Source organism: Streptomyces sp. NPDC042364 (assembly GCF_056437585.1).
The window spans coordinates 129,696-186,855 of record NZ_JBWKAJ010000016.1 but is presented as its reverse complement, the minus strand read 5'-3'; the positions used below and the strand labels follow the sequence as shown (position 1 = coordinate 186,855).

Here is a 57,160-nt window from a genome sequence, read left to right as displayed (position 1 = left end):
CCGAGCGGGTCCCTCCACGGGGTGCGGCTGAACCGAACGGCTCCGCCCACAGGGCACGGACCACCGGGCGGGCTCCGCCCAGGGGGTGTCGGCGCCCGGCCGGTGCACGGGGTCGGCTGCCGGGGCCCGGCCTCGGTGCGTGGCCGCCTCTCAGGCCGTCGGCAGGGCCCCCAACGCCCCGGGCAGCGCTTGCGTGTGGACGACGCCGAGCGCCTGGGTGGCCCGGGTCAGGGCCACGTACAGGTCGCTGGTGCCGAAGCGGTCCGGCTCCACGACGAGGACCGAGTCGAACTCCAGCCCCTTGGCCTGCCGGGGGTCGAGCAGGACGACGGTCCGGGTGAGGTCCGGTTCCGCGTCGGCCGTGACGCCGTCGAGGCGGGCGGCCAGCGCCCGGTGCAGGTCGCGCGGCGCGATCACCGCGAGCCGTCCCTCCGCCGGGGTGAGTTCGGCGGCCGCCTTGGCCACCTCGGCGGGCAGGTCCCGGGCGGCCGCCCGGCGCGCCCAGGGGCGTACGCCCGTCGACCGCACGGAGCTCGGCGGCTCGAAGTCCGGCTGCTCCGCGCGGACGACGCCGGCCGCGACCTCCATGATCTCGGCGGGGGTGCGGTAGTTGACGCCGAGCCGGGTGTGCTTCCAGCGGTCCTCGACGTAGGGCGCGAGGATGTCGGCCCAGGAGCCGACGCCCGCGGCCTCCGCCGTCTGGGCGGGGTCGCCGACGAGGGTCATCGAGCGGGTCGGGCAGCGGCGCATCAGCAGCCGCCAGGCCATCGGCGACAGTTCCTGCGCCTCGTCGACGATGATGTGCCCGAACGCCCAGGTCCGGTCGGCCGCCGCCCGCTCGGCCGCGCTGCGGTGGTCGTCCTCCTCGTGCCGCTCGGCGAACCGCTCGGCGTCGATGACGTCGTGCGCGGACAGCACCTCGGAGCCCTCGGGGTCGCTGTCCTCCTTGTCCTCGAACTCGTACGTCCGGGACGCGTACGACACGTCCAGCACGCCCTGGGCGTACGCGATCCGGGTCTCCCGCTCGCGTTCGGCGCGGGCGCGCGCGAACCGGTCGTCCTCGCCCAGCAGTTCGGCGGCCTCGTCGAGCAGGGGCACGTCGGCGACGGTCCACGCGCGGGTGACCGGGCGGCGGACGGCGTCGGCGTCCTCCTCGGGGAGGAAGCCGTCGGGTGCGGCGAGGAAGTCGGCGATCAGGCGCCGCGGGGTGATCCGGGGCCACAGCCGGTCGATGGCGGACCAGACCTCGGGGTTCTCGGCGAGTTCGTCCCGGATCTGGGTGATGTCGCCGGCGTCGAGGAGGTTCGAGCCGTCGTAGGGGTCGGTGCCGATGCGCTCGGCGACCATGTCGGTGAGGGTGTTGAGGATGTAGCCCTCGAAGTGCTCGCGGGCCACGTTGTGCGGGAGCTTCGCCTCGCGGGTGCGCTCGCGGGCGACCCGTACGAGGTCGTCGTCGAGCATGAGGATCTCCCGGTCGTGCTCGATGGCGATCACCGGGTCGGGCAGCGCCTGCCGGTCCCGTACGACGGCCGCGAGCACCTCGGCCATGTCGGCGCGGCCCTTGACCCGGGCCGCGTCCGGGGTGTCGGCCGCCGTCGCCCGCACGCCGGGGAAGAGCTCGCCGACCGTCGAAAGGAGCACGCCCGTCTCACCGAGGGAGGGCAGCACCTCGCCGATGTAGCCGAGGAAGGCGGGGTTCGGGCCGACGATGAGGACGGCGCGCTTGGCGAGGAGTTCCCGCTGCTCGTACAGCAGGTACGCGGCGCGGTGCAGCGCGACGGCGGTCTTGCCGGTGCCGGGGCCGCCCTCGACGACCAGGACGCCCTGGTGCGGTGCGCGGATGATGCGGTCCTGCTCGGCCTGGATGGTCTGCACGATGTCGCCCATGCGGCCGGTGCGGGCCGAGTTGAGCGCGGCGAGCAGGACGGCGTCGCCGGTGGGGTCCTCGTACCCGGTGCGGGTCTCGTCGCCGAGGTCGAGGATCTCGTCGTGCAGGGCGGTCACCCGGCGGCCGTCGGTGGTGATGTGCCGGCGGCGGCGCAGACCCATCGGGGTGTGCCCGGTGGCGAGGTAGAAGGGACGGGCGACGTCGGCCCGCCAGTCGATGAGGATCGGGGTGCGCTCGGCGTCGTCCTCCCGCAGCCCGATGCGGCCGATGTGGTGGAGACCGCCGTCGGCGAGGTCGAGCCGTCCGAAGCACAGGGAGCCGTCGACGGCGTTCAGGGCGGCGAGCAGACCCGAGCGTTCGGCGACCAGGATGTCCCGCTCCAGCCGGGCCTGCATGGGCGTGTCGCCCTGCGCCAGCGCGTCGGTGACGGAGTCCTCGGTCTCACCGCGCAGCGCGTCGACACGCCGGTACAGCGCGTCGATGAATTCCTGCTCACGCCGCAATTCATCGTGCGAAAAGCCGGTGTTTGACAATTCCACTCCCGCCCGGATATAATTTGCTCACTGAGCTTCTTTGCGACTCCGTTTCCCTGAAGTCGCGAACCATCAAATATACGCAGGAAAAGCCCCCGAGCGCAATTGCTCGGGGGCTTTTCCTGTCGCGTTGTCAGAGCACCTCGGCGAGTTCTTCGAGCAGCCGCCGTTTCGGCCGGGCCCCGACCATCGCCTTCACCGGCTCACCGCCCTTGAACACCATGAACGTCGGCATCGACAGCACCCGGTAGTGGTTGGTCGTCACCGGGCTCGTGTCCACGTCCAGCTGCACCACCCTCAGCCGCTCCCCCTCCTCCGCCGCGAGGGCGCTCAGTACCGGCCCCATCTGCCGGCACGGCGGACACCAGTCGGCGGTGAACTCCACCAGCACCGGCAGCTCCGCCTCGATCACCTCCGCCGCGAAATCCGCGTCGGTCACCTCCGCCACCCCAACAGCCCTGATCACAGCCCGCCGCCTCCCAGTTCGCACTCCGGCTCCGGACCACCCGGAACCTCCGCCTCGGCCGCCAGCCGCTCCCGCGCCGCCTCCGCCCGCGCCAACTGCTCGCCGACCTTGGCCCGTACGGCAGCCAGCTCGCCGATCAGCGCGTCCAGCTCGTCCAGCTTCCGCCGGTAGACCGCGAGCGACGCCGGGCACGAGTCGCCCTCCGGGTGCCCGGCCCGCAGACACTCCACGAAGGGCCGCGTCTCCTCCAGGCCGAACCCGAAGTCCTGCAGCGTCCGGATCTGCCGGAGCAGCCGCAGATCCCCCTCGTCGTACGACCGGTATCCGTTGCCGCCGCGCCGCGCGGGCAACAGCCCCCGCGCCTCGTAGTACCGCAACGTCCGTGTCGTGGTCCCGGCCCGTGCCGCCAACTCACCGATGCGCATGAGCCGACGCTAATCCTTGACCCCGACGTCAAGGAAAGAGGAAGGAACACGGAAGAGGAAGGAACACGGAAAGGAAGAGCCGAGCGGCCAGGTCCACAGGGGAGGACCTGGCCGCTCGGCGCATGGGGGCCTGCTCTTCGGTTGTGGTGCCCGTACGGCCGGGTCTACGGGGGGAGGTCCCGGCCGTACGGGGTTTCAGGGGGTCTGCGGTGGGGGCCGCAGGCCCCGAAGGGGCGCGGGGAACTGCGCGACCAGCCACACTCGACCGACCGTCGGGGGCCGGCCTCACAGCCCGGCGGCGCTCAGCTCCGGCCCCCCAGCGGAGCGCTCACGCGCTCACGCCTTGGCGAGCTCCTTCTCACCGTCGGGCTCGGCCTCAGCCGGCGCGGCGACCCCGTGGTCGTCCAGCAGCGTCGCCTCGTCGAACGGCGCGTGCCCGGCGAGCACCTCGTTGACCCGCTCCTTGTCGATCTCCTTGGTCCACGTGCCGATCAGCACCGTGGCGACCGCGTTGCCCGCGAAGTTCGTGAGGGCGCGCGCCTCGCTCATGAAGCGGTCGATGCCGACGATGAGGCCGACGCCGTCCACGAGCGCGGGCTTGTGGGACTGCAGACCGCCCGCGAGGGTGGCGAGACCCGCGCCGGTGACACCGGCCGCGCCCTTCGAGGCGACCAGCAGGAAGAGCAGCAGCGCGATCTGCTCACCGACGGCCATCGGCGTTCCCATGGCGTCGGCGATGAACAGGGACGCCATGGTCATGTAGATCATGGTGCCGTCGAGGTTGAAGGAGTAGCCGGTCGGGACGGTGATACCGACGACGGGCTTGCTGACACCCAGGTGCTCCATCTTCGCGATGAGGCGCGGCAGCGCGGACTCGGAGGAGGAGGTGGACAGGATCAGCAGGAACTCACGGCCCAGGTACTTGAAGAGCGTGAAGATGTTCAGCCCCGCGACGATCTTCAGCAGCGCGCCGAGCACGATGAAGACGAAGAGGAAGCAGGTGATGTAGAAGCCGACCATCAGCACGGCCAGGCTCTTGAGGGCGTCCAGGCCGGCGGAGCCGGTCACGGCCGCGATGGCGCCGAACGCACCGATCGGGGCGGCCCACATCACCATCGCGAGGATGCGGAAGACGAGGCGCTGGATGTGCTCGATACCGCGCAGGATCGGCTGGCCGGCGTTGCCCATGGCCTGGAGCGCGAAGCCCGCGAGGAGCGCGACGAGCAGGGTCTGCAGGACCTCGCCGCCGGTGAACGCGGAGACGATGGTCGTCGGGATGATGCCGAGCAGGAACTCGGTGGTGTCCTTGGCCTCGGGCGAGACCTGTGCCTGACCGGTCTCCTTGATGGCGTCGGTGACCGCGAGGCCCGTGCCGGGCTCGACGATGTTGCCGACGACGAGACCGATGCCGAGGGCGACCAGCGACATGATCAGGAAGTAGACCAGCGCGATACCGCCGACCGCTCCGACCTTGGCGGCCTTCCGTACGGAACCGATGCCGAGCACGATCGTGCAGAAGATGATCGGCGAGATCATCATCTTGATCAGGTTCACGAAGCCGGTACCGATGGGCTTCAGCTCGACCGCGAAGTCGGGGGCGATCAGGCCCACGGCGATGCCGAGGGCCACGGCCACGATCACGGCGATGTACAGGTAGTGCGTGCGGTCCCGCTTGGCGGGTGCGGTAGGTGCCGTATGGGTGGTGCTGGCCACGGCTGCCCTCCTCGTCGACGACGTCGTCGGCTCGATCGTCCGGCGTGCGGCTCACGTCCGGGGGAATGCGGGAGACGGTCTCCCGGGGTGGGAGTGGGGGCTCCCAGGCAGGGAGCTCGGCGAGCTCCCCGGCGGGGAGGGAACCCCGTGGGGTTCCCTTGCGGTGGGAGCCGGGGGCTCCCGGTGGGAGCGGCTCCCGGGGGGTGTGGGAACCGGTCTCCCGGCGGCTCGGGTGTGGGGTCCCGGACGGGAGTCACACTCCCTCTGTCGTCCATGTGCTGGACATGTTCGATGGGGTGACTATCTCCCGCCCTGTGAGGGCGGTCACCCTTCCGTTCATTTAGTTCACGCCAACACGTCCATGCAGACTGTTGCCATGCGCGTCCCGTCCCTCCTCAGACCCCGCAGCCTGGCCGGCCAGCTCTTCGCCGTGCAGGCCGTGCTGATCGCGGTCGTCGTCGCGGGGTGCGCGCTGTTCACGTACATCAGCGACCGGAGCCAGGCCGAGGACGCGGCGGGCCGCCAGGCCCTGGCCGTCGCCGCCGCGGTCGCCGACGCTCCCTCCGTGCGGGACGCGATCCACACCGACAAGCCGACGGAGCGGCTCCAGCCGTACGCCACCGAGGTGCAGCGGCACTCGGGCGTCGACTTCGTGACGATCATGACGCCGGACGGCATCCGCTGGACGCACCCCGTCCCCGAGCGGATAGGCCGGCGCTTCGTCGGCCACATCGAGAGGGCGCAGCAGGGCGGCACCATCACCGAGACCTACACCGGAACCCTCGGCCCCTCCGTCCGCGCGGTCACCCCGATCAAGGAGGACGGCCGGGTCATCGGCCTGGTCAGCGCTGGTATCAAGGTCCAGGCGATCAGCGACCGGGTCCAGGGCCAGGTGACGGCCCTGCTCGGGGTGGCGGCCGGCGCCCTCGCCCTCGGCGGTGTCGGTACCTACATCGTCAACGCCCGGCTGCGCCGCCACACGCACAACATGAACGCCGCCGAGCTGAGCAACATGCACGACTACCACCAGGCCGCCCTGCACGCCGTGCGCGAGGGTCTGCTCATGCTGGACGGCCAGTACCGGGTGGCGCTCCTCAACGACGGGGCGCGCGAGCTGCTGGGCGTGACCGAGGACGTGATCGGCCGCTCGGTGGCGGAGCTGGGCCTGCCCGCCCCGCTGACGGGTGCCCTGCTGTCCTCCGAGCCCCGTGTGGACGAGGTCCTCCTGACCGCCGAACGGGTCCTGGTCGTCAACACCTCCCCGGTGTCGGGCGGACAGCGCCGGGGCACGGTGGTCACCCTGCGCGATGTGACCGAACTCCAGTCCGTCATGGGCGAGCTGAACTCCGAACGGGGCTTCACCCAGGCCCTCCGCTCCCAGGCCCACGAGGCGGCCAACCGCCTCCACACGGTCGTCTCCCTCATCGAGCTCGGCCGCTCCGACGAGGCGATCGACTTCGCGACCGCCGAACTGGAACTGGCGCAGGCGCTGACCGACCAGGTGGTGGCGGCTGTGACGGAGCCGGTCCTGGCGGCGCTGTTGCTGGGTAAGGCGGCACAGGCGAACGAGCGGGGCGTGGAACTGGTGGTGTCGGAGGACAGCCGCATCGACGACGGCCTGCTCCCGGAATCCCTGCCGGCGCGGGACCTGGTGACGGTGCTGGGCAATCTCATCGACAACGCGGTGGACGCGGCGCAGGGGACGACGGGGGCACGGGTGACGGTGACGGCGTACACGGACGGACCGGCCGGCAGGCCGGACGACCCCGGCGGTCCGGGCGAGCCAGGCAGCGTGGGCGGCCCCACCCGCGCGGGCGCGCCCACCCGCGCGGACAATCCCGGCAGCGCGGGCGGCCCCACCGACGCAGGCAACCCAGGCAGCGTGGGCGGGCCCGGCACTCCGGGCGACCCGCGCCGCCGGGCCAAACTGGAGAGCCCCGGCGGACCGGGCGGGTCTCAGGACGGACCGGGCGGGTCTCAGGACGGACCGGGCGGGTCTCAGGACGGACCGGGCGGGTCTCAGGACGGACCGGGCGGGTCTCAGGACGGGCCGGACCGATCGAAGGGGCACGGGCCGGACCGATCGAAGGGGCAGCACGGCCCCTACGGATCGCAGGCGCAGGGCGGGCCGGCCGACCCGGCTCAGGGCCCCGTGCTGGTGCTTCGGGTCAGGGACACGGGCGCGGGTGTGGACCCGGCGTACCGGGACTCCGTCTTCGAGCGCGGCTTCTCGACCAAACCGTCCGGTCCCGGCGGCCGGGGCCTCGGCCTGGCCCTCGTACGCCAGACGGCGCGCCGCCACGGGGGCACCCTGAGCGTGTCGGAGGCTCCCGGGGGCGGGGCGGAGTTCGAGGTACGGCTCCCGCTGGCCGAGGCCGAGGGCGCCCGGGCCGGCGCGACCGATCCCGCCGACGCGGTCCCGACGCCTCGGGTGCCCCGGGCCGCCGTGGCCGATGCCGTGCCTGGAGGCGACGACGCATGACCGGTGCCGATCCCATCAGAGTCCTCGTCGTGGAGGACGACCCCGTCGCCGCCGACGCCCACATGATGTACGTCGGCCGGGTCCCCGGCTTCACGGCGGTCGGCAAGGCCCACACGGGCGCGGAGGCACGCCGCGCGCTGGACCGCATGCCGGTGGACCTGCTGCTCCTGGACCTGCATCTGCCGGACGTCCACGGACTGCAACTGGCCCGCTCGTTGCGCGCCGCCGGTCATCACGCGGACGTGATAGCGGTGACCTCGGCGCGGGACCTGACGGTCGTCCGGGAGGGTGTCTCCCTGGGCGTCGTCCAGTACGTCCTCAAGCCCTTCACCTTCGCGACGCTGCGCGACCGGCTGATCCGCTACGCCGAGTTCCACGCGGCGGCGGGCGAGGCGAGCGGCCAGGACGAGGTGGACCGCGCCCTGGCTACCCTGCGGGCTCCGGGCCCTGCGGCCCTGCCGAAGGGCCTGAGCGCGCCGACCCTGGAACGGGTCACCGTCGCCCTCCGGGACACCACGGAGGGGCTGACGGCGGCCGGCATCGCCGAGGCCGTGGGCATCTCCCGGATCACGGCCCGCCGCTACCTCGAACACCTGGTGGACGCCGGCCGCGCGAGACGCGAACCGCAGTACGGGCAGGTGGGGCGGCCGGAGTTGGTGTACCGCTGGGTGCGCAGGGAGTAACCCGCCCCCGGCCGGGCCGCTGCAGACTCATTGACCCGACCAGACCATTCCTCGTACGGTCACCGGGCACCCACCCAGGCCACCATGTCGTAGCCAGCAGGAGGTCGTGCCCGTGCGCCCCACCGCACCCCGCAACTCCCGCCGATCCCCCTTACGCCTCCTCCTCGCCGCCGCCCTCGCGATCGGCGCCCCCGGCGCCCTCACCGCCTGCGGCGACGGATCCGGCAGCGACCCGGACACGGTGGAGGTGTCGTACAAGCAGTCCACGGACAACTCGGTCCGGGTCATGGACACCTTCCTCGGGGACGTGAAGAAGCAGTTCGAGAAGGCCAACCCCGGCAAGAAGGTGAAGCTCGTCCCGATCAAGGCCCCGGACTCGGAGTACTACACCAAGGTCCAGCAGATGCTGCGATCCCCGAAGACGGCACCGGACCTGGTCTACGAGGACACCTTCCTCATCAACTCGGACATCACGAGCGGCTATCTGAAGCCGCTGGACGACTATCTGGCCGGCTGGAAGGACTGGGACCGGTTCATCGACACCGCCAAGGCGGCGGCGAAGGCCGAGGACGGGAAGACGTACGGCGTCCCGGACGGCACGGACACCCGCGGACTCTGGTTCGACAGGCAGATCTTCGCGAAGGCCGGGCTCCCCGCCGACTGGCGGCCGAAGAACTGGGACGACGTCCTCTCCGCCGCGCGCACCATCAAGCGCAAGGTCCCCGGCGTCATCCCCCTGAACGTCTACACGGGCAAACCCGCGGGCGAGGCCGCCACCATGCAGGGCTTCGAGATGCTGCTCTACGGCACGGAAGGAGCCACGGACAACGGGGGCGACCCCCTCTACGACGAGAAGTCCAGGAAGTGGAAGACCGGAACCCGGGGCTTCAAGGACGCGCTGGCGTTCGTGGAAACGGTCTACCGGGAGAAGCTGGGCCCGGACGTCTCCGACGCCCTCGACCCGAACATCGCCACCCGGGTACGCGGCGAACTCCTGCCCGAAGGGCGACTCGGCATCAACCTCGACGGCTCCTGGCTCCCCCAGGACTGGCTGCCCGGCAGCGGCCACGCATGGCCGGAGTGGCCGGACAGGCTCGGCCTCGCCCCCATGCCCACCCAGCACGGCCAGGCCCCCGGAAAGGTGAGCATGTCCGGCGGCTGGACCTGGGCGATCCCCGCCAAGGCCGCCAACCCGGATCTCGCCTTCGCGTTCATCAGGGCGATGCAGACGAAGGCGAACGCCCGGAAGTGGTACATCGCCAACTCCGGTATCGCGGTCCGTGAGGACGTCGCCGCGGACCCTGCCTATGCGAAGGCCCGGACCGGCCTCGAGTTCTTCACCGACCTGGTGGCCCACACCCACTACCGCCCCGCCTACCCGGCGTACCCGAAGGTCTCCACCGCCATCCAGGAGGCGATGGAGTCCGTGACGACGGGCGACGCGTCGGTGGCCGAGGCGGCGAAGACCTACGACGAGGAACTCGCCGCGGCCACCGACGACCAGGTGACCCGCGGATGACCCGCCGCTCATGACGAGACGACCGGACCGCCCGCCGCACCCCGCCCTGCGCTCCCTCACCCGGGCCCTCCCCGTCGCCCCCGCCACCGTCCTCCTGCTCCTCTTCCTCGCCGGGCCCATCGCCTACTGCGCCTACATCGCCTTCACCGACCTCCAGCTCACCGGGCAGGCCGAGGACTCCTTCGTCGGCTTCGAGAACTTCCGCACCGCCTTCGGCGACGAGGCGTTCCTCAACGCCGTGTGGCTGACCCTCGTCTTCACCGTCGTCTCGGCGCTGCTGGGCCAGAACACCCTGGGTCTGGCGCTGGCCGCGCTGATGCGGCGCGCCTCGAAACCCGTGCGCACCCTGGTCGGCGGCATCGTGATCACGGCCTGGGTGCTGCCGGAGGTGGTCGCCGGTTTCCTGCTGTACGCCTTCTTCCGCCGTGAGGGCACCCTCAACGCCGTCCTGGAGTGGCTCCACCTCCCCACGCAGAACTGGCTCTACACCCTGCCGATCCTGGCGGTCTCGTTCGCGAACGTCTGGCGGGGAACGGCGTTCTCGATGCTGGTTTACTCGGCGGCGCTGAACGAGATCCCGAAGGAGATCACGGAGGCGGCGGAGGTCGACGGAGCGAGCGGCCGGCGGCGGCTGTGGCACATCACGCTCCCGATGATCCGCCGTTCCATCGGCACCAACCTCATGCTCATCACCCTGCAGACGCTCTCCGTCTTCGGACTGATCTGGGTGATGACGAGAGGCGGCCCCGGCGGCAGGAGCCAGACGCTGCCGCTCTTCATGTACGAGGAGGCCTTCCAGAAGAGCATGATCGGCTACGGCACGGCGGTCGCGCTGCTGCTCCTGGTGGTGGGTGCGCTCTTCTCCGTCGTGTATCTGCGGCTGCTGCGAACGGAGGTCTGACCCGGTGCCGAACCGTACCCGGACACCCGCCTCGCGCAGGACCCTGCGCCGTCGGCTGACCGCCGACGCCGGACTGCTCGTCGTGGCCGCCGCGTTCGTCCTGCCCCTCGCCTGGGTGGTCCTCTCGTCCGTGGACGCCCACGCCGACCTCGGGGTCCGGCTCCCGGACGGGGCGACCCTCGCCCACTACGAGGCGGTCCTCACCCCGGACATCACCGTCACCCCGCTGCTCAACAGCCTGCTCCTGTGCGGCGGCGGGACCGCGCTGACCGTGGTGTGCGCGGCCCTCGCCGCCTATCCCCTGTCCCGTTTCCGCTCCCGTCTGAACCGCCCCTTCCTGCTGACGATCCTCTTCGCGACGAGCCTCCCGATCACGGCGATCATGGTCCCGGTGTACGCCCTGTTCGTGCGGGTGAATCTGATCGACACCCACGAGGGCACGATCCTCTTCTTCGCCGCCTCCCAACTCCCTTTCGCCATCTGGCTGATGAAGAACTTCATGGACGGCGTGCCGAAGGAGCTGGAGGAGGCGGCGTGGACGGACGGCGCCTCGCCCTGGCAGTCGCTGCTGCGCATCGTGCTGCCCCTGATGGGGCCGGGCGTCGCGGTCGTGACCGTGTTCTCGTTCGTGATGATGTGGGGCAACTTCTTCGTCCCCTTCATGCTGCTGCTCACCCCGGAACAGATGCCGGCCGCCGTGAGCATCAACGAGTTCTTCGGCAACAAGGGGACGGTGGTCTACGGGCAGTTGGCCGCGTTCTCGATGATCTACTCGACCCCGGTGATCCTGCTGTACGTGGGGGTGGCGCGGCGGCTGGGCGGGGGCTTCGCCCTGGGCGGGGCCGTCAAGGGCTGACCAGGACCACAGAACGCGCGAGGATCCCACCATCGGTGATTGTGGCCGAACAGTCCGTAGTCACCGCCGCCCCGCGCCCCTGCGTTGTGCGCGTGCACCGACGCTCAGCCCGTGAACGGCAGCCCCGGCACCCGCACCGTCGACCGACACATCCGAGCCCCGACCCGATCCGGACCCCGGACCCGGCCCCTACGGGCACGCGGACCCCCCGGCCCCCACCCCACCGTTCGACGCCACCGCCGCCCGCGGACTCCGCGCCGCCCTCGGCATGAGACCCGAGCACGTCGCCCACGGCATGCGGTCCGCCTACGGTCTCCCCTATGTCACCCCGGACCTGGTGAACGCCTGGGAACGGGGTGCGGTGACTCCGACCAGCCCCGAACTCACCGCCCTCGCAGGCGTGTTGTGGTGCTCGACGGACGAACTCATCGGGACACCGCGTACGTTGCGCGAGCATCGCATGGCCCGGGGAACCGCCCCCGAGGACGTCGCCCGCGCGATCGGCGCGGACCTCTCCGTCTACCTCCACACGGAGGCGACCGGTGAATGGCACGGCACCGACCGGCAGTCCGCCGCCCTCGCCGACCTGCTCGACCTCTCGCTCCCCGAACTGGTCGTCGTCACCGGTCGCGAGGCGCGGCTCGCCCAACTCCTCCATGACGCGGTCGCCACCCGCCGGCAGGCGTACGTCCGGCCGACCGCCAAGCTGCTGTCCCTCGACCGGCGCCTCCTGGAGGACGTCCTCCAGGAGATGCACGGCGACTGCCAGGGCCGGATGACCGCCAATCCCACCTGGGCCGACGGCACCGCCGCGACCGCCTCGGGCGACGCCGGCCGCGACCACCTCGACCGGATCGTCGACCACTTCTGGTCACTGGTCCGGCGAGCGACCATCTACTAGAAGGCCCGTCGTGCGGTCTAGAAGACCGACTCCGCCTCGTCCATCCGGTGCTGCGGGACCGTCTTCAGCTCGGTCACCGCCTCCGCGAGCGGCACCATCACCACGTCGGTGCCCCGCAGGGCGGTCATCCGGCCGAAGTCGCCCCGGTGCGCGGCCTCGACCGCGTGCCAGCCGAAGCGCGTGGCGAGCACCCTGTCGTACGCGGTCGGGGTGCCGCCGCGCTGCACATGGCCGAGGATGACCGGCTTGGCCTCCTTGCCGAGGCGACGCTCCAGCTCGTACGCGAGGGCGGTGCCGATGCCCTGGAAACGCTCGTGGCCGAACTGGTCGATCTCGCCGTGCCCGTAGTCCATCGCCCCCTCGGCGGGGTGGGCGCCCTCGGCGACGCAGATGACGGCGAACTTCTTCCCGCGCGCGAAGCGCTCCTCGACCATCTTGACCAGGTCGGCCGGGTCGAAGGCGCGCTCGGGCAGACAGATCCCGTGCGCACCGGCGGCCATCCCGGACTCCAGGGCGATCCAGCCCGCGTGCCGGCCCATGACCTCGACGACCATCACACGCTGGTGGGACTCGGCGGTCGTCTTGAGCCGGTCCATCGCCTCCGTCGCGACCCCGACCGCCGTGTCGAAGCCGAAGGTGCGGTCCGTCGACGAGATGTCGTTGTCGATCGTCTTCGGCACACCGACGACCGGCAGCCCGACGTCGCTCAGCATCCGCGCGGCCGTCAGGGTGCCCTCGCCGCCGATCGGGATCAGCACGTCGATACCGAACTGGTGCGCCATGTCCTGCGCGTTCTCGCAGGCCTCGCGGAGGCGGTCGCGCTGAAGGCGGGAGGAGCCCAGGATGGTGCCGCCGCGGGCGAGGATGCCGCTGACGGACTCCAGGTCGAGGGTGCGGTAGCGGCCGTCGAGCAGGCCGGCGTAACCGTCCTCGAAGCCGATGACCTCGTCGCCGTACTGGGCGACCGCTCGGTGCACGACCGACCGGATCACTGCGTTCAGGCCCGGACAGTCGCCGCCTGCGGTCAGAACTCCGATACGCATCGTGCTGTGTCTCCTGCTCGTCCTGCGGGGGTGCTGGTACTTGTGAGCCGATCCGATTGTTTCACGCCTCGCGGGGGGCCGGCGCGCCCGCGGAGGCTGCCTCCGGCCGCCCGGAGGGCGTCCCCCGCCCCGCCGACCTGATGGGCGCCTTATCCACCCCCAGAGGTATTGTCAAGAGGGTTTCCGTCCGCCGCGGCGGTGATTTCCGCACGCCCAGGGCAACACCTCTCGCAACACCCACCGAAGCACCCGCCGAAGCACCCACCGAACCCGACATGAACGGAGAGCCCACGTGACGCGCAGCGTGTACGTGACCGGGATCGACCGCGGCGACGGCCGCCAGGTCGTCGAGCTGGGGATCATGGAACTCCTGACCCGCCAGGTCGACCGGGTCGGGGTGTTCCGGCCGCTGCTGCACCACGGCCCGGACCGGCTCTTCGACCTGCTGCGCGCCCGGTACCGGCTCTCGCAGGACCCGGCCACCGTGTACGGCATGGACTACCACGAGGCGTCCGCCCTCCAGGCCGAGCACGGCACGGACGAGCTGGTCTCGGCGCTCGTCGACCGGTTCCACACGGTGGCGCGGGACTACGACCTCGTCCTCGTCCTCGGCACCGACTTCGCGGACACCCAGTTCCCGGACGAGCTGTCCCTCAACGCCCGGCTCGCGAACGAGTTCGGGGCGCAGGTGGTCTCCGTGGTGGGCGGGCGCAAGCAGACCGCCGACTCCGTGGTCGCCGAGACGCACAACGCGTACCGCGCGTACGAGGGCCTCGGCTGTGACGTGATCGCCATGGTGGTGAACCGGGTCGCGCCCGCCGACCGGACCGAGATAGCCGAGCGGCTCACGGACTCCCGGCTCCCGCTGCCCGTGCCCTGCTACGTACTGCCGGACGAGCCCGCCCTGTCCGCGCCGACGGTCGCGCAGATCACCCACGCGCTCGGCGGCAAGGTCATCCTCGGCGACGACTCGGGGCTCGCGCGCGACGCGCTGAACTTCGTCTTCGGCGGGGCGATGCTGCCGAACTTCCTCAACGCGCTCACTCCCGGCTGCCTGGTCGTCACCCCCGGCGACCGCGCCGACCTGGTCGTGGGCGCCCTCGCCGCCCACAGCGCGGGCACCCCGCCGATCGCCGGTGTGCTGCTCACCCTCAACGAGCGGCCCAGCGACGAGGTGCTCACCCTGGCCGCCCGGCTCGCGCCCGGTACCCCGGTGGTCGCCGTGGAGAGCGGCTCCTTCCTCACCGCCTCCGAACTCTTCTCCATGGAGGGGAAGTTGAGCGCGGTCACCCCGCGCAAGGCGGAGACCGCGCTCGGGCTCTTCGAGCGGCACGTCGACACGGCCGAGCTGCGTAACCGGGTCTCGGCGCCCAGCAGTGACCGGATCACCCCGATGATGTTCGAGCACCAGCTGCTGGAGCAGGCCCGCGCCGAGCGGCGCCGGGTCGTCCTCCCCGAGGGCACCGAGGAGCGCGTGCTGCACGCGGCCGAGGTGCTGCTGCGGCGCGGGGTCTGCGACCTCACCCTCCTCGGCCCGGTCGACCTGATCCGCAAGAAGGCCGCCGACCTGGGCATCGACCTCGGTGACACCATGCTGGTGGACCCGGCGACCTCGCAGTGGCGGGACTCCTTCGCGGAGAAGTACGCGCAGTTCCGCGCCCACAAGAACGTCAGTGTCGAGCTGGCGTACGACGTGGTGTCCGATGTGAACTACTTCGGCACGCTGATGGTCCAGGAGGGGATCGCGGACGGCATGGTGTCGGGGTCCGTGCACTCCACGGCCGCCACCATCCGGCCGGCCTTCGAGATCATCAAGACCAGGCCGGACGCGGGCATCGTCTCGTCGGTGTTCTTCATGTGCCTCGCGGACAGGGTGCTGGTCTACGGCGACTGCGCGGTGAACCCGGACCCGAACGCCGAGCAGCTCGCCGACATCGCCGTCCAGTCCGCCGCGACGGCACAGCAGTTCGGGGTGGAGCCGCGGATCGCGATGCTGTCGTACTCCACGGGGACGTCCGGCTCGGGCGCCGACGTCGACAAGGTGCGGGAGGCCACCGAGATCGTCCGCTCCCGGCGGCCCGATCTGCTGATCGAGGGCCCGATCCAGTACGACGCCGCCGTGGAACCGAGCGTCGCGGCGACCAAGCTGCCGGGCTCCCAGGTCGCCGGGCAGGCCACCGTGCTGATCTTCCCGGACCTCAACACCGGCAACAACACCTACAAGGCGGTGCAGCGTTCGGCCGGCGCCCTCGCGGTCGGCCCGGTGCTGCAGGGCCTGCGCAAGCCGGTCAACGACCTGTCCCGGGGCGCCCTCGTCCAGGACATCGTCACGACCGTCGCCATCACCGCCATCCAGGCCCAGACCTCCGCGGCCAAGTGACCCCCACCGACGACAGAAGGCATTCGACCACCGTGACCGCCACCCGCGTCCTCGTCCTCAACTCCGGTTCCTCCTCGGTGAAGTACCAGCTGCTCGACATGCGGGACAGCAGTCGGCTGGCCGTGGGCCTGGTGGAGCGCATCGGCGAGCAGAGCTCCCGGCTGAAGCACACCCCGCTGACCGACGGGGGCGGGCCCCGGGAACGCACCGGCGCGATGGCCGACCACGCGGCCGCCCTGAAGGCCGTCGCCGAGGAGCTGGCCAAGGACGGGCTGGGCCTCGACTCCCCGGAGCTGGCCGCCATCGGGCACCGCGTGGTGCACGGCGGGCAGAGCTTCACCGAGCCGACGGTGATCGACGACGCCGTGCTCGCCGAGATCGAGCGGCTGATCCCGGTGGCGCCGCTGCACAACCCGGCCAACCTCACGGGCATTCGCACCGCCCAGGCGCTGCGCCCGGATCTGCCGCAGGTCGCCGTGTTCGACACCGCGTTCCACACGACGATGCCGGAGTCGGCGGCGCGCTACGCGATCGACGTGGAGACCGCCGACGCCTACCGGGTGCGCCGCTACGGCTTCCACGGCACCTCGCACGCGTATGTCTCGCGGGCCACGGCCGCGTTGCTGGGCAGGGCGCCCGAGGACGTGAACGTGATCGTCCTGCACCTCGGCAACGGGGCGTCCGCGTCGGCGGTGCGCGGGGGCCGGTGCGTGGACACCTCCATGGGGCTGACGCCTTTGGAGGGGCTGGTGATGGGTACGCGGTCGGGAGACATGGACCCGGCCGTCATCTTTCATTTGATGCGCGTTGGCGGAATGTCCACGGACGAGATCGACACTCTCCTCAACAAGAAGAGCGGTCTGATCGGACTGTGCGGCGACAACGACATGCGGGAAATAAGCCGGCGTATCGACGAGGGCGACGAGCGGGCGAAGCTCGCCTTCGACATCTACATTCACCGGCTGAAGAAGTACATCGGCGCCTACTGCGCGGTGCTCGGCCGGGTGGACGCGATCGCGTTCACCGCCGGGGTCGGGGAGAACGCGGCGCGGGTGCGGGAGGCCGCCCTCGCGGGCCTGGAACCGCTGGGACCGGCGGTCGACGCCGCCCTCAACGCGGTGCGGGGCGACGAGCCGCGGCTGATCTCGCCGGCCGGTGCCCGGGTCGCCGTCGCGGTGGTGCCGACCGACGAGGAACTGGAGATCGCAGCACAGACGTACGCCCTGGTCGACAGATGAGCAAAACAGTCGGGAAATACACGCCGGTAACACGATTGAGCGCATAGCCGCCCATGTGCATTCCGCCAGACGGAATATTCCGCAGCGAAACAAACCGATAGGATCGTCCCATGCGCCGTTCGAAAATCGTCTGTACTCTCGGCCCCGCGGTCGACTCCCACGAGCAGCTTGTCGCCCTGATCGAAGCCGGCATGAATGTCGCCCGCTTCAATTTCAGCCATGGCAGCCACGCCGAGCACCAGGGCCGGTACGACCGGCTGCGGGCCGCGTGCGCCGAGACCGGCAAGGCCATCGGTGTCCTCGCCGACCTCCAGGGCCCCAAGATCCGTCTGGAGACCTTCGCCGAGGGTCCGGTGGAGCTGGTGCGCGGTGACGAGTTCACCATCACCACCGAGGACGTGCCGGGCGACAAGCACATCTGCGGTACGACCTACAAGGGCCTGCCCGGTGACGTCTCCGCCGGTGACCAGGTCCTCATCAACGACGGCAACGTCGAGCTGCGGGTCATCGAGGTCGACGGCCCGCGGGTGCGCACGGAGGTCGTCGAGGGCGGTGTCATCTCGGACCACAAGGGCATCAACCTGCCCGGCGCCGCGGTGAACGTGCCCGCGCTGTCCGAGAAGGACGTCGAGGACCTCAGGTTCGCGCTGCGGATGGGCTGCGACCTGGTGGCGCTCTCCTTCGTCCGGGACGCCGAGGACGTGCAGGACGTCCACAAGGTGATGGACGAGGTGGGCCGGCGGGTCCCGGTCATCGCCAAGGTGGAGAAGCCGCAGGCGGTCGAGAACATGGAGGACGTCGTGATGGCGTTCGACGGTGTGATGGTCGCCCGTGGCGACCTGGCCGTCGAGTACCCGCTCGAGAAGGTCCCCATGGTGCAGAAGCGGCTGATCGAGCTGTGCCGCCGCAACGCCAAGCCGGTGATCGTGGCGACCCAGATGATGGAGTCGATGATCACCAACTCCCGCCCCACCCGCGCCGAGGCGTCCGACGTCGCCAACGCGATCCTGGACGGCGCGGACGCGGTCATGCTGTCGGCGGAGTCCAGCGTCGGCGCGTACCCGCTGGAGACGGTCCGCACGATGTCGAAGATCGTCGCGGCGGCCGAGGAGGAGCTGCTCGCCAAGGGCCTGCAGCCGCTGGTGCCGGGCAAGAAGCCGCGCACGCAGGGCGGTTCGATCGCCCGCGCGGCCTGTGAGATCGCCGACTTCCTCGGCGGCCGTGCGCTGGTGGCCTTCACGCAGTCCGGTGACACCGCCCGCCGGCTCTCCCGCTATCGCGCGTCCCAGCCGATCATCGCTTACACCACCGACGAGTCGACCCGGAACCAGCTGGCGCTCAGCTGGGGCGTGGAGTCGCACGTGGTGCCGTTCGTGAACAGCACCGACGAGATGGTCGAGCTGGTGGACCATGAGATGATCAAGCTCGAACGCTTCAACGAGGGTGACATCGCGGTCATCACCGCCGGTTCGCCCCCCGGCGTCCCGGGCACCACGAACATGGTCCGGGTGCACCACCTGGGCAGCGGCGCCCGCGACTGACGCCGCCGACGCCGTACGACAGCACCGAGGGCGCCTCCTGCGAGCAGGGGGCGCCCTCGGTGTGTTGTGCGGCTCCCGGACGGGTCCTGTAAGGCACTCAGGGGCCGTGGGCGTCGTGGGCGGTCTCAGTCGGTGGTGAACTGGTGCAGGCCGGGCACGGTGAGCGTGCCGCCGAACTGGCCCGCCTGGACGACCTTCACATTGGTGAAGTAGATCAGCGGGATGTTCAGCGGCGGCGGGTGCTTGGGGTCGAAGGTCACCGGGATCAGTCCGAGCAGGTTGCCGGAGATGCTCTCGGTGTACATGATCGTCTTGCCGTCGCGGATCGTGGACGTGCTGCCCTTGCGGGCCTGCACGTGGTAGGTGACGCCGGCCTGCTTGTCCTCGACCGTCTGGTGCAGGTCGCCGATGTCGGTGCCGTCGGAGATGACGTACTTCAGCACCTCCTTGACCGAGCCGTCGGCGGTCCGCACCTTGACGATGCCCTTGTAGTCGGCGCCCTTCAGCAGCAGGGAGCTGGCGTTCAGGTACCAGGGGTCGTTCGGCAGGGCGGGGATGCCCTTCTCGACGCCGCTCTCGTCCTCGGTGGCGACCGGGCAGTCGTCGGCGTTCACCTCGTCGCTCGGCGACGGGGTCGGGCTCGGGGTCGCGGTGGCGTCGGCGGCCGTGTCCTCGGCGTCGTCCTTCTCGTCCTTCACCGTGCCGGTGACGTCCTCGGCCGTGTCCGTCACCTTGTCGGTGGCGTCGTCGGCGGTGTCCCTGGCGTCCTTGCCGGAGTCCTTCCCGGTGTCGGAGCCGGTGTCCCCCGCGGTGTCCTCGGAGGCGGAGGGGGACGGGGTGGTGGACGGCTCGGGCGTCGTGTCCGCCGTGTCGTCCTCCGGCACGAAGATGTCCTCGAGCGCGTCGCCTATGTCCTCCAGGACGTTGCCGCCGCCGGCCTCCTCGGCGGAGGGCGTGGGCGACGGGGTGTCCGCGGCGTCGGTGGCGGACTCGCCGGCCGGGTCCGTGGTGGACTCGTCCGCGTCGCCCTTGTCGTCGGAACCTGAATCCGGCGAAGAGGAGTCGTCGTCCGCGGAGTCGCCGCCCGACGCCGAGTCACCGTCGGCGTCGCCGGTGGAGGTGTCCTCGTCCTTCGCGCCGCCGTCCGAGGACGTGTCGTCGCTCTCCGGGGCGGAGGCGGACGGGGTGGGGGTGGGCGAGGCGGACGTGTCCGCGCCCTCCTCCTCGGCCTCCAGGGCCGCCACGCAGTCCTTGTACTCGTCGGCGGTCAGACTCTGCTTCGCCGGGTCCTCGGCGCGGGCCAGGGTGGGCGTGAAGCCCATGCCCATGAGGACCGCCGTCGGCATCGCCGCCAGGGCTATCGCCTTGCCCGCCGGCACGTTCAGCCGGGTGAGAAGGGGCTTCTTGGGCGCCGCGTGCCGCGGTCCGGTTCTCGCACGGGACTCTCCCACCGAAGTCCCGTGGGTCACCTTGTCAGCCGGCACTGTGCCTCCCGTTCGTCCCGTTCGTGGGGGTGGTACCTGACAGGTCGTCGCCCTCGCCGTGCGCCGCCCCGCTCGTGGAGTCCGCCGTCGCGGGCTCCGGGGCGTCGCCCTTGACCAGGGGGACCGCACCTGGTTGTGCCGTGTTCTGAGGGGCCGTGTCCTGGGGAGCCGTGTCCGGGGTGGCCGCGGTGCGCGCCGGGGTCTTGTAGGTGGACGACACCCGCTCCTCCTCCTCACCGGGCGCCCAGGCGATGGCCAGCGCACCGCCGATCAGGGAGAGCAGGAAGCCGAAGCCGAAGCCGCCGAGGTTGGAGACCGGGATGGACACGAGCGCCAGGAGGATCGCCGCCGTACCGGCGAAGGTGCGTACGTGCCGCTGGAACCACAGACTGATTCCCAGCACCACCAGCAGCACGCCGATGATGAGGGAACCCGCGCCGCCCGTCGTCGACATGGCCAGCGTGAGGTGACCGATCTGCAGGTTCGCGTACGGCAGGTACATGATCGGGAAACCGCCGAGCAGTACCAGAAGGCCCGCCCAGAAGGGGCGGGAGCCCCTCCAGTCGCGGAAGCGCCGCCGAAAGGCGCGGAGATAGTCTTCGTTCTGCCCCGTTGACTCGGCGCTCATGGACAACAGCTCCCTGGAACGGTGTTGCTGTGAGAAGTTCGCGTACGGCACGTGGTTCGAGGCGCGCGTACGGGAATTCACGTACGGAGATGGCGCGCGGGATGCCCCGCGCCGCGAGAGGGACGGGCGGGCGAAGAAGCGCAGGCCCCCTCACCCGCCCAGGGAGTGCTTAGTAGCACTCCACGGTGCCCTTGTGGAGCGACATCTTGAGGTTGCTCAGCTTGAAGGTTCCGGCGGTGGTCGCCCACGCCGTCTGCTTCACGTCGCTCAGCGTGGCCGAGTCGGCCTGCTGGGCGAACCCGTAGGGGTTGGCCTGCTCCGAGCCGCCCTTCATGCCCGGACCCTTGTTGGCGTCCTTGGCCGCCACACCGATGTCGATGCCCTTGAAGACGGCATCGGCCGAGAGGTCCTCGACGTCGATGTAGAGGTTCTCGGCCTCGACCTTCTTGCCACCGGTACCGGCGGTCAGCTTGAGGCTGACGCTACCGAGGAACGGGACACCGGGGGTCACGACCGACTGGCACATGTTGGTGATCTCGGCCTTCTTGAAGGCCGAGACGGCGACGGGGTGAACCGTCTTCTCACCCTTGAGGGTGTAACCCTCGTCGAGCGCCCCGTACTGCGAGAAGCCCTGACCTTCGAGCTGACCCGCCGTCACCTTGAACGACTGCCCCGACACACTGAACGACGCGGCGAGAGCACCCTGCGCGAGGGCGACACCTATCGCTGCCGTGGCGGCGACGCTGGGCACCATGACCACAGCGAACCGCTTCCATCTGGTCCCGCCACGCACCTGGGACTCCATATTTCCTCCTTCTCGGACGTACATCTCCTGACACCGGCTCGCCCCTTGACGGCGGCTCGGCCGGGCAGGGATGGGAGAAGTGCTACGTCCTCGGGAATGGGGAGCGCCCGCGCTCGGCGGCACCGAAGCGCCCGAATCACCGGCGATCACCCCCGAGCGACAACCACTGGTCGCGCCTGACACGCATCACGCACAACCTGCTGGACAGGCTCCGCCGTTGAGCGGAGACCCCCCTGCCCAAGAGCCGACGCCACTGTCGCCGGCTCTACTCGGTGGGGACCCAGAAAACCCGTTGACCCGACTGGCCGGCGGGGTACGGGATTGGACCGAGCGTCGCCGATCGTGGTGCATTCTGGCCGCCCCCGCAAGGGGGTTCGTTACTCGCTAGTAACGGACGGATAACCGAACAACGACCCATTGGCATCGGGCAGCGACCCTGGGTCGCCCCGCGTGAGGCGACAGAGTGGTTGACAGTCGGACAGAGTCCGACACAACGACGCGGTTCTCTTACTGCCAGTAACAGCAGTCGCGATTACCAAGATTTGGTAAAGCGCGGCCGGGAAGTCGCCGTGTCGCCAAATCTCTCACTCCGGCAACACGCGTTCCGGCACATCACAGCGGTGCGCCCACGCCGAAACGTGGGCGCCCCTGGAGAACCGGGGCGCGCCGCGGCGGCGCGCCCCGGGACCCGTCTCAGAACAACGCCCGCGCCAGCGCCCGGCGGGCCGCGGCCACCCGGGGATCGTCGGACCCGACGACCTCGAACAGTTCGAGCAGCCTGAGCCGCACGGTCTCCCGGTCATCGCCCGCCGACCGCCGGACCGTCTCGACGAGCCGCCCGAAGGCGTCCTCCACATGCCCGCCCACGAGGTCGAGGTCGGCGGCCGCGATCTGCGCCTGTACGTCGGCGGGCTTCTCCGCCGCGGTCTTGCGCACCTCCTGCGGGTCCACGCCCTGCACCCGCCGGAGCAACTCGGCCTGCGCGAGGCCCAGCTTGGCCTCGCTGTTGCCCGGGTCGTCGCTCAGCACGTTCTTGTACGCCTGCACCGCGCCGCCGAAGTCGCCCGCGTCCAGGGCCTGTACGGCGGCGGCGAGCAGATGGTCGTAGGGGCCGGCCGGGATCGGCGGGGCCGACTCGACGGAGCCGGCCTCGGCGTCGGGGTCGACCACGAGGCCGGTGAGGCCGAAACGCTGCTCGGCGACCTGCACCAGCTGGTCGAGGGTGGCGCGGATCTGCTGCTCGGGGGCGGCTCCCTGGAAGAGGGGCAGTGCCTGCCCGGCGACGACGGCGAACACCGCCGGGATCCCCTGGATGCCGAACTGCTGCATCAGCATCTGGTTCGCGTCGACATCGATCTTGGCGAGGACGAACTTGCCGTTGTAGTCGACGGCCAGCCGCTCCAGCACCGGGCTGAGCTGCTTGCAGGGCTGGCACCACTCGGCCCAGAAGTCGATGACGACGGGCACCTCGGTGGAGCGCTGGAGAACCTCCCTCTCGAACCCGGCCTCATCGACGTCGATGACGAGGTCGGCCGGGGAGACCGCTCCTTGGCCGCCGCCCTGCCGGGCCGCTTCGGCGCGCGCCTGCTCCGCCTTCGCCTTGGCCTCCTGGGCCGCCTTCACCGCGGCGAGGTCGACGACTCCGCTCATGGACATGTTCCGTGGCTGCATGAGTACATCCTCCCCCCTCCGGACGCGCGCGTGAAAAGCGTGGCGAAGCCGACCGTCCCCATCTGTTCAGCGCTTTCGCTACGACCCGTAGCGTAACTGCACCCGCGACTCCTATGTACCCACTCCCCGGTGATCTGCCTCACGGCACTCGGCAGGACATGCGGGGACGGCGAAGAACGGCCGGATATGGTCGGCGGCATGCAGAGCCGCACCCCTGCCTCCCGCGCCACGGGGCGCCCGCGCAGCGCCACGGCGGACGCCGCGATTCTGGCGGCCACCCGGGAGGCTCTCGTGGAGCTGGGCTGGTCGAAGCTGACGCTGGGCGACGTGGCGACGCGCGCCGGGGTGGCCAAGACGACCCTCTACCGCCGCTGGGCGGGCAAGAACGAACTCGTGGTCGACGCGGTGGCCGAGCTCTTCGACGAACTCGAGATGCCCAACCGGGGCAGTCTCGCGGCGGACATCGAGGGCGTGGTGCTGCAGTTCGCCGCGATCCTCGCCCGTCCCGAGGCCAGGAGCGGCCTGATGGCCGTCATCGCCGAGTCGACCCGCGACGACGCGCTGCGCGAACGCATCCGCACGTCCATCGTCGAGCGCCAGAAACGGCTGGTCCTGGAGGGCCGTGCCCGCGCCCAGGCCCGCGGCGAACTCCCCCCGGAGTCCGACCCCGCGAACGTCGACCTCATCTTCGACGTCGTGGCCGGCGCGGTGGTCCACCGCACCCTGGTGAGCGCGGAACCGGCCGACGAGCAGTGGGTGCGCGCCTTCACCAGACTCCTGCTGGTGGGCCTGAGCGGGACGGCGGACTGAGGGGGATACCGGACGCCCGGGCGAACGGCCCGAGCACCCCCGGAAAACGCCGGCCTCCAGTGCCCCGGCACTAGAACCCCGCCGGCTCCGTGTAGACCCCCCACTCGTCCCGCAGCACACCGCAGATCTCGCCCAGCGTGGCCTCGGCGCGGACCGCGTCCAGCATCGGCACGATCATGTTCGACCCGTCCCGCGCAGCGACGAGCATGGCGTCCAGCGCGCGCCGCACCGCCGTGTCGTCACGGGCGGCCTTCCGGTCGGCCAGCACCCGCACCTGCTCGCGCTCGACCTCGTGGCCGACCCGCAGGATCTCCAGGTCGCCGGTCACGGAGCCGTGGTGGACGTTGACGCCCACGACGCGCTTCTCGCCCTTCTCCAGGGCCTGCTGGTAGCGGAAGGCGGACTCGGCGATCTCGCCGGTGAACCAGCCGTCCTCGACGCCCCGCAGGATCCCGGAGGTCATCGGCCCGATCGGATGCCGCCCGTCGGGGTGGGCCCGCAGCCCGCGCTCCTTGATCTGCTCGAAGATCTTCTCGGCGTCGGCCTCGATACGGTCCGTCAGCTGCTCGACGTACCACGAACCGCCCAGCGGGTCGGCGACGTTGGCGACGCCGGTCTCCTCCATGAGCACCTGCTGCGTGCGCAGCGCGATCTCGGCGGCCTGCTCGGAGGGCAGCGCGAGGGTCTCGTCCAGCGCGTTGGTGTGCAGGGAGTTGGTCCCGCCGAGGACCGCGGAGAGCGCCTCCACCGCCGTGCGCACCACGTTGTTGTACGGCTGCTGCGCGGTCAGCGAGACACCGGCGGTCTGGGTGTGGAACCGCAGCCACTGGGCCTTCTCGGTCCGCGCCCCGTACACGTCGCGCATCCAGCGCGCCCAGATCCTGCGCGCCGCGCGGAACTTGGCGATCTCCTCGAAGAAGTCGATGTGCGCGTCGAAGAAGAAGGACAGCCCCGGCGCGAACACGTCCACGTCCAGCCCGCGACTGAGCCCCAGTTCCACGTACCCGAAGCCGTCGGCCAGGGTGTACGCCAGCTCCTGCGCGGCCGTGGCCCCGGCCTCACGGATGTGGTAGCCGGAGACGGACAGCGGCTTGTACGCGGGGATGCGGTCCGCGCAGTGCTCCATGAGGTCGCCGATGAGCCTCAGGTGCGGCTCGGGCCGGAAGAGCCACTCCTTCTGCGCGATGTACTCCTTGAAGATGTCGGTCTGCAGGGTGCCGTTCAGCACGCCCGGGTCGACGCCCTGCCGCTCGGCGGCGACGAGGTACATGCAGAAGACGGGAACGGCCGGCCCGCTGATCGTCATGGACGTCGTCACGTCCCCGAGCGGGATGTCCTTGAACAGGACCTCCATGTCGGCGGCGGAGTCGACGGCGACGCCGCAGTGCCCGACCTCGCCCAGCGACCGGGGGTCGTCGGAGTCCCGCCCCATGAGGGTCGGCATGTCGAACGCCACCGACAGGCCCCCGCCGCCGTGGGCGAGGATCATCCGGTACCGCTCGTTCGTCTGCTCGGCGTTCCCGAACCCGGCGAACTGCCGGATCGTCCAGGTGCGCCCCCGGTAGCCGGTCGGGTGGAGCCCCCGGGTGAACGGGAACTCGCCGGGCCACCCGATCCGCTCGAACCCCTCGTACACGTCTCCGGGCCGGGGACCGTACACGGGCTCCACCGGGTCGCCGGACAGCGTGGTGAAGTCGGCCCGGCGCTTGCGCGCGGCGTCGAACCGGGCCTGCCAGCGACGGCGACCCTCCTGGATGGCGTCAGCGTCCATACCACCAATTTACTAGGACGTCCTAGTAAACGACAGTGGTGCGGGCCGGGACGCGCCCGCCGGCCCCCCGGAAGCACCCGTTACGCTCGACGGCATGAAGAAGAGCGTCTTGACCCGCTACCGAGTGCTGGCCCTCGTCACGGCCGTGCTGCTGATCCTGCTCACGGCGGGCGTGATCGGAAAGCGCGTACTGGGCCTGGACGGCTTCGACACGTTCGTCACCGTGGTGGGCTTCGCCCACGGCTGGCTGTACGTGCTGTACCTCGTCTTCGCCTTCGACCTCGGCAACAAGATGAAGCTGCCGGTGGGGCGCCTTCTGTGGGTCCTGCTCGCGGGCACGGTCCCGACCGCCGCCTTCTTCGTCGAGCGCCGGATCACCCGCGAGGCCGAGCCGCTCGTCATCGAGGACGCGGCCACCGGGACCGCCGCGGCCTGACCCCCGCGGCCGCCGTTCAGCTCTCCTCGAAGTCGCCCGCCGCCACCCGCAGGGGCCGGAGCATCGCGAAGATCTCCGCGCACTCCTCGGCGTCGTAGACGCCGAGACCGAAGTCCATCGCCATGAGGTCGCGGGTGGCGGCGTCACAGACCTCACGGCCCTTGTCGGTGATCGAGGCGAGGGTGCCACGGCCGTCGTTGGGGTTGGGCCGCTTGTCGACGAGACCGGATCTCACCAGGCGGTCCACCGTGTTCGTGACCGACGTGGGGTGGACCATGAGACGCTCGCCGATCTTGGACATCGGCAGTTCGCCCTTCTGGGAGAAGGTGAGCAGCACCAGCGCCTCATAGCGCGCGAAGGTCAGCCCGTACGGCTTGACGACCGCGTCGACCTCCGCCAGCAGGATCTGCTGGGCGCGCATGATCGAGGTGATCGCGGCCATGGACGGGACGTTCCCCCAGCGCTGTTTCCAGTGCTCGTCGGCGCGGGAGATGGGGTCGAAGGAAAGGCTGAGCGGCTTCGGCACGGCATCGACCTTACCGGCCGGTCACATGCTGGTCAGCCCCGTCTCGCTTTTCGGTCGTCCGGCCGGACCCGCAGCCCTCCCCCGCGGTGTCGCAGCGGAGTCGCTCCATCGCCTCATGTGACGATTGGCGATGAATCGTCGCGGGACGTCACCGTCCAGGGAGCAGAGGGAGCACCATGTCCCTGTCGACCCGTCCATCGCTCCGCAGCCGGCCCCACCGTCCGGCACACGCCCCGGTCCGTACGCCGGTCCGCGCCCTCGCCGCCTTCTCGGCCCTCGCCGCGCTCGGGCTCGCGGTGGGCTGCTCGTCGCCCACGTCCCCGAGCGGCACCGGCGACACCCCCGTCGGCGACGATGCCACCGGGAAGGCCGCCGAAGCGGTACGGCCTGGCGCCGGGTCCCCCTTCTGGGTCGATCCGTCGAGCCCGGCGGCCCGGCAGATCGACCGGTGGGAGCGCGAGGGCCGCGCACGCGACGCCGCGCTGCTGCGCCGGATCGCCGAGCGGCCGACCGCCCTGTGGCCGGCCGGCGACGACCCGGTGCCGGCGATCGAGGCGGCCGTCGGGGCGGCGGGACGGGAGAACCGCACGGCGGTCTTCGTGGCGTACAACATCCCGCACCGCGACTGCGGCCGGCACTCCGCCGGCGGCGCCCACGACTCCGGCGCCTACCGGGAGTGGATCGACGCGTTCGCCGGCGCCATCGGGGACGGCGACGCCCTGGTCGTCCTGGAACCGGACGCGATCGCCCACATCGTGGACGGCTGCACCCCCGGCGAGTACCACGCCGAGCGGGAGGGGCTGCTGGCCGATGCCGTCGCACGGCTGAAGGAGAACCCGGGCACCGCGGTGTACCTCGACGCCGGCAACCCGGCCTGGATCCACGACCCCGGTGAACTCGTCGAACCGCTGCACCGCGCCGGCATCGACCGCGCCGACGGCTTCTCCCTCAACGTCTCCAACTTCCAGACCGACGCCACGACCAAGGCGTACGGTCTCAGGCTGTCCGAAGCCCTCGGCGGCAAGCACTTCGTCGTCGACACCAGTCGCAACGGCAACGGCCCCCTGAACGGCGGGCGCGGCACCGCCTGGTGCAACCCGCCCGGCCGCGCCCTCGGTACGCCGCCCACCACCGACACCGGGGAGCCGGCCCTCGACGCCTATCTGTGGATCAAGCGGCCCGGGGAGTCGGACGGGGAGTGCCGGGGCGGACCGGCGGCGGGCACATGGTGGCCGGACTACGCCCTGGACCTGGCACGCAACGCGAAGGGGTAGCCCCGAGGATCACCGCACCTGGATCCACTTCGCCACCGACGGCGTCCCCCGCGCGTCCGTCACGAACAGCATGTACCAGCCCGGCGGGACGAGTGTCCGGTCCGCCGGGACGTCGACCGTGATCGAGTCAGGGGTCCTGGTGACCTCCAGCGCGATGGACCGCTGTTCGACGTCGGTGGTGTGGGTGACCGCGCTGGGGCGTATCAGCCGTGCGGCGGCGATCCGCTCGGGGTGGGCGGTGGCGAAGGTGGCGCGGCCCTTGGCGTCGGTCTCCTGGGGGCCGTCGCCGAGAACGGGGCGGTTCCTTCCGTTCCTGTGCAGGGCCGGAGGTGTGTAGATCTCCATGCGCTGCTCGAAGTGGCCCAGCTTGGTGTTCTGCCGGTCGTCGAAGAGCGGGTCGGAGCCGAAGGTGGCGACGCGGCCGTCCGGCAGGAGCAGTGCCTCGGAGTGGTAGTTGCGGCCCACCCGGGGAGCGGCGGCGCCCCGGAAGGAGTTGGACCCGGGGTCGTAGAACTGCGCCTTGAGGATGTTGCTGGCGCTGCGGCCGCGGTAGTCACGGGAGCCGTTGGAGGTGAAGACGGTGTCGTCGGGCATGATCACGCTGTTCAGATAGCGGGTGCCCTGGGGGAGGTCGGGGCCGTCCCGGAAGACCGGGTCGCGCTTCCTCAGGTCGACGACCGCCGTGCGCGAGGTCGCCTTCCGGGACTCTCCGACGCCTCCGCCGCCGAGGATCATCACCTTCTGGTCCTGGGCCGGCGGCAGCAGCACGGAGGCCGAGGTCTCCGTCTGGTCGGCATCGGTCAGACCCGGAACCCTCTCGAACGTGTTGGTCTTCGGATCCCACAGGCCCGGCGCCCGGCCCGCGTCGGCGGGGCCGTACCCGGCGTTGGACGCCGGGTAGAAGAGCTTGCCGCCCTTGGTGAGGAACAGGGCCGGATACGTGGGGAAGTACCGCTTGGGGCCCGGCTTCCACGTCCTGGTCGCCGGGTCGTAGATCTCGTTGTCGCCCGGGTCGACGACCCCGACGTCGTCGAGCCCGGACACGGCGAGCACCCGCCCGTCCTCCAGCCCGACCAGGGTCGGGTACCAGCGGGCCTTGTCCATGGGGGCGACCGGCAGGTACCTCTCCGCCACCGGGTCGAACTCGTAGGCCGCCCTGATCCCCTGGAAGTCCTGCTTCTCCATGGTGATCTTCTCGGCGAGGCCGTACGTGTTGGCGGCGGCCTCGCCCTTGAGCCCGACGAGCTGGTACTGGGCCCGCCTGTCCGTGACGGACCCCGGCCCCTTCTCGACGGCCTCGACGAAGACCCGGGCCTCGCCCGCGGTGACCTTCGTCGCCCACGGCATCATCGCGCCGGCCGCGTCATAGGTGACGTCGAAGGTGCGCCTCGCCTTGGGGACGGTGACGTCGAACCGGCTGACGTACTCGGTGCCGGACGGCGAGCGGAAGCGGGTCCCCTTCTTCAGGAACACGGCCCGGTCTGGGTTCTCGTTCTTGACGCGCATACCGCCGCCGGCCCGTTCGACCTCGCCGTCCAGCAGCTCGTAGCGGGCGGTGCCGCCGGCCACGAGGAGCCGGCCGGAGGGGAGCTGGGCGTGGCCGGCGCAGAAGAAGTCGACGGGGGTGGGGATCTTCTTGAAGGTGTTCCTCACCGGGTCCCACAGGACGGTGTCGAAGGACCCCTCGTCGAATTTCCTCTGCTCGTTGCCCGATCCGGCGATGATCAGCACCTTGCCGGTGTGCAGCAGGGCCGCGTGGATGGCGTTGGTGCGGTACTCCCCGGGGATGTCGACCGGCGACCAGGAGCCGTGGCGTGCCTGGTAGCCGGGCTGGGCGATCCTCCACTCGTGGTACTGGTCCTGGGCGAAGTGGACGGCGGCCGGGGCGTTCAGCCCCACGAGGAGGGTGACGCCTCCGACGGCGAGGGCGGTCTTCTTGTTCTTCTTCGAGAGCTGGTACGCCATGGCCTAGGTGCCTCCCGTCGTGGTGGCGGAGACCGAGGGGGCGGGGGTGGGGGCTGGGGCCGGACCGGGCTCGGTGGCGTCGGCGGCCCCCGCCGTGGCCACCGAGCCGACCGGCGGCCGCGTCCCGTGCGCGGCGCTCGCCCGGCGCTCCCGGTACCGGGTGACGGCCCACACCCCGACGGGCGCCAGCGAGACGGCCGTGGCGAGGACCGCCCAGGTGCGCATGGCCACATGGCTGTGGCCGAGCACGAACGAGGCGGTCAGCGACGAGGCCAGCACGGCCGCCCAGAAGAGGTGGATGCGGAAGGCCGGCAGCCGGTCGGCGCTGGCGTCACCGCCCTTGGGGGTGACGACGAAGCGGCAGGGCAGCCGGAGCAGCGCGGCGAGCAGGGACCTCAGATAGACGGGCGCGCAGAGCGCGGACATCGCCATACCGGCGAGCCCGCCGGACCCCTCCGGCTCGTGCGGCGAGACGTTGTGCCTGCGGTTCCACAGGTAGAGCCCGACCTGGAGGGCGGCCGCGTCGCTGTAGAGCATCAGCCAGACGGAGGCGGTGACCTGGGTGCCGGACGCCCCGAACCACAGGAACAGCACGCAGCTGACGATGCCGAGCAGCCAGTTGACGGCCGTCATCGGGTAGTAGACGAGCATCAGCGTGTACGAGAAGAGGCGGCCCCAGGGCATCGTGAAAGGCGCCTTCCAGTACTGCCTGAAGAGCGTCTCGTAGGTGCCGCGCGACCAGCGCGTCTGCTGGGTGAAGAAGTCCGTCCAGGAGGCGGGCCCCTCGCCGACGGCCAGCACGTCCGGCGTGTACACGGACCGCCAGTACGCGCGCGTCCGGGGGTTCCGGTGGCGGTGCAGCTCGAAGCCGGTGGCCATGTCCTCGGTGATCGAGTCGCGCAGTCCGCCGATCTGCCGCACGGCGGCGACGCGTACGACGTTGTTGGTGCCGACGAACATGGGGGCGCGGTAGCGGTTGCCGGCGCGCTGGATGAGGGCGTGGAAGAGGAACTGCTGCGACTCGGCGGCCTTGGTGACGGGGGTGGTGTAGTTGCCGTAGACCTGGGGTCCGACGACGAACGCGACGTCCGGGTCCCGGAAGTACCCCATCATCCGTTCCAGGAAGTTCGGCAGCGGTACGTGGTCGGTGTCGACGGAGGCGAAGAACTCGTACTCCTCGCCGTGCCGCGCGAGCCACGCGTTGTAGTTGCCGTGCTTGGTCCGGGCCTTGTGGGGGCCCTTCGGGAGATTCCACTCGGGGATCCCCTTGCGGGAGAAGTGCCGCACGCCGAGTTCCGCGCAGAGGGCCTTCGCCCGGTCGTCGTCGCCCTCGTCGAGGAGCCAGACGTCCAGGTGGCCGTCGTGCCGTATCCGGGTCGCCCCCTCCAGGGTGGCCCGGAGCATCGAGAGGGGTTCCTTGCCGGGGACGTAGGTGGTGAGAAAGGCGACGCGGGTGCCGGATTCGGGGACCACGGGCACGGGGTCGCGGGCGACCATCGTCGCGTGGGCGATCGAGACGACGTTGACGACCATGAAGAGCTCGATCAGCCCGATGGATATCAGCATCGTGGTGTCGAGCCCCACCAGCCAGGCGTCCGCCCCCTCGCGCTCCACCCAGTGGGTCGGCCACACGAGGTAGACCAGCAGTGCGCCCGTGAGGACCGGTGCGAGCGTCATCAGCAGCACGGCTCGTACGCGGTGCGGCTCCTTCGAGAGGAGCTTGGTGTACCGCACGCGGTAGGGCGACCCCGACGGCTCCGTCAGCGGTCCCGCCAGTCGGCTGTGGGTGTCGTAGTCGTAGCCCTCCGGTCCCACAGCGCCCTCCCGTGATCGTACGAGGCGATACCTAAAGAAAAGGGGGCATATGGCGGTATGTCGATCCGAGGAGGGCCGAACGGAGGGCCGTCGGCGCCTGTCGCGGACGGGGTAGGCCCCCGGGCGGCCGGGCGCCGTACGCCCCCGGTTGCCTCATCGCGCGGCGGTGCGCCGCAGGTGGTGCCGCACGGCCCGCTGGGTCACGGGCCCGAGCGCCTCGAGGGCGGCGAGGAGGCCCGTCAGCTGTTCCAGTGCGGCCAGCGCCGCGTCCGCCCCCTCCGGGTCGACCCCCTCGTACAGCTCCAGCCCCACGAAGGAGGCCGCGACCGCGCGGGCGAGCCCGGGGAGGTCGAGGAACTCCCCGAGGGGCGAGCCGGACAGCACGCGCCGCAGGACGTCCTCGATCTCGGTGATCCAGAGGTCGAGCCCCGCCGCCGTCGCGGGGGCGAGCCTCGGGTGCGTCTGCGCACCGGCGAGGAGCTGGCCGAGGACGGCCACATGCCCACCCGCGCGTTCCTCCGCGTGCATCTCCCGCCCGAAGGCGAGCAGTTCGGCCGGCGAGTCGATCCTCGCCAGCCGCTCCCGGTGGCGGGCGACCCGCTGCTCCGCCCCGTGCCGGCACGCCGCCGCCAGCAGTTCGTCGACCGACCCGAAGTGGTAGAACACGAGCGCCTGGTTGACCCCGGCGGTGGCGGCGATCGTTCGTGCGGAGGTCTTGGCGATCCCTTGCTCGACGAGGGTCCGCAGGGCCCCCTCCAGCAGCTTCGCCCTGGTCGACTCGCTCATGCCCGCGCCTCCTCGCGGACCGGCCGCAGACCGGGCCGGACCCCGCGGACGCGGACGTCGTCGTACGTGGCGGTGAAGGAGCCCTCGTAGCCGAAGAGCGGCCCGAAGTGCCGGTTCACCACCCGGACCCGGATCCGGAAGCGTCCCGTGCGCTCGTCGAACCGTTCCCGCACCTCGGCCTCGCCCCCGATCAGCTCGGGTACGCGTACGTCCACCGGGCCCTCCCGGAAGCGGTGCTCGCCGGAGCGGATGAGCAGCGAACCGTCGGGCTCGGCGGTGAAGTACAGATCACTGGCGAGGTGCTGGTGGGTGCCGAGGTAGTCGAGCACCCGGTCACCCCGGGGGCCGAGCACCATCTGGGCGTCGAAGCGCCGGGGGCGGCCGGGCAGGGCGAAGGTACGCACGAAGGTCACCGTCTCACGGCCGTGGCTGTCCAGGTACGGCACGTTCTCGATGACGAAGGGGACGTTCCGGCCCTCGCGGGGGACGAGGATGTTGCGGGTGCCGCCGAGCGCCAGGAACGGCTTCACCAGGCCCCGGCCGTGCCAGACGCGGTCCATCGTCCCCCGGCCGGTGCACGCCTCGCCGCTCGCCAGGCCGACGGAGAAGCGGCGGCGCAGCTCGGGGTGGAGCCGGTCGAAGTCCGCGCCCATCACCGTCCGGAAGATCGAGGACGTGGGCGGCGCCGGGGAGGCCGGCGAGGTCACGGGGTCCATGGTCGTCAGCGCTCCAGGCTCGCGAGAAGACGGGGGGCACGGGTGCGTGCGGGTGGTGTGCGCAGACAGCGGCGGGCCGACGGCGTACCCGGCAGGGGCGGCACGATCAGCGCCGCCAGGACCGCCGCCACGGCCAGTACGGGTGTCGCGAACAGGGCCGCCGGCGCCAGCGGCCCCGCCGGGTCCACCAGCGCCCCGTACGCCAGTCCGGCACAGGCCGCCGCGATCACCAGCGCGCGTACGGCGGCCTCGGCGAGCCAGCGGCGCAGCGCCCGCTCGGGGGTGATGTCCCGCTCCAGCCACAGCCGGAGACGGTCGAAGGACCAGGCGGTGGCCCAGCCCATGAGGGGGCGGAACAGCACCCGGTCGGCGACGGCACCGGGGCGGCCCCAGCGGGGTCGGTAGTCGTAGCCGGTGAGGAAGCGGACCCCGTCGCCTTCGGGCACATAGCGCCAGTAGCCGCTGCCCTCGGCGAGCAGCGAGAGCGGATGCGGTGAGGCGAACCGCAGGGCGGAGGTGCGGGTGCCGTCCGGCCGCTCCTTCTCGCCGGCCGAGATCCCCGTGCCGGCGACCGTCAGGCCGGGGAGCACCCGGGTGGCGTACCGGAAGCGCTGCGGCTCGCCCTCACCGCGCGGAAGGTAGTCGATCTCGGTGAATCGCAGATCCCAGCGCTGGTGCCGGTGCGGCTCCTGGGTGCGTGTCCACAGTTCGTCGAGATCGGCCCGGATGCGTGCCTCTATGTAGAGGCCCTTCTCTCTCATCTGTCCCCCAGGTCCGTGCGCCGTTTTGAGCGATCGCTCAACCGATTGACCGGGACCGTACACCGGTTTGAGCGATCGCTCAAACTCCGGGCGCGGGAAAACCCCGGCCCGATGGACCGGGGTTCAGGAGGCTTTCGGGACCGGGGCGACGCGCCCGCGGCGAGCGGGGCGGTCTACTCGGCGAGGTGCCGTTCGATGGTCTCGACCTTCGAGGTGAGGCCGTCGGTCACGCCGGGGCGGATGTCCGCCTTCAGCACCAGGGAGACCCGCGGGGCACGCTCCTCGACCGCGGCCACGGCGCGGCGGACGACGTCCATGACCTCGTCCCAGTCGCCCTCGACGGAGGTGAACATCGCGTCGGTGCGGTGCGGCAGACCGGAGGCGCGGACGACCCGGACGGCGTCGGCGACATACTCCCCCACGTCCTCGCCGACGCCGAGCGGTGTCACGGAGAAGGCGACGATCACGCGTTCACTACCCCTTCCTTGCGGGCGCGGGAGGCGATCACCGCGTCCTCGGCCTCACGGCGCAGCCTGCGCTCGGCGAAGAAGCCGCCGGCGGGCACCACGGAGAGGGCGAAGTAGAGCGCGGCGGTCTTCGGCGACCACTTGGCGCGGTTCCAGGCGTCCGCCCAGAAGAGCAGGTACAGCAGGAACAGGATGGCGTGGACCCAGCCCATGACGGGCACCGCGTTGAACTCCGTGGTGCGCTTCAGCACCGAGCAGACGAGCAGCAGCAGGAAGGAGACGGCCTCGGGGGCGGAGACGAGGCGCAGGCGGCGGAGGGCGGAGGCGGTCTTGATGTCCACGGGTCACCTTCGGTGGGGTCGGCGAGCGAGTCGGGCGGGCTTTGTGAACACATGCACAAGCGCGGTCCATTCTGGCATCCGCCAACCTCCCGAATGCCCCAGGGGTCCCCACGGGGTCGAGATCACCCTCTGGACCCTGTCCTGTCCGGCCATCGGCCGGTTACCGTCACCCCGTGGCAATGTTCCGACTTCAAGGCAGCAAAGTGCTCGCCGTCGACATGACCGGGGACGCCGTGAAGGCGAAGAACGGCTCGATGGTCGCGTACGACGGTCAGATGTCGTTCAAGAAGCTGAGCGGCGGCGGTGAGGGCCTGCGCGGGATGGTGACGCGGCGCCTCACGGGTGAACAGATGACGTTGATGGAGGTCACCGGGCAGGGGACCTGCTGGTTCGCGGACCGGGCCTCCGAGATCAACCTGGTGAATCTTCAGGGGGACAAGCTGTACGTGGAGTCGAGCAACCTGCTCGCGACGGACTCCGGGCTGCGGACCGGCACGAGCTTCACGGGGCTGCGCGGCGCCTCGCAGGGCAACGGCCTGTTCACCACGACCATTGAGGGCCACGGCCAGGCGGCGATCATGTCCGACGGCCCGGCGGTGGTGCTGCACGTGAGCCACCAGTACCCGCTGACGGTGGACCCGGGGGCGTACATCGCCCACCAGGGCAACCTGCAGCAGTCGTTCCAGTCCGGTGTGACGTTCCGCACGCTCCTCGGGGAGGGCGGCGGCGAGGCCTTCCAGATGCGCTTCGAGGGCGACGGCCTCGTCTATGTCCAGCCGAGTGAGCGCAACACGATCGCGGGAGACGTGTGAGATGCCCTTCCGCGAGATCAACTCGAAGATGATCGAGGCGACCGTCATGCCCGGCCAGCGGCTGTTCAGCCAGCGCGGGGCGATGCTCGCCTACAAGGGCGAGGTGTCCTTCACCCCCAACATCCAGGGCGGCCAGGGCGGCATCGCGTCGATGATCGGCCGCCGGGTCGCCGGCGAGGCGACCCCGCTGATGACCGTCGAGGGCAGCGGCACGGTCCTGTTCGGGCACGGCGGCCACCACATCCAGGTGATCAACCTGACCGGCGAGACGCTCTATGTGGAGGCCGACCGCCTGCTGGCCTTCGACGGCACCCTGCAGCAGGGCACGATGTTCATGGGCTCGCAGGGCGGTGTCATGGGCATGGTCCGCGGCCAGGTGACCGGCCAGGGTCTGTTCACCACCACACTCCAGGGCCACGGCGCCGTCGCCGTGATGGCGCACGGCGGAGTCATCGAGGTCCCGATCACCCCCCACCGCCCGGTCCATGTGGACCCCCAGGCGTATGTGGCCCACCACGGCGACGTACGCAACAAGCTGTCCACCGCGCTCGGCTGGCGCGACATGGTGGGCCGCGGCTCCGGCGAGGCGTTCCAGCTGGAGCTGAGCGGAAACGGCGCGGTGTACGTCCAGGCCTCGGAGGAGAAGCTGTGAGCATGTACGGGGGCCCTGTCGCCGGCCCGACCGTCTTCGACCCCATGACGCTGCCGAGCGACGACAACGTCAACAACTACACCTTCTGCGTGGAGCTCAAGGGGAGCCAGTGGTTCCTGCAGAAGGGGAAGATGATCGCCTACTACGGGCAGATGGAGTTCAACGGCGTGGGACACGGTCGGCTGGACCGCCTTGTCCGTACGTCCTTTCATTCGCCTCTGCACGCGAGCGACTGGGTCGTCGCCGAGGGGTCCGGGAAGATGCTCCTGGCCGACCGGGCATTCGACGTCAACTCATACGACCTGGACGAGGGCAACCTGACCATTCGCTCCGGCAACCTCCTCGCTTTTCAGCCAAGTCTCGCGCTGAAGCAGTCCATCGTTCCGGGCTTCCTCACGCTGATCGGAACCGGGAAGTTCGTGGCCGCCTCCAACGGCCCGGTGGTGTTCATGGAACCCCCCATCCGGGTCGACCCCCAGGCCCTGGTCGGGTGGGCCGACTGCCCCTCCCCGTGCCACCACTACGACCACGGGTACATGACCGGCGTAATGGGCGGTCTACGTGCACTGACGGGGATCGGAGGCGCCTCCGGCGAGGAGCACCAGTTCGAGTTCGTCGGGGCGGGCACGGTGCTGCTCCAGTCGTCCGAAACCCTGATGGCCGAGCAGGCCATGGGCGCCGTGCCGCACGAACCGGGCGTACCCGGCGGCGGAGGGGTACCCGGCCATCACGGACAGCAAGGCGGCGCACCGCGCCTTCCCGGACAGCTGGGGGACCTCCAGCGTCGCTTCGGGCTGTGAGCGGTAGTCTGCGGAGTGTGACATCGAACGTGTGCCCGCTGTCATGTTTCGACCCGTACCACCACAACTCGCTAGTTCATCATTCAACCTTTTAGGTAGACTTCATTCATGGAGACCGAGACGGCCACGCGGTGGCTGACCGATGCGGAGCAGTGCGCCTGGCGCACCCATCTGGACGTCAACCGACTACTGACGCACCAGCTCGAAAGGGATCTGCAGCCGTTCGGCCTGACAATGAACGACTACGAGATCCTGGTGAACCTCTCCGAGTCGGAGGGACTGCGGATGCGGATGAGCGATCTCGCTTCGGCGACCCTCCAGTCCAAGAGCCGCCTCTCGCACCAGATCACCCGCATGGAGAACGCGAACCTGGTGCGCCGGGAGAACTGCGAGTCCGACCGGCGCGGGTTGTTCGCCGTGCTCACGGAGCACGGCCTGGAGACCATGCAGAGGGTCGCTCCGCACCATGTGGCGTCCGTGCGGCGGCACTTCATCGATCTGCTGTCGGAGGAGGCGCTGGAGGAACTGCACAAGTCGCTGACGCCGGTGGCGGAGCACTTGCGGAACCATCGCGGCAAGCCGTAGCGCTCCGCTGGGGGGCGGGCGGGTGGGGTGCCGGGGGGGTGCGGTCGGTGATCTGGTGCGGGAGGGTCGTGGCCGGTCGCGCAGTTCCCCGCGCCCCTGGGGGTTCGGGGGAACCGTAGGGCTGCGACAGGCGCCGTCGGGCGCCGCCGAGGGGTGGCGGGGCGGGTGCCGGGAATGCGGGTCAGGGCCGCTCGCGGTCCGTCGTGGCCGGTCGCGCAGTTCCCCGCGCCCCTGGGGGGTTCGAGGGAGCCGTAGGGCTGCGACAGGCGCCGTCGGGCGCCGCCGAGGGGTGGCGGGGCGGGTGCCGGGAATGCGGGTCAGGGCCGCTCGCGGTCCGTCATGGCCGGTCGCGCAGTTCCCCGCGCCCCTTGGGGGGTTCGAGGGAGCCGTAGGGCTACGACAGGCGCCGTCGGGCGCCGCCGAGGGGGGCGGGGCGGGTGCCGGGAATGCAGGTCAGGGCCGCTCGCGGTCCGTCGTGGCCGGTCGCGCAGTTCCCCGCGCCCCTGGGGGGTTCGGGGGAGCCGTAGGGCGCCGTCGGGCGCCGTCAGCGGGGGGCCGGGGCGGGTGCCGGGAATGCGGGTCAGGGGGTGCCGGTGGTTCGTTGTGGCCGGTCGTGCGGTTCGCCGTGGGCCTGGGGGGTTCGCGGGAGTCTTAGTTCGAAGAGGGCGCCGCCCTGGGGGGCGTCCGTGACGGTCAGGGTGCCTCCGTGGCGGGTCGCGATGTCTCGGGCGATGGCCAGGCCGAGGCCGGCGCCGCCGTCGTCGCGGGTCCGGGACTCGTCGAGGCGGACGAAGCGTTCGAAGACGCGGTCGCGGTCGGCGAGGGGGACGCCGGAGCCGTCGTCGACGACCTGGAGGACCGCCTGGCCGGCGTCGGCGCGCAGGGTGACGGCGACCCGGTCGCGGGCGTGCCGGGCGGCGTTGTCCAGCAGGTTGCCGAGGACACGGCAGATCTGGTTGCGGGAGCCGCCGACCTCCAGCGAGGCCACGCTGTCGAGGGCCACCCCCGGACGGGAGTCCACCTCTTCCCGTACGACCCTCGCGAGGTCGAAGCGGGCGTCCGGCGCGGGCCGCTCCCCCGCGTCCAGGCGGGCGAGGAGCAGCAGGTCCGCGGCGAGGTCCTGCAGCCGTACGGTGTCCTCCAGGGCCCCGTCCAGATCCAGCAGCTCCGGGTGGGCGGCGCCCACTTCCAGCTGGGTGCGCAGGGAGGCGATGGGGCTGCGCAGTTCGTGCGAGACGTCGGCGACGAACGCGCGCTGCCGTTCGACCGAACTCTCCAGCGCGGCGAGGGTCTCGTTCGTCGTACGGGCCAGACGGGCGACCTCGTCGTGGGTGTCCGGCTCGGGGACACGCCGCGAGAGGTCCTCGGACGCCGTGATCGCGGCCATCTCGGCGCGGATGCCCTCCACGGGCCGCAGCGCCCGCCGGGTGACCAGGTACGTCACCCCGCCTACCGTCAGCAGGAGCAGCGGCAGCCCGATGAGCATGGTGGTCAACGCGGTGTCGACCGCGTCCTGTTCGACGGAGAGCGGTGCTCCCGCGTAGACGGTGAGCGGCACGCCTCCCTTCGTGATCACGTCGACGGCGGCGAACCGGTAGTCCGCCGTCTCCCCCTCGACGGTCGCGGTGCCCTCGCCGTACCAGGTCTCGTCGGCGACCTCACCGGCCTTGAGTCGGTCCGCGTCCTCCGCATCCCGGTCGCCCTCCGCCCGGTCGTCGGCGTCGTCGTTGGTCTCGGAGTTCAGCCGCTCGGAGGCGACGGCGGTCACGCTCATGCCCTCGACGTCCTCGCCGACCACGACGGGCTTCTGTTTCCGGTCGAGGATCTCGACGGGGTTCTCGTCGCCGTCCGGCAGGTTCAGCTCGTCGTAGGCGAAGCCGTGGGCGAGCGCCGAGGCGGCGCTGCGGGCCACGGAGTCGGCCTCGGCGTCCGCCTTGTCGACGAGGGTGAACCGCAGCGAGAGCAGCACCGCCGCGCCGGCGGCGACCAGGGCGACGGCGACGACCACGGTCGCGGCGAGGGTGGCACGGGCCCGTACGGAGCCCAGACGGCGCTTCACGGGCGGGCCTCCAGCCTGTATCCGGCGCCGCGGACGGTCTTGATGAGCGTGGAGCCCAGCTTGCGGCGCAGGGTGCTGATGTAGACCTCGACTATGTTCAGGTCGCCCTCGTAGGCGAAGTCCCAGACGTGCTCCAGGATGTCGGCCTTGGAGACGACCTCACCGGCTCTGATCACGAGCTGTTCGAGGACGGAGAACTCCTTGGCGGTCAGGGTGACCTCGTCGTCGGAGAGGAACACGCGCCGCGCGGCGGTGTCGACCCTCAGCTCGCCGACCGTGTGCACGGGCGAGGCCCCGCCGGCCGGACCGCGCCGCCTGAGCAGCGCCTTCACCCGGGCGACGAGGACCACGTACGAGAACGGCTTGGTGAGGTAGTCGTCGGCGCCCGTGTCGAGCCCCTCGGCCTCGTCGTACTCGCCGTCCTTGGCGGTGAGCATCAGGATCGGGACGTCGTGGCCGGCGGCGCGGAGGGCGGCGCACACGCGGTAGCCGTTCATGCCGGGGAGCATGATGTCGAGGATGACGAGGTCGTGGACGCCCTCGCTCGCCCGGTGCAGGCCCTCCACGCCGTCGTGGACGACGTCCACCGCGTAGCCCTCGGCCGTCAGCCCCTTGGCCAGCGACACCGCGAGCCGCTTCTCATCTTCCACGATCAACAGGCGCATGCGTTCAGCTTGGCAAAACGAACCTGAAGCGGTCTTCAGGGGGCTTCAGGTCCGCTTCAGCGTCCCTCGGCCAGATTGGTTCCCGTCGAAAGCAGACGAGGCACACAAGCCAGCCGCAACAGGTGACACGACCCGTTACCGGTTGCAACCAGTCGCATTCCGGAGGAATCCCATGAAGCGCAACATCGTCATCGCCACCGTCGCGGCCGCCGCCCTGATCGGCGGCGGCACCGCGACCGCCATCGCGGTCGCCGGTGACGACGAGGCGCCCGCGAAGAAGACGGTGACGGTGTCGAACGACGGCAACGACCGCGACGACGCCCAGGACACCGACGACACCGCGCAGGACAGGGCCGAGGACAAGGCGGAGGACGCGGCCGAGGACCGGGCCGCCCGGGACACGGACGAGGACGCCGAGGACAAGGCCGAGAACGCGGCCGACGCCAAGGCCGCGCAGATCACGGCCGCCGACGCGATCAAGGCGGCGCTGAAGCACACCTCGGGTACGGCGGTCTCCGCCGACCTGGACGACGAGGGCACGACCCATGTGTGGGACGTCGACGTGCTGACGGGCGGCGGTGCCTGGCACAGCATCCAGATCGACCCGGCCACCGGGAAGGTCCTCGGCTCGCACACCGAGACGGACGACGACGGCGACGACGCCGCCGAGACCGCGCAGATCCGGGACGCGCTGAAGGGCAGCTCCGTGACCGCGGCCGAGGCCGCCGAGGCCGCCGCCGTCAAGGGCACGGTCACCTCCGTCGACCTCGACGAGGAGAGCCGGGACCAGGCGTGGGAGGTCGACACCACCGCCGCGGACGGTGCGGGCAGCGACTGGCGCGTCGCGCTGGACACGGGGAAGGTCACGGCCGACCGCACGAACGACTGACCGCCGGGCTTCCTTTCCGGGCCGTGGTTCGCCTGCGGCCCGGTGGGGGTTGTCCGCGCAGTTCCCCGCGCCCCTGAAAAGCGCCCGGGGCTACGCCCCGTGCTTTTCAACGGCGCCGTCCCGCTGAAGGCAGGGCCGCAGGCCCAGGCCTTCAGGGGCGCGGGGAACTGCGCGGGAAACCACGAACCGCCCGCAGCCACCCGACGACAGTGGCCCCCGAGTTACTGGGCGCCCTCACCCCTCCGTCAGGCCGGCGACGAGTTCGTCGGCCGCCCGGTAGGGGTCCAGCGCACCCTCCACGATCCGCTCCGCGAGCGCGCTGAGGCGGCGGTCGCCGTGCAGGTCCCCGATCCGCTCCCGCAGCGCGGTCACCGCGATCGTCTCGATCTCCCGCGCCGCCCGCGCGAGCCGGCGCTCGGCGAGCACCCCGCGCTCCTCCATCCACGCCCGGTGCTTCTCCAGCGCCTCGACGACCTCGTCGACGCCCTCGCTCCGCGCGGCGACCGTCTTGACGATCGGCGGCCGCCAGTCCCCGGGGCCGCGCGACTCCCCCAGGCCGAGCATGTGGTTCAGCTCGCGCGCGGTCGCGTCGGCCCCGTCCCGGTCGGCCTTGTTGACGACGTAGACGTCACCGATCTCCAGGATCCCGGCCTTGGCCGCCTGGATGCCGTCGCCCATGCCGGGCGCCAGCAGCACCACGGAGGTGTCGGCCTGGGAGGCGATCTCCACCTCGGACTGCCCGACCCCGACCGTCTCGACCAGCACCACGTCGCAGCCCGCCGCGTCGAGGACGCGGATCGCCTGCGGCGCCGCCCAGGCGAGACCGCCGAGGTGACCGCGGGTCGCCATGGAGCGGATGTAGACCCCGGGGTCGGAGGCGTGCTCCGACATCCGGACGCGGTCGCCGAGCAGCGCGCCCCCGGAGAACGGCGAGGACGGGTCCACCGCCAGCACGCCGACCCGCTTGCCGGCCCTCCGGTACGCGGTGACCAGCGCCGACGTGGACGTGGACTTGCCCACGCCCGGCGAACCGGTCAGACCCACCACGTACGCCCCGCCGGTCAGCGGGGCGAGCGCCGCCATCACCTCGCGCAGTTGCGGGGACGCCCCCTCCACCAGGGAGATCAGCCGGGCGACGGCACGCGGCCGCCCTTCCCGGGCCTGTGCCACCAGCGTGGGGACGTCCTGCATCACAGCTCCGTTCCGAGTAGCCACGTACACCTGGGAAGGGGAAGGCCTCAGGCCTTGGGTACCCGCACGATCAGCGCGTCACCCTGCCCACCGCCACCGCACAGCGCGGCCGCGCCGACACCGCCGCCGCGCCGCCTCAGCTCCAGCGCGAGGTGGAGGACGAGACGGGCGCCGGACATACCGATCGGGTGGCCGAGGGCGATGGCACCGCCGTTGACGTTCACCTTTTCCGGGGACACCCCGAGGTCCTTCATTGACTGCACGGCGACCGCCGCGAAGGCCTCGTTGATCTCGATGAGGTCGAGGTCCGCCACCTCCAGGCCGTCCTTCTTCAGGGCGTGCTGGATCGCGTTGGACGGCTGCGACTGCAAAGAGTTGTCCGGTCCCGCCACGTTCCCGTGGGCGCCGATCTCGGCGAGCCACTGGAGGCCCAGCTCCTCGGCCTTCTCCTTGCTCATCACGACCACGGCCGCCGCACCGTCCGAGATCTGCGAGGCGGAACCCGCGGTGATCGTGCCGTCCTTGGCGAACGCCGGCCGCAGCTTGCCCAGCGACTCGGCGGTGGTCTCGCCCCGGATGCCCTCGTCCTGGCTGAAGACGACCGGCTCGCCCTTGCGCTGCGGGATCTCCACGGGGGTGATCTCCGCGTCGAAGATCCCGTTCTTCTGCGCGGCGGCCGCCCGCTGGTGGGACAGGGCGGAGAACTCGTCCTGCTCCGGCCGCCGGATGCCGAGGCGGGTGTTGTGCTTCTCGGTGGACTCGCCCATGGCGATGCCCTCGAAGGAGTCCGTCAGCCCGTCGTACGCCATCGAGTCGAGCATCTGGATCGCACCGTACTTGTAGCCCTCACGGGACTTCGGCAGCAGGTGCGGGGCGTTGGTCATGGACTCCTGGCCACCGGCGACGACCACGTCGAACTCACCGGCGCGGATCAGCTGGTCGGCGAGCGCGATGGCGTCCAGACCCGACAGACACACCTTGTTGATCGTGAGGGCGGGCACGTTCATCGGGATGCCCGCCTTGACCGCGGCCTGGCGTGCCGGGATCTGCCCTGCCCCGGCCTGGAGCACCTGGCCCATGATCACGTACTGCACCTGGTCGCCACCGATCCCCGCACGGTCGAGGGCGGCCTTGATCGCGAAGCCGCCGAGGTCGGCTCCGGAGAAGGACTTCAGCGACCCGAGCAACCGCCCCATGGGCGTACGCGCGCCCGCGACGATCACCGAGGTCCTGCCGTTCGTTCCAGTCATGAGGTGCGATCCCCTATCCGGCCTGCACGGCCGAGGAGTGAACGAGGGTTTACTTCGAATGTACTGAGTGGCACTCCGTGCCGTCACCGGGCGGTGAGTGTGATCGCTGGCACGTTGCGTAACGGCGCGAGGAGCGCTGCACTGACACCATGCTGACGCGAATCGACCACATCGGGATCGCCTGTTTCGACCTCGACAAGACCGTCGAGTTCTACCGGGCCACATACGGCTTCGAGGTGTACCACTCCGAGGTCAACGAGGAGCAGGGCGTGCGCGAGGCCATGCTCAGGATCAACAGCACGGACGACGGCGGGGCCTCCTACCTGCAGCTCCTGGAGCCGACCCGCGAGGACTCCACCGTCGCCAAGTGGCTGGCGAAGAACGGCGAGGGGGTGCACCACATCGCCTTCGGTACGGCGGATGTGGACGCCGAGGCGACCGCGATCAAGGACAAGGGCGTACGCGTCCTGTACGAGGAGCCGCGACGCGGTTCCATGGGGTCACGGATCACGTTCCTGCACCCCAAGGATTGTCATGGAGTACTGACAGAACTGGTCACTTCGGCGCCAGTTGAGTCACCTGAGCACTGACCCCCGTACATATGGGCCGGTAGGGTTGGGGGCGGCCGTCCCCTTCACCGGGCGACGGCCCGGGTCCTGCCGCCTTCCGACGACGGGGCCCAAGGGCCGGGGTCCAGGTTTCGGGGGACGAGGGTGAGGGCGGCAGCCCGTGCTCCGCCGTTGATCTGACACCATTCCCCGGGGGCCCCGTTCGCCGGTTGGACGGAGCTCGTTTGCCAGAGGTTGCGACCAGGGGACGGATGGGACCGCGCAGTGCGGGGCTACGAACGCCAGGAGCGAGAGCCGGCGGCTGACGTCGACCACCTCTCTCGGTTCGAGGCCGAGATGGAGCGGCTGAAGACCGAGCGGGAGAAGGCGATCCAGCACGCCGAGGACCTCGGCTACCAGGTCGAGGTGCTGCGCGCCAAGCTGCACGAGGCGCGCCGCACCCTCATGTCCCGGCCCGCCTACGACGGCGCCGACCTCGGGTACCAGGCCGAGCAGATGCTCCGCCAGGCCCAGATGCAGGCCGACCAGCTGCGCGCCGACGCCGAGCGCGAGCTGAGCCAGGCCCGGGCGCAGACCCAGCGGATCCTCCAGGAGCACGCCGAGCAGGCCGCGCGCCTCCAGGCGGAGCTGCACCAGGAGGCGGTCACCCGCCGCCAGCAGCTCGACCAGGAGCTGTCCGAGCGCCGCCAGACCGTCGAGTCCCACGTCAACGAGAACGTGGCATGGGCGGAGCAGCTGCGGGCCCGCTCCGAGCAGCAGGCCCGCCGGCTCGTCGACGAGTCGCGCGCCGAGGCCGAGCAGGCGCTGGCCGCCGCCCGCGCCGAGGCCGAGCGGCTCACCAACGAGGCCCGCCAGCGCCTCCAGAGCGACTCCGAGGCCGCCCGCGCGGAGGCCGACCAGATCCTGCGCCGCGCCCGCGCCGAGGCCGAGCGGCTGCTGAACGCGGCGTCCACGCAGGCCCAGGAGGCCACCGAGCACGCCGAGCAGCTGCGCTCCTCCTCCGCCACCGAGTCGGACAGCGCCCGCCGCCAGGCCGCCGAGCTGAGCCGGGCCGCCGAGCAGCGGATGTCGGAGGCCGAGGCGGCGCTGCGCGAGGCTCGGGCCGAGGCGGAGAAGCTCGTCACCGAGGCGAAGGAGAACGCGGCCAAGGCCCTCTCCTCCGCCGAGTCGACCAACGAGCAGCGCACCCGTACGGCCAAGGAGCAGGTCGCACGGCTGGTCGAGGAGGCCACGAAGGAGGCCGAGGCCACCAAGGCGGCAGCCGAGGAAGTCGTCGCGGACGCCAGGGCAGAGGCGGAGAAGCTGCTCGCCGAGGCCGCCGAGAAGGCCCGCTCGCTCACCGCGGAGGAGTCCGCCTCCCAGCTCGCCAAGACGGCCAAGACCGCCGAGGACGTGCTGAACAAGGCGTCCGAGGACGCCCGCAGGACCACCAAGGCCGCCGCCGAGGAGGCCGAGCGGATCCGCAAGGAGGCCGAGGCCGAGGCGGACCGGCTGCGGGCCGAGGCGCACGACCTCGCCGAGGAGCTGAAGGGCGCGGCGAAGGACGACACCAAGGAGTACCGCGCCAAGACCGTCGAGCTGCAGGAGGAGGCGCGCCGGCTGCGCGGCGAGGCCGAGCAGCTGCGGGCGGACGCGGTCGCCGAGGGCGAGCGGATCCGGTCCGAGGCCCGCCGTGAGGCCGTCCAGCAGATCGAGGAGGCGGCGAAGACCGCCGAGGAACTGCTCGCCAAGGCGAAGGCGGACGCGGACGAGCTGCGGCAGACCGCCACCACGGACAGCGAGAAGGTCCGCACGGAGGCCATCGAGCGCGCCTCGGCGCTGCGCCGCCAGGCCGAGGAGACGCTGGAGCGCACCCGCAAGGAGGCCGAGCGGCACCGCGCCGAGGCCGAGGAGCAGTCCGAGGAGCTGAAGGCCGAGGCCGAACGCGCCGTCCGTGAGCTGCGCGAGGAGGCCGAGCGGGGCATCGCGACCCGGGAGGCGGAGGCCGCCGAGGGGCTCGCCCGGCTGCACACGGACGCCGAGCAGCGGCTCACCTCCGCCGAGGAGGCGCTCACCGAGGCCCGCGCGGAGGCCGAGCGGATCCGCCGCGAGGCCGCCGAGGAGGCCGACCGGCTGCGCACCGAGGCCGCCGAGCGCATCCGTACGCTCCAGGCGCAGGCCGAGGCCGAGGCCGAGCGGCTGCGGGACGAGGCCGCGTCGGACGCGTCCGCGTCGCGCGCCGAGGGCGAGGCCGTCGCCGTACGTCTGCGGTCGGAGGCCGCGGCCGAGGCGGAGCGGCTGAAGTCGGAGGCGCAGGACACCGCGGACCGGGTGCGGTCGGAGGCGCAGGCCGCCGCCGAGCGGCTCGCCACGGAGGCCTCGGAGACGCTGGCCGCCGCGCAGGAGGAGGCCGCCCGGCGCCGCCGCGAGGCCGAGGAGCTTCTCGGCTCGGCCCGTCAGGAGGCGGACCAGGAGCGCCGGCGGGCCCGCGAGCAGAGCGAGGAACTGCTGGCTTCCGCGCGCAAGCGTGTGGAGGAGGCCGAGACCGAGGCCGTACGGCTGGTCGAGGAGGCCGAGCGGCGGGCCACCGAGATGGTGTCGGCCGCCGAGCAGCACGCCCAGCAGGTGCGGGACTCCGTCGCCGGGCTGCACGAGCAGGCCCAGGAGGAGATCGCCGGGCTGCGCAACGCGGCGGAGCACGCGGCGGAGCGTACGCGCCGGGAGGCCGAGGAGGAGGCGGACCGGGTCCGCGCCGACGCCTACGCGGAGCGGGAGCGGGCCACCGACGACGCCAACCGGGTGCGCCGTGAGGCCCGTGAGGAGACGGACGCGGCGAAGGCGCTCGCCGAGCGCACGGTCGCGGAGGCCATCGCCGAGGCGGACCGAGTCCGTTCGGAGGCGTCCGAGCACGCCCAGCGGGTTCGTACGGAGGCCTCGGACACCATCGCGCGGGCCGACCAGGACGCCACGCGCACCCGGGCGGAGGCCCGCGAGGACGCCAACCGCATCCGGTCGGACGCCGCGACACAGGCCGACACCCTCATCACCGAGGTCACCGCCGAGGCGGAGCGGCTGACGCGGGAGACCAACGAGGAGGCCGAGCGGGTCCGGGCGGAGTCCGTCGCCCAGGCCGAGCAGCTGATCGCCGAGGCGACCGACGACGCGGAGCGGCTGCGGGCCGAGGCCGCCGACACGGTCGGTTCCGCGCGGCAGCACGCGGAACGCGTCCGGCACGAGGCCGAGCGGGTGAGGGCCGAGGCGGAGGCGGAGGCGGAGCGGCTCACGTCGGCCGCCCGCGAGGAGGCCGACCGTACGCTCGACGAGGCCCGCAAGGAGGCCAACAAGCGGCGCTCGGAGGCCGCGGAGCAGGTCGACACGCTCATCACGGAGACCGCGGCGGAGGCCGACAAGCTGCTCGCGGAGGCGCAGAAGCAGGCGCTGAAGACCACGGCGGACGCCGAGGCGCAGGCCGACTCCATGGTGGGCGCGGCCCGCACGGAGGCCGACCGGCTGATCTCCCAGGCCACCGTGGAGGGCAACACCACGGTGGAGAAGGCCCGCCAGGACGCCGACGAGCTGCTGGTCGGCGCCCGCCGCGACGCGACCGCCATAAGGGAGCGGGCGGAGGAACTGCGCGAGCGGATCACGTCCGAGATCGAGGCGCTGCACGAGCGGGCCCGCCGTGAGTCCGCCGAGACGATGAAATCCGCCGGTGACCGTTGCGACGCGCTGATCAAGGCGGCCGAGGAGCAGTTGGAGAAGGCTCAGGCGAAGGCCAAGGAGATCGTTTCCGAGGCGAACTCCGAGGCGGGCAAGGTCCGTATCGCCGCCGTGAAGAAGGCCGAGGGTCTTCTGAAGGAGGCCGAGCAGAAGAAGTCCACGCTCATCCGTGAGGCCGAGGAACTGAAGGCCGAGGCGATCCGGGAGGCCCGCCGGACGGTCGAGGAGGGCAAGCGGGAACTCGAGGTGCTGGTCCGGCGCCGCGAGGACATCAATGCGGAGATCTCCCGTGTCCAGGACGTCCTGGAGGCGTTGGAGTCTTTTGAGGCCCCGTCGAGCGGCAAGGACGGTGGAGTCAGGGCGGGTGCCGCGGCGGGTGCGACTCGTTCGGGTGGCAAGTCGTCAGACGGCTAGCGGCGCCGGGCCGTTGCGGGTATGGCCCCGCGCCGCCCGGTCCACTCGATACCCATTTGTGTTCTTCCTGTGCTCGCCAGGGCCTTGATGCAAAGGTTCTGGCAAGTATTCCGATGGTCGGCCACTCAAAAGGGGTGTCATTCTCCAGATCAAACGTGCATCTGCTCGATGACACGCCGCTTCGCCCCCTAGGATTCCATCTATCACCTCACCGGTCTCATTCGACAGGAACCCCATGAGCGACACTTCCCCCTACGGCTTCGAGCTTGTGCGGCGTGGATACGACCGCGCTCAGGTGGACGAACGTATCTCCAAGCTCGTCTCCGACCGTGACTCCGCTCTCGCCCGCATCACCGCGCTCGAAAAGCGCATCGAGGAGCTTCACCTCGAGACGCAGAACGCCCAGGCGGCGGTCACCGACGCGGAGCCGTCCTACGCCGGTCTCGGCGCCCGCGTCGAAAAGATCCTCCGCCTCGCCGAGGAGGAGGCGAAGGACCTGCGCGAGGAGGCCCGCCGCGCCGCCGAGCAGCACCGTGAGCTCGCCGAGTCGGCGGCCCAGCAGGTGCGCAACGACGCCGAGTCGTTCGCGGCGGAGCGCAAGGCCAAGGCCGAGGACGAGGGCGTCCGGATCGTCGAGAAGGCCAAGAGCGACGCTTCGCAGCTGCGTGCCGAGGCGCAGAAGGACGCGCAGTCGAAGCGCGAGGAGGCGGACGCCCTCTTCGAGGAGACCCGCGCGAAGGCCGCGCAGGCCGCCGCCGACTTCGAGACCAACCTCGCCAAGCGGCGTGAGCAGTCCGAGCGCGACCTCGCCTCGCGGCAGCAGAAGGCCGAGAAGCGGCTCGCCGAGATCGAGCACCGCGCGGAGCAGCTCCGCCTGGAGGCGGAGAAGCTGCGCACCGACGCCGAGCGCCGCGCCCGCCAGACGGTGGAGACCGCGCAGCGTCAGGCCGAGGACATCGTCGCGGACGCGAACGCCAAGGCGGACCGGATCCGTTCGGAATCCGAGCGCGAGCTGGCGGCTCTCACCAACCGCCGCGACTCCATCAACGCCCAGCTGACGAACGTGCGCGAGATGCTGGCGACGCTCACGGGTGCGGCCGTCGCCGCGGCGGGCACGCCGGCGACCGACGACGAGCCGATCTCCCGTGGGGTTCCGGCGCAGCAGACCCGGTAGCACCACTGTGTGACGGCGTCGGCCGTGGGTTCTTGAGGGCCCGCATCCCCTTCGGGGGGTGCGGGCCCTTCGGTGTGTGGCAGGTCGCGCGTTTCCCCGCGGCGCGGGTGAGCCGGGGGTGCCGCGTGCTCCGGTGGCAGGGGCCGGGACCGCGTTCTAGCGTGGCCGCATGATCGAGCTCGAGGGGCTGACCAAGCGGTACGGGGAGAAGGTGGCGGTCAACAACCTCTCCTTCGCGGTCAGGCCCGGTGTGGTGACGGGCTTTCTCGGGCCGAACGGCGCGGGGAAGTCGACGACGATGCGGATGATCCTCGGGCTCGACCGGCCGACCGCGGGGGACGTACGGATCGACGGAACGCACTACGACCGGCTCAGGGACCCGCTGAAGAACATCGGCGCCCTGCTCGACGCCAAGGCCGTGCACGGCGGGCGGAGCGCGTTCAACCATCTGCTGTGCCTCGCGCAGAGCAACGGAATCCCCCGGGCGCGCGTGCACGAGGTGCTGGACACGGTCGGGCTCACCCCGGTCGCCAGGAAGAAGGCGAAGGGCTTCTCCCTCGGCATGGGGCAGCGGCTCGGCATCGCGGGCGCCCTGCTCGGCGACCCGCGGATCCTGATGTTCGACGAACCGGTCAACGGCCTCGACCCCGAGGGCATCCACTGGATCCGCACCCTGATGAAGTCCCTGGCCGCCCAGGGCCGGACGGTGTTCGTGTCGTCCCATCTGATGAGCGAGATGGCCCTGACCGCCGACCATCTGGTCGTGATCGGACAGGGGAGGCTGCTGGCCGACACCTCCATGGCCGACTTCATCCAGCGGAACTCACGCTCGTACGTGCGCGTGCGTACCCCGCAGCGGGAACGGCTGCTCGATGCGCTCGCGGGGGCCGGGATCACCGTCGTGGAGGCGGGTGACGGCGCGTTCGAGGTGGACGGCGGCAAGGCCGAGCAGATCGGGGAGCTGGCGGCCCGGCACCAGGTGGTCCTGCACGAACTGAGCCCGCAACAGGCCTCGCTGGAGGAGGCGTTCATGCGGCTGACGGCCGAGTCGGTGGAGTACCACGCCCATTCCGGGGCCGCCCCCGCACCGGCGTGGGGCGAGGGTTGGAAGGGAGAACCCTGAGCATGGCCGCCACCCAGGTCGTACGGTCGGAGTGGACCAAGATCCGGTCGGTGGCGTCCACGGTGTGGACGCTGTCCCTCGCCGTGTTCGTCACCGTCGCCCTCGGCATCCTCATCTCGTTGCTGTCCAAGCACGAGTTCGACAACCTGAGCCGTGCGGAGCGGCTCTCCTTCGATCCGACGTTCGTCAGCTTCGCGGGGATGAGCCTCGGCCAGCTGGCGATGATCGTGTTCGGGGTGCTGGTGGTGACGAACGAGTACAGCACCGGCATGATCCGTACCTCGCTGGCGGCGGTACCGCAGCGGGGCACGTTCCTCTTCAGCAAGCTCGCGGTGGCGACCGCACTCGCGTTCGGGGTGGGACTCGCGACCAGCTTCGTGACGTTCTTCCTCGGACAGGCGGCGCTCGGGGAGCACCGGGCCGAGATCGGTGATCCGGGCGTACTGCGCGCGGTCATCGGCGGTGGGCTCTACATGACGCTCATCGCCGTGTTCTCCATGGGCGTCGCGGCCATGCTCCGCGGGCCGATGCTGTCGCTCGGCATCCTGATGCCGTTCTTCTTCCTGATCTCCAACATCCTGGGCAACGTCGGCGCCACGAAGAAGGTCGGCCGCTATCTGCCCGACCAGGCCGGCAGCAGCATCATGCGCGTGGTCACCCCGGTGGACGGCGACAGGCCGTACGGGCCCTGGGGCGGCCTCGGGATCATGGCGCTGTGGGTGCTGGCCGCGCTGCTCGGCGGGTTTCTGCTGCTGAAGAGGCGCGACGCGTGACCGGTGACCGGACGCCTGACCAGGCGAAACGTACATGCCAAGTCGATGGCCCTGTGACCTGCACGGTTTTACTTACTCTTGGGCGGAACCGTCAACGCCCGGATAAGCTCCTAAACCTTACGGGGGCGTGCGCCCCGACGTCCTGAGACGAGACGTCCTGAACCGTTCGATGGGTGCGGAGCATGATCGAGGCAGTCGGCCTGACTAAGCGCTATGGCGCGAAGACAGCCGTGTACAACCTTTCCTTCCAGGTGCGGCCGGGGGCCGTCACCGGCTTCCTGGGGCCCAACGGCTCCGGCAAGTCGACGACGATGCGCATGATCCTCGGCCTGGACAACCCCACCTCCGGGCAGGTGACGATCGGCGGCTACCCGTACCGCAAGCTGCCGAACGCCGCCCGCCAGGTCGGTGCCCTCCTCGACGCCAAGGCGGTGCACGGCGGCCGGTCCGCGCGCAGTCACCTGCTGTCCCTGGCCCAGCTGTCGGGCATCCCGGCCCGCCGGGTGGACGAGGTGCTCGGGGTCGTCGGCCTCCAGGACGTGGCCAAGAAGCGCTCCAAGGGCTTCTCGCTGGGCATGGGCCAGCGGCTCGGCATCGCCGCCGCCCTCCTCGGCGACCCCCAGGTGCTGCTCTTCGACGAGCCGGTCAACGGCCTCGACCCCGAGGGCATCCTCTGGGTGCGCAACCTGATGAAGGCGCTCGCCGCGGAGGGCCGTACCGTCTTCGTGTCCTCGCACCTGATGAGCGAGATGGCGCTGACCGCCGACCATCTGATCGTGATCGGGCGCGGCCAGCTGCTCTCCGACATGAGCGTCAAGGACTTCATCTCGGCGAACTCCGCCGACTTCGCGCGGGTACGGACCCCGGACACCGAGCCGCAGCTGCGCGAGAAGCTGACGTCCGCGCTGACCGAGGCCGGCGGCCAGGTGCTGCCCGAGCAGGACGGCGCGCTGCGGGTCATGGGCCTGCCGCTGCCCCGCATCAGCGACCTCGCGCACGAGGCCGACGTACGGCTGTGGGAGCTGTCCCCGCACCAGGCCTCGCTGGAGGAGGCGTACATGCGGATGACGCAGGGCGCCGTCGACTACCGCTCGACGATCGACCAGAAGGCCGGGCTCCAGCAGCCCCTGCCGCCCGGCGCTCAGCCGCCGATGCCGGTTCCGGGCCAGGGCCAGCCCGGCTGGTACGCCCCGCCGGCGCCGCAGCAGGGCGGGCAGCCGTACGCGCCGCCGCAGGGCCCGCCGCCGGCCGGTCCGTACGGGGCTCCGGCGCCCGGCGCCGCGCCCGCCCCGGCACCGGGCGCGCCGCAGCCGAACCCGTACGCCCAGGCCGCGCCCCAGGCCCCCGCACAGCCCGCCGCCGCCCCCGCAGCGCCGGCCCCCGCCCAGCCCGCCGCCGCGCCCGCCGCCGATCTGACCAAGTCCGAGGACGCCCGATGAGCACGCCCCAGCCTCAACTCGCCCCGCAGCAGCCACCTGCCCCGCACTGGCAGGGCGCGCCGGGCACGTCGTACACCTCGCCGATCCCGGTGGTGCGCACGCACCTCGGGCACGCGATCGCCTCCGAGTGGACGAAGATCAAGTCCGTACGCTCGACGATCTGGACCCTGGGCGTCTTCGTCGTCCTGCTGCTCGGCCTCGGTCTGCTCTTCGCCGTCATCGCCGCGTCCGCAGACATGAACCTGGAGGGTGAGTCCCCCCTCGGGCTCGGGCTGTTCGGGGTGATGATCGGCAGCGTCTGCCTCATCACGCTGGGCGTGCTGACCACCGCCTCGGAGTACGGCACCGGCATGATCCGGACCACGCTGACCGCGTGCCCGAGCCGCAGCCGGGTGCTGGCCGCGAAGTCGATCGTCTTCTTCGCCCTCGCGTTCACGATCACCCTGGTGGCCACCTCGCTCGTCGGCTTCCTCCAGGTGGCGATCCTGGAGAGCAGCAACGCGGCGACCCCGAACGGCGAGGAGTGGTTCAAGGCGACCGTCGGAGTGAGCCTCTTCCTCGCGCTGTTCGGTCTGCTGTCGCTGCTGATCGGTTCGCTGATCCGCCACTCGGCGGGCGCGATCACCATCATGCTGGGTGTGTTCCTCGCGCCGCTGGTCATCGCGATCTTCATGTTCGCGGAGTCGCTGCGGGACGTACAGGAGTTCCTGCTCAACTACTCGATCCCCAGCCAGCTCGGCGTCTTCTACGGTGCCGAGCTCGGCGCCTCCGCCCCGTCCGGCTGGGAACCGCTGTGGATCATGCTGGGCCTGGTGGCCGCCACGTCCGTCGGCGCGTTCGCCCTGCTGGAGAAGCGGGACGTGTAACCGCGGGACGGACGCCCGGATCCGGGGTTCAGAACCTCGGTGCGTTACGGGACCGCTGCACCCGCGTGGTGCGGCGGTCCTTCGCGTTCCAGCAGGACTTGTGCCAGTGGCGCCGTTCGTCGACACCCGAGTGCTCGGGCCAGGCCACGACGTGCGGCACACCGGAGGGGATCATCTGGTCGCAGCCGGGGCACCGGTAGGTCTTGCCCGCCGCGCTCGCGCCCGCCACATGGCGCACGCTCCACTCCTCGCCCTGCCAGCGCTCGCCGGACTGCCAGCCGCCATACCGTTCCGAACGGTCCTCGTCGGCGCTCCGAGCCGACGGGCCCGACCGGCCATCGCCCTTGGGACGGTTGCGACGCGGGGACACAGGACACCTCACGGGGCTATACAGGGGGCAGGGTTGATGTCCAGCCTACGCGGGCCCGACGGGGGTACGCGTACGGCACCAATCACCTCAGAACGCCCTCCGCTCGCAGCATTCTGCAGACAATCCGCAAATCTCGCCGCCAGGCCGTGTCTTCGGCACGTGTCAGAGGGTTATGCCGGGTGGGGGAGCTCCCGAGCCGGAGCCGAGGAAGCAGGAAGTGCGATGCGCGTAGGAACTTTTGTACTGGGAGGCCAGTTCCCCGGCCAGGGCCAGGGCGAGGCCCTCCACCGGGCGGTGCGGACGGCGGATGTGGCCGAGGAGGCGGGACTGGACTCCGTCTGGCTGGCCGAGCACCATTTCGTGCCGTACGGGACGTGCCCGTCGGCGATCACTCTCGCCGCGCTGCTGCTGGGGCGCACCCGGCGGATCCGGGTCGGCACGGCGGTCAGTGTGCTGCCCACCGCCCATCCCGTCGCCTTGGGCGAGCAGGCCGCCCTGCTGCATGTGACGTCCGGAGGACGCTTCTCCCTGGGTGTCGGGCGCGGCGGCCCCTGGGTGGATCTGGAGGTGTTCGGCGCCGGACTCCGGGCGTACGAGGAGGGGTTCCCGGAATCACTCGATCTCCTGTTGCGCTGGCTGCGGGAACCCTCGGTCTCCGCTTCGGGGGAACGATTCAGCTTCCGTGAGGTCCCCGTCGTCCCGAGGCCGTCGGAGGACCTGGACGAGACGCCCGGTCCCGAGGTCGTGGTCGCCTGCACCTCGCCGACGAGCGTACGGCTGGCGGCCGAGCGGGGGCTCCCGATGCTTCTCGGTATGCATGTCGGGGACGAGGAGAAGGCCCGGATGGTGGCGATGTGGCGCAGGTGCGCCCGGGCCGCGGGCCGTTCGCCGGAGGAGATCTCCGGCGCGGCCCATGTGTCGGCCGGCGTCTGCCAGGTCGCGGACCGGCGCACGGACGCCGTCGAGTCGCTCACCAAGGCGATGCCGGGCTGGCTGAAGCAGGGCCTCGACGCCCATGTGACCGTCGACGGCCGCGCCCGCGCCATGCGGGACCCGGTGGCGTACACCGAACTGCTCTGCGGACTGCACCCGGTGGGGACGCCGCGGCTGTGCGCCGACCGGCTCGCGGCGACGAGCGAGCGCACGGGCATCTCCCGCTTCGCCCTGCTCGTCGAGGGCACCGGCGATCTGGCGGCGTCCGAGGAGAACGTGCGGCGACTCGGTGCCGAGGTGCTGCCTCACCTCGGCTGAGCCTTGCCGTGTCGTACCGGGTTGCTTGCCGCCCCGCTCTACTGATGCACCTCCCGCGGTTGGAGCGGCAAGCCGTACTGCGTCACCGCCTCAGCAGTCCCGGAGTTCCGGGGACTGGTTGAGGAGCTGACCCCGGACCGAGGTGAAGCGGGCGAGCCTGTCGTCCACGGACGGGTCCAGCGGGAACACCGCCACCCGGTGGCAGTTCTGGAAGGCCAGCCGTACACCGAAGTGCCGCTGCAGGGCGCCGCGTATCGCGTCGCTGGCGAGCGCGCGCAGCAGCTGCCCGCGTGCCTGCTCGTCCGGCGGGGGCGTCTGGTTGTCGGCGAACTCGCCGCCTTCGACCTTCAGCTGGACCACCAGGGAGCTGATCATCTCCCACGCGTAGGGCAGGGAGGTCCGGACGCAGTCGACGAAGGCGGCTTCGTCGACCTCGCCTCGCTCGGCCTGTTCGAGTAGGGCCGGTGAGACGTCGAGCGACATGGGTTCTCCTCTCGCACCCCCACTACAACAGGGGTTGACGGACAGGGTCGGGGTTCGCGTTACCGAACACGCAGAGTGCACGGTTCGCGACCTCCCGTTTCTACGGTAAGCAACCGAACGTGACCGCACCAGGAGATTGCGCGCACCGACCGCACGCTGGACGCACACAATCAGCCAATGCCGAACGAGAGTTGACAGCAGCACATGCCACGGGACGCCGGAGGCCCGCGTGGGGGCCGGCAGCCGGGTGACGGAGGGCGACAGGCGTCGGCATGGTCGTCGTGGCGGTCGAATCGCGCGCACCCGCCGCCGTCGAGTAGCGTTGCCGACCATGCGTCTCGTCATTGCCCGCTGCTCCGTGGACTACGCGGGCCGGCTCACCGCCCACCTCCCCTCGGCCCCCCGTCTGATCCTGGTGAAGGCGGACGGCAGCGTCTCGATCCACGCCGACGACCGGGCCTACAAGCCCCTCAACTGGATGTCGCCGCCGTGCACCTTGAAGGAGGACACCGGAGACTCCGACGGCACGGCGGGCGTCTGGACCGTCGTCAACAAGGCGGGCGAGAAGCTCATCATCACCATGGAGGAGGTCCTCCACGACTCCTCGCACGAGTTGGGCGTCGACCCGGGTCTGATCAAGGACGGTGTGGAGGCGCATCTGCAGGAGCTGCTCGCCGACCGCATCGAGACCCTGGGCGAGGGCTACACCCTCATTCGCCGTGAGTACATGACGGCCATCGGCCCGGTCGACATCCTGTGCCGGGACGCGGAGGGCACGACCGTCGCGGTGGAGATCAAGCGGCGCGGCGAGATCGACGGCGTCGAGCAACTCACCCGCTACCTGGAGTTGTTGAACCGCGATCCGCATCTCGCGCCGGTCCGCGGCATCTTCGCCGCCCAGGAGATCAAGCCCCAGGCCCGGGTTCTCGCGACCGACCGGGGCATCGGCTGCCAGGTCCTCGACTACGACGCCCTGCGCGGCATCGAGGACGACAAGCTGCGGCTGTTCTGAGCCATTTCACGAGGAGGGGCCGGGTCCGTGGAACGGACCCGGCCCCTCCTCGTGATCGGGACGTCAGGCGGCGGATCCGGCGGGCGTCCCGTCGCCGCTCTGCGAGGCGCTCGCCGAGATGCTGTTGGACGGCGAGGTGCCGCCCGTGGTCCCGGCGGTCGTCCCGCCGTCGGCACCGCTCGTCGTCCCCTCGGTGGTCGTCCCGCCGCTCGTGGTGTCGCCGGTGGTGCCGCCCGTCGTGTCGCCGGTGGACCCGCCG

51 protein-coding genes are annotated in these 57,160 nt (G+C 71.1%); 26 read left to right on the top strand and 25 right to left on the bottom strand.

What is annotated here, in order from left to right:
• Positions 1–150: 150 nt before the first annotated feature.
• The 4 genes from AC067N_RS28310 to AC067N_RS28295 form a co-directional block, all read right to left on the bottom strand.
• Positions 151–2,391, bottom strand: a complete 2,241-nt coding sequence (locus AC067N_RS28310) for a HelD family protein (protein ID WP_478681698.1) — start codon at positions 2,389–2,391, stop codon at positions 151–153.
• A 163-nt stretch (positions 2,392–2,554) separates the two neighbouring features.
• Complete coding sequence (locus AC067N_RS28305) at positions 2,555–2,869, bottom strand: thioredoxin family protein (protein WP_478681711.1); 315 nt, start codon at positions 2,867–2,869, stop codon at positions 2,555–2,557.
• A gap of 14 nt (positions 2,870–2,883) precedes the next feature.
• Complete coding sequence (locus tag AC067N_RS28300) at positions 2,884–3,312, bottom strand: MerR family transcriptional regulator (RefSeq protein WP_478681697.1); 429 nt, start codon at positions 3,310–3,312, stop codon at positions 2,884–2,886.
• Positions 3,313–3,648: 336 nt separating this feature from the next.
• Positions 3,649–5,025: a cation:dicarboxylate symporter family transporter gene (locus AC067N_RS28295; protein WP_478681696.1), complete on the bottom strand. Its 1,377-nt coding sequence runs from the start codon at positions 5,023–5,025 to the stop codon at positions 3,649–3,651.
• A gap of 376 nt (positions 5,026–5,401) precedes the next feature.
• Between AC067N_RS28295 and AC067N_RS28290 the strand changes: the two genes are divergently transcribed.
• From AC067N_RS28290 to AC067N_RS28265, 6 genes are all read left to right on the top strand, one after another.
• Positions 5,402–7,507, top strand: coding sequence for an ATP-binding protein (locus AC067N_RS28290; RefSeq protein ID WP_478681695.1), 2,106 nt, complete (start codon positions 5,402–5,404; stop codon positions 7,505–7,507).
• On the top strand, positions 7,504–8,190 hold the full coding sequence (locus AC067N_RS28285) for a response regulator (protein ID WP_478681694.1): 687 nt from the start codon (positions 7,504–7,506) through the stop codon (positions 8,188–8,190). The genes AC067N_RS28290 and AC067N_RS28285 overlap by 4 nt, the downstream gene beginning before the upstream one ends.
• Before the next feature lie 112 nt (positions 8,191–8,302).
• Complete coding sequence (locus tag AC067N_RS28280; RefSeq protein ID WP_478681693.1) at positions 8,303–9,709, top strand: extracellular solute-binding protein; 1,407 nt, start codon at positions 8,303–8,305, stop codon at positions 9,707–9,709.
• A 10-nt stretch (positions 9,710–9,719) separates the two neighbouring features.
• Positions 9,720–10,610, top strand: coding sequence for a carbohydrate ABC transporter permease (locus AC067N_RS28275; RefSeq protein ID WP_478681692.1), 891 nt, complete (start codon positions 9,720–9,722; stop codon positions 10,608–10,610).
• Positions 10,611–10,614: 4 nt separating this feature from the next.
• Positions 10,615–11,466 carry a carbohydrate ABC transporter permease gene (locus tag AC067N_RS28270; RefSeq protein ID WP_478681691.1) on the top strand — a complete coding sequence of 284 codons (852 nt, stop codon included), beginning with the start codon at positions 10,615–10,617 and terminating at the stop codon, positions 11,464–11,466.
• A 268-nt stretch (positions 11,467–11,734) separates the two neighbouring features.
• Positions 11,735–12,367, top strand: a complete 633-nt coding sequence (locus AC067N_RS28265) for an XRE family transcriptional regulator (RefSeq protein ID WP_478681690.1) — start codon at positions 11,735–11,737, stop codon at positions 12,365–12,367.
• 17 nt (positions 12,368–12,384) lie between these two features.
• Here the strand turns inward: AC067N_RS28265 and AC067N_RS28260 are convergent, their stop codons facing one another.
• On the bottom strand, positions 12,385–13,410 hold the full coding sequence (locus AC067N_RS28260) for an ATP-dependent 6-phosphofructokinase (RefSeq protein ID WP_478681689.1): 1,026 nt from the start codon (positions 13,408–13,410) through the stop codon (positions 12,385–12,387).
• 292 nt (positions 13,411–13,702) lie between these two features.
• Here AC067N_RS28260 and pta point away from each other — a divergent pair, with 292 nt between their 5' ends.
• The 3 genes from pta (at position 13,703) to pyk (ending at position 18,569) form a co-directional block, all read left to right on the top strand.
• Positions 13,703–15,790: a phosphate acetyltransferase gene (gene pta, locus AC067N_RS28255; RefSeq protein ID WP_478681688.1), complete on the top strand. Its 2,088-nt coding sequence runs from the start codon at positions 13,703–13,705 to the stop codon at positions 15,788–15,790.
• 32 nt (positions 15,791–15,822) lie between these two features.
• Complete coding sequence (locus AC067N_RS28250; protein ID WP_478681687.1) at positions 15,823–17,028, top strand: acetate kinase; 1,206 nt, start codon at positions 15,823–15,825, stop codon at positions 17,026–17,028.
• Between the two features lie 110 nt (positions 17,029–17,138).
• Positions 17,139–18,569 carry a pyruvate kinase gene (gene pyk, locus AC067N_RS28245; RefSeq protein ID WP_478681686.1) on the top strand — a complete coding sequence of 477 codons (1,431 nt, stop codon included), beginning with the start codon at positions 17,139–17,141 and terminating at the stop codon, positions 18,567–18,569.
• A 125-nt stretch (positions 18,570–18,694) separates the two neighbouring features.
• Here the strand turns inward: pyk and AC067N_RS28240 are convergent, their stop codons facing one another.
• The 4 genes from AC067N_RS28240 to AC067N_RS28225 all read right to left on the bottom strand — a co-directional run bounded on the left by AC067N_RS28240 (position 18,695) and on the right by AC067N_RS28225 (position 23,157).
• The gene (locus AC067N_RS28240) at positions 18,695–20,053 is read right to left on the bottom strand and encodes a hypothetical protein (RefSeq protein WP_478681685.1); all 1,359 of its coding nucleotides are present in this window, start codon (positions 20,051–20,053) and stop codon (positions 18,695–18,697) included.
• A complete protein-coding gene (locus AC067N_RS28235) occupies positions 20,043–20,681 on the bottom strand; it encodes a DUF6114 domain-containing protein (RefSeq protein ID WP_478681684.1) in 639 nt (212 codons plus the stop codon). Before AC067N_RS28235 ends, AC067N_RS28240 begins: the two co-directional genes overlap by 11 nt.
• Before the next feature lie 169 nt (positions 20,682–20,850).
• Positions 20,851–21,486 (bottom strand): DUF6230 family protein, encoded by a 636-nt coding sequence (locus tag AC067N_RS28230; protein WP_478681683.1) that lies wholly within the window; start codon positions 21,484–21,486, stop codon positions 20,851–20,853.
• Positions 21,487–22,179: 693 nt separating this feature from the next.
• Entirely contained in the window at positions 22,180–23,157 is a 978-nt protein-coding gene (locus AC067N_RS28225) for a tetratricopeptide repeat protein (RefSeq protein WP_478681682.1), read from the bottom strand.
• A gap of 198 nt (positions 23,158–23,355) precedes the next feature.
• Between AC067N_RS28225 and AC067N_RS28220 the strand changes: the two genes are divergently transcribed.
• The gene (locus AC067N_RS28220; protein ID WP_478681681.1) at positions 23,356–23,967 is read left to right on the top strand and encodes a TetR/AcrR family transcriptional regulator; all 612 of its coding nucleotides are present in this window, start codon (positions 23,356–23,358) and stop codon (positions 23,965–23,967) included.
• Positions 23,968–24,037: 70 nt separating this feature from the next.
• On the opposite strand, the gene AC067N_RS28215 is transcribed toward AC067N_RS28220, so the two are convergent.
• Positions 24,038–25,738, bottom strand: coding sequence for an acyl-CoA mutase large subunit family protein (locus AC067N_RS28215; RefSeq protein WP_478681680.1), 1,701 nt, complete (start codon positions 25,736–25,738; stop codon positions 24,038–24,040).
• Between the two features lie 94 nt (positions 25,739–25,832).
• Here AC067N_RS28215 and AC067N_RS28210 point away from each other — a divergent pair, with 94 nt between their 5' ends.
• Positions 25,833–26,174 (top strand): DUF3817 domain-containing protein, encoded by a 342-nt coding sequence (locus AC067N_RS28210; RefSeq protein ID WP_478681679.1) that lies wholly within the window; start codon positions 25,833–25,835, stop codon positions 26,172–26,174.
• A 16-nt stretch (positions 26,175–26,190) separates the two neighbouring features.
• Here AC067N_RS28210 and AC067N_RS28205 read toward each other — a convergent pair whose 3' ends face one another.
• Positions 26,191–26,700 carry a MarR family winged helix-turn-helix transcriptional regulator gene (locus AC067N_RS28205; protein ID WP_033529321.1) on the bottom strand — a complete coding sequence of 170 codons (510 nt, stop codon included), beginning with the start codon at positions 26,698–26,700 and terminating at the stop codon, positions 26,191–26,193.
• Positions 26,701–26,876: 176 nt separating this feature from the next.
• Here AC067N_RS28205 and AC067N_RS28200 point away from each other — a divergent pair, with 176 nt between their 5' ends.
• Positions 26,877–27,974 (top strand): glycoside hydrolase family 6 protein, encoded by a 1,098-nt coding sequence (locus AC067N_RS28200; protein WP_478681678.1) that lies wholly within the window; start codon positions 26,877–26,879, stop codon positions 27,972–27,974.
• A 9-nt stretch (positions 27,975–27,983) separates the two neighbouring features.
• Here AC067N_RS28200 and glxA read toward each other — a convergent pair whose 3' ends face one another.
• From glxA to AC067N_RS28165, 7 genes are all read right to left on the bottom strand, one after another.
• On the bottom strand, positions 27,984–29,939 hold the full coding sequence (gene glxA, locus AC067N_RS28195; protein ID WP_478681677.1) for a radical copper oxidase GlxA: 1,956 nt from the start codon (positions 29,937–29,939) through the stop codon (positions 27,984–27,986).
• A gap of 3 nt (positions 29,940–29,942) precedes the next feature.
• A complete protein-coding gene (locus AC067N_RS28190; RefSeq protein WP_478681676.1) occupies positions 29,943–31,754 on the bottom strand; it encodes a glycosyltransferase family 2 protein in 1,812 nt (603 codons plus the stop codon).
• Between the two features lie 153 nt (positions 31,755–31,907).
• On the bottom strand, positions 31,908–32,540 hold the full coding sequence (locus AC067N_RS28185) for a TetR/AcrR family transcriptional regulator (RefSeq protein ID WP_478681675.1): 633 nt from the start codon (positions 32,538–32,540) through the stop codon (positions 31,908–31,910).
• The gene (locus AC067N_RS28180) at positions 32,537–33,256 is read right to left on the bottom strand and encodes a DUF4166 domain-containing protein (RefSeq protein ID WP_478681674.1); all 720 of its coding nucleotides are present in this window, start codon (positions 33,254–33,256) and stop codon (positions 32,537–32,539) included. The genes AC067N_RS28185 and AC067N_RS28180 overlap by 4 nt, the downstream gene beginning before the upstream one ends.
• A gap of 5 nt (positions 33,257–33,261) precedes the next feature.
• A complete protein-coding gene (locus AC067N_RS28175) occupies positions 33,262–34,017 on the bottom strand; it encodes a hypothetical protein (RefSeq protein ID WP_478681673.1) in 756 nt (251 codons plus the stop codon).
• 173 nt (positions 34,018–34,190) lie between these two features.
• Positions 34,191–34,484, bottom strand: a complete 294-nt coding sequence (locus AC067N_RS28170) for an MTH1187 family thiamine-binding protein (RefSeq protein ID WP_390950331.1) — start codon at positions 34,482–34,484, stop codon at positions 34,191–34,193.
• Positions 34,481–34,825, bottom strand: a complete 345-nt coding sequence (locus AC067N_RS28165; RefSeq protein ID WP_478681672.1) for a DUF3817 domain-containing protein — start codon at positions 34,823–34,825, stop codon at positions 34,481–34,483. The genes AC067N_RS28170 and AC067N_RS28165 overlap by 4 nt, the downstream gene beginning before the upstream one ends.
• 179 nt (positions 34,826–35,004) lie before the next feature.
• Between AC067N_RS28165 and AC067N_RS28160 the strand changes: the two genes are divergently transcribed.
• The 4 genes from AC067N_RS28160 (at position 35,005) to AC067N_RS28145 (ending at position 37,674) form a co-directional block, all read left to right on the top strand.
• Positions 35,005–35,637, top strand: coding sequence for an AIM24 family protein (locus AC067N_RS28160; protein ID WP_478681710.1), 633 nt, complete (start codon positions 35,005–35,007; stop codon positions 35,635–35,637).
• A 1-nt stretch (position 35,638) separates the two neighbouring features.
• Positions 35,639–36,289, top strand: coding sequence for an AIM24 family protein (locus AC067N_RS28155; protein ID WP_478681671.1), 651 nt, complete (start codon positions 35,639–35,641; stop codon positions 36,287–36,289).
• A gap of 2 nt (positions 36,290–36,291) precedes the next feature.
• Positions 36,292–37,089 carry an AIM24 family protein gene (locus AC067N_RS28150; protein WP_478681709.1) on the top strand — a complete coding sequence of 266 codons (798 nt, stop codon included), beginning with the start codon at positions 36,292–36,294 and terminating at the stop codon, positions 37,087–37,089.
• Positions 37,090–37,197: 108 nt separating this feature from the next.
• A complete protein-coding gene (locus AC067N_RS28145; RefSeq protein ID WP_478681670.1) occupies positions 37,198–37,674 on the top strand; it encodes a MarR family winged helix-turn-helix transcriptional regulator in 477 nt (158 codons plus the stop codon).
• Between the two features lie 580 nt (positions 37,675–38,254).
• Here the strand turns inward: AC067N_RS28145 and AC067N_RS28140 are convergent.
• Positions 38,255–39,733 (bottom strand): sensor histidine kinase, encoded by a 1,479-nt coding sequence (locus AC067N_RS28140; RefSeq protein WP_478681669.1) that lies wholly within the window; start codon positions 39,731–39,733, stop codon positions 38,255–38,257.
• Entirely contained in the window at positions 39,730–40,398 is a 669-nt protein-coding gene (locus AC067N_RS28135) for a response regulator transcription factor (protein ID WP_478681668.1), read from the bottom strand. The genes AC067N_RS28140 and AC067N_RS28135 overlap by 4 nt, the downstream gene beginning before the upstream one ends.
• Positions 40,399–40,570: 172 nt before the next feature.
• On the opposite strand from AC067N_RS28135, the gene AC067N_RS28130 reads away from it, so the two are divergent.
• Positions 40,571–41,287, top strand: a complete 717-nt coding sequence (locus tag AC067N_RS28130) for a PepSY domain-containing protein (RefSeq protein WP_478681667.1) — start codon at positions 40,571–40,573, stop codon at positions 41,285–41,287.
• Positions 41,288–41,521: 234 nt separating this feature from the next.
• Here the strand turns inward: AC067N_RS28130 and meaB are convergent, their stop codons facing one another.
• Both meaB and AC067N_RS28120 read right to left on the bottom strand, forming a co-directional pair.
• Positions 41,522–42,478 carry a methylmalonyl Co-A mutase-associated GTPase MeaB gene (gene meaB, locus AC067N_RS28125; RefSeq protein WP_478681666.1) on the bottom strand — a complete coding sequence of 319 codons (957 nt, stop codon included), beginning with the start codon at positions 42,476–42,478 and terminating at the stop codon, positions 41,522–41,524.
• Between the two features lie 47 nt (positions 42,479–42,525).
• Entirely contained in the window at positions 42,526–43,728 is a 1,203-nt protein-coding gene (locus AC067N_RS28120) for an acetyl-CoA C-acetyltransferase (protein ID WP_478681665.1), read from the bottom strand.
• 149 nt (positions 43,729–43,877) lie between these two features.
• Here AC067N_RS28120 and mce point away from each other — a divergent pair, with 149 nt between their 5' ends.
• The 7 genes from mce to AC067N_RS28085 all read left to right on the top strand — a co-directional run bounded on the left by mce (position 43,878) and on the right by AC067N_RS28085 (position 53,785).
• Positions 43,878–44,318 (top strand): methylmalonyl-CoA epimerase, encoded by a 441-nt coding sequence (mce, locus tag AC067N_RS28115; protein WP_478681664.1) that lies wholly within the window; start codon positions 43,878–43,880, stop codon positions 44,316–44,318.
• A gap of 243 nt (positions 44,319–44,561) precedes the next feature.
• Positions 44,562–48,410: a polarized growth protein Scy gene (gene scy / locus AC067N_RS28110; RefSeq protein ID WP_478681663.1), complete on the top strand. Its 3,849-nt coding sequence runs from the start codon at positions 44,562–44,564 to the stop codon at positions 48,408–48,410.
• A 235-nt stretch (positions 48,411–48,645) separates the two neighbouring features.
• Positions 48,646–49,584: a coiled-coil domain-containing protein gene (locus AC067N_RS28105; protein ID WP_159773153.1), complete on the top strand. Its 939-nt coding sequence runs from the start codon at positions 48,646–48,648 to the stop codon at positions 49,582–49,584.
• 169 nt (positions 49,585–49,753) lie between these two features.
• Entirely contained in the window at positions 49,754–50,707 is a 954-nt protein-coding gene (locus AC067N_RS28100; RefSeq protein ID WP_478681662.1) for an ABC transporter ATP-binding protein, read from the top strand.
• A gap of 2 nt (positions 50,708–50,709) precedes the next feature.
• Complete coding sequence (locus AC067N_RS28095) at positions 50,710–51,480, top strand: ABC transporter permease (protein WP_478681661.1); 771 nt, start codon at positions 50,710–50,712, stop codon at positions 51,478–51,480.
• 182 nt (positions 51,481–51,662) lie between these two features.
• Positions 51,663–52,919, top strand: a complete 1,257-nt coding sequence (locus tag AC067N_RS28090) for an ABC transporter ATP-binding protein (protein WP_478681660.1) — start codon at positions 51,663–51,665, stop codon at positions 52,917–52,919.
• The gene (locus AC067N_RS28085; RefSeq protein WP_478681659.1) at positions 52,916–53,785 is read left to right on the top strand and encodes an ABC transporter permease; all 870 of its coding nucleotides are present in this window, start codon (positions 52,916–52,918) and stop codon (positions 53,783–53,785) included. The genes AC067N_RS28090 and AC067N_RS28085 overlap by 4 nt, the downstream gene beginning before the upstream one ends.
• Positions 53,786–53,813: 28 nt before the next feature.
• Here AC067N_RS28085 and AC067N_RS28080 read toward each other — a convergent pair whose 3' ends face one another.
• Positions 53,814–54,155, bottom strand: coding sequence for an ATP/GTP-binding protein (locus tag AC067N_RS28080; protein ID WP_478681658.1), 342 nt, complete (start codon positions 54,153–54,155; stop codon positions 53,814–53,816).
• A 222-nt stretch (positions 54,156–54,377) separates the two neighbouring features.
• Between AC067N_RS28080 and AC067N_RS28075 the strand changes: the two genes are divergently transcribed.
• A complete protein-coding gene (locus AC067N_RS28075; RefSeq protein ID WP_478681657.1) occupies positions 54,378–55,406 on the top strand; it encodes an LLM class flavin-dependent oxidoreductase in 1,029 nt (342 codons plus the stop codon).
• 90 nt (positions 55,407–55,496) lie between these two features.
• Here the strand turns inward: AC067N_RS28075 and AC067N_RS28070 are convergent, their stop codons facing one another.
• Positions 55,497–55,889 carry an SCO5389 family protein gene (locus AC067N_RS28070; RefSeq protein ID WP_468103209.1) on the bottom strand — a complete coding sequence of 131 codons (393 nt, stop codon included), beginning with the start codon at positions 55,887–55,889 and terminating at the stop codon, positions 55,497–55,499.
• Positions 55,890–56,220: 331 nt separating this feature from the next.
• Here AC067N_RS28070 and nucS point away from each other — a divergent pair, with 331 nt between their 5' ends.
• Positions 56,221–56,901 carry an endonuclease NucS gene (nucS, locus tag AC067N_RS28065; RefSeq protein ID WP_478681656.1) on the top strand — a complete coding sequence of 227 codons (681 nt, stop codon included), beginning with the start codon at positions 56,221–56,223 and terminating at the stop codon, positions 56,899–56,901.
• 63 nt (positions 56,902–56,964) lie between these two features.
• Here nucS and AC067N_RS28060 read toward each other — a convergent pair.
• A partial coding sequence (locus tag AC067N_RS28060) for a hypothetical protein (RefSeq protein ID WP_478681655.1) occupies positions 56,965–57,160 on the bottom strand: 196 nt, incomplete at its 5' end.

Excerpts from the sequence above, each read along its gene's own strand:
- AC067N_RS28160 (WP_478681710.1), top strand. The coding sequence starts at position 35,005 with ATGTTCCGACTTCAAGGCAGCAAAGTGCTCGCCGTCGACATGACCGGG.
- AC067N_RS28275 (WP_478681692.1), top strand. The coding sequence starts at position 9,720 with ATGACGAGACGACCGGACCGCCCGCCGCACCCCGCCCTGCGCTCCCTC.
- AC067N_RS28105 (WP_159773153.1), top strand. The coding sequence starts at position 48,646 with ATGAGCGACACTTCCCCCTACGGCTTCGAGCTTGTGCGGCGTGGATAC.
- AC067N_RS28215 (WP_478681680.1), bottom strand. The coding sequence starts at position 25,738 with ATGGACGCTGACGCCATCCAGGAGGGTCGCCGTCGCTGGCAGGCCCGG.
- AC067N_RS28135 (WP_478681668.1), bottom strand. The coding sequence starts at position 40,398 with ATGCGCCTGTTGATCGTGGAAGATGAGAAGCGGCTCGCGGTGTCGCTG.
- nucS (WP_478681656.1), top strand. The coding sequence starts at position 56,221 with ATGCGTCTCGTCATTGCCCGCTGCTCCGTGGACTACGCGGGCCGGCTC.
- AC067N_RS28220 (WP_478681681.1), top strand. The coding sequence starts at position 23,356 with ATGCAGAGCCGCACCCCTGCCTCCCGCGCCACGGGGCGCCCGCGCAGC.
- AC067N_RS28230 (WP_478681683.1), bottom strand. The coding sequence starts at position 21,486 with ATGGAGTCCCAGGTGCGTGGCGGGACCAGATGGAAGCGGTTCGCTGTG.
- glxA (WP_478681677.1), bottom strand. The coding sequence starts at position 29,939 with ATGGCGTACCAGCTCTCGAAGAAGAACAAGAAGACCGCCCTCGCCGTC.
- AC067N_RS28070 (WP_468103209.1), bottom strand. The coding sequence starts at position 55,889 with ATGTCGCTCGACGTCTCACCGGCCCTACTCGAACAGGCCGAGCGAGGC.
- AC067N_RS28300 (WP_478681697.1), bottom strand. The coding sequence starts at position 3,312 with ATGCGCATCGGTGAGTTGGCGGCACGGGCCGGGACCACGACACGGACG.
- mce (WP_478681664.1), top strand. The coding sequence starts at position 43,878 with ATGCTGACGCGAATCGACCACATCGGGATCGCCTGTTTCGACCTCGAC.
- AC067N_RS28120 (WP_478681665.1), bottom strand. The coding sequence starts at position 43,728 with ATGACTGGAACGAACGGCAGGACCTCGGTGATCGTCGCGGGCGCGCGT.
- AC067N_RS28210 (WP_478681679.1), top strand. The coding sequence starts at position 25,833 with ATGAAGAAGAGCGTCTTGACCCGCTACCGAGTGCTGGCCCTCGTCACG.
- AC067N_RS28085 (WP_478681659.1), top strand. The coding sequence starts at position 52,916 with ATGAGCACGCCCCAGCCTCAACTCGCCCCGCAGCAGCCACCTGCCCCG.
- AC067N_RS28285 (WP_478681694.1), top strand. The coding sequence starts at position 7,504 with ATGACCGGTGCCGATCCCATCAGAGTCCTCGTCGTGGAGGACGACCCC.
- AC067N_RS28235 (WP_478681684.1), bottom strand. The coding sequence starts at position 20,681 with ATGAGCGCCGAGTCAACGGGGCAGAACGAAGACTATCTCCGCGCCTTT.
- AC067N_RS28225 (WP_478681682.1), bottom strand. The coding sequence starts at position 23,157 with ATGCAGCCACGGAACATGTCCATGAGCGGAGTCGTCGACCTCGCCGCG.
- AC067N_RS28155 (WP_478681671.1), top strand. The coding sequence starts at position 35,639 with ATGCCCTTCCGCGAGATCAACTCGAAGATGATCGAGGCGACCGTCATG.
- AC067N_RS28290 (WP_478681695.1), top strand. The coding sequence starts at position 5,402 with ATGCGCGTCCCGTCCCTCCTCAGACCCCGCAGCCTGGCCGGCCAGCTC.
- AC067N_RS28265 (WP_478681690.1), top strand. The coding sequence starts at position 11,735 with ATGAGACCCGAGCACGTCGCCCACGGCATGCGGTCCGCCTACGGTCTC.
- pyk (WP_478681686.1), top strand. The coding sequence starts at position 17,139 with ATGCGCCGTTCGAAAATCGTCTGTACTCTCGGCCCCGCGGTCGACTCC.
- AC067N_RS28100 (WP_478681662.1), top strand. The coding sequence starts at position 49,754 with ATGATCGAGCTCGAGGGGCTGACCAAGCGGTACGGGGAGAAGGTGGCG.
- meaB (WP_478681666.1), bottom strand. The coding sequence starts at position 42,478 with ATGCAGGACGTCCCCACGCTGGTGGCACAGGCCCGGGAAGGGCGGCCG.
- AC067N_RS28200 (WP_478681678.1), top strand. The coding sequence starts at position 26,877 with ATGTCCCTGTCGACCCGTCCATCGCTCCGCAGCCGGCCCCACCGTCCG.
- AC067N_RS28130 (WP_478681667.1), top strand. The coding sequence starts at position 40,571 with ATGAAGCGCAACATCGTCATCGCCACCGTCGCGGCCGCCGCCCTGATC.
- AC067N_RS28145 (WP_478681670.1), top strand. The coding sequence starts at position 37,198 with ATGGAGACCGAGACGGCCACGCGGTGGCTGACCGATGCGGAGCAGTGC.
- AC067N_RS28095 (WP_478681661.1), top strand. The coding sequence starts at position 50,710 with ATGGCCGCCACCCAGGTCGTACGGTCGGAGTGGACCAAGATCCGGTCG.
- AC067N_RS28185 (WP_478681675.1), bottom strand. The coding sequence starts at position 32,540 with ATGAGCGAGTCGACCAGGGCGAAGCTGCTGGAGGGGGCCCTGCGGACC.
- AC067N_RS28175 (WP_478681673.1), bottom strand. The coding sequence starts at position 34,017 with ATGAGAGAGAAGGGCCTCTACATAGAGGCACGCATCCGGGCCGATCTC.
- AC067N_RS28260 (WP_478681689.1), bottom strand. The coding sequence starts at position 13,410 with ATGCGTATCGGAGTTCTGACCGCAGGCGGCGACTGTCCGGGCCTGAAC.
- AC067N_RS28090 (WP_478681660.1), top strand. The coding sequence starts at position 51,663 with ATGATCGAGGCAGTCGGCCTGACTAAGCGCTATGGCGCGAAGACAGCC.
- AC067N_RS28180 (WP_478681674.1), bottom strand. The coding sequence starts at position 33,256 with ATGGACCCCGTGACCTCGCCGGCCTCCCCGGCGCCGCCCACGTCCTCG.
- AC067N_RS28150 (WP_478681709.1), top strand. The coding sequence starts at position 36,292 with ATGTACGGGGGCCCTGTCGCCGGCCCGACCGTCTTCGACCCCATGACG.
- AC067N_RS28075 (WP_478681657.1), top strand. The coding sequence starts at position 54,378 with ATGCGCGTAGGAACTTTTGTACTGGGAGGCCAGTTCCCCGGCCAGGGC.